Origin of the sequence: Streptomyces hyderabadensis, from assembly GCF_020404845.1 — a bacterium.
GTDB classification, from domain to species: domain Bacteria; phylum Actinomycetota; class Actinomycetes; order Streptomycetales; family Streptomycetaceae; genus Streptomyces; species Streptomyces hyderabadensis.
The window spans coordinates 112,571-153,535 of the sequence record NZ_JAIOJZ010000015.1 but is presented as its reverse complement, the minus strand read 5'-3'; the positions used below and the strand labels follow the sequence as shown (position 1 = coordinate 153,535).

The window sequence follows — 40,965 nt, the reverse complement described above, 5'->3', positions numbered from 1 at the left end:
CGGCACGTCCGGCGACGCCGCGCCGCCCCCCGGCTCCGACCCGTCCGCCTCGCCCTCCGCCCCCGCCGCGTCCGGCGCCGTCTCCCCCTCCGCCACCGCCGGCGGTCCGGGCGCGAGCGCCTCGCCGTCGCAGCCGGACGGCACCGCTCCGGCCGGGTTCCGCCGCTACGACGCGCCGGAGGGCTTCTCCGTCGCCCTGCCCGGCAGCTGGACGCGGCTGGACACCGCACGCGTGCCGGGCGGCGCGTACCGGGTGGTGTTCGGCGCGTCCGGCGACCCGCGCACCCTCGCCGTCACCTACAGCAGGAGCGCGGGCGCGGACCCGGTGGCGGTCTGGCGCGACGACGTCGAGCCGGGCCTGGCGCGCTCGGACGGCTACCGGCGGATCGGCGAGATCCGCGCGACCACCTACCGGGGGCGTGCGGCGGCCGACATGGAGTGGCTGGCCGGGGACGAGGGCGCCCGGGTCCGCACCTTCGGCCGCGGTTTCCTGCTCGGCGGCGGCCGCAGCTTCTCGCTGCGCTGGACGGCTCCGGCCGGCGACTGGGGCGACTCGGCGAACGAGCGGGCGCTCGCCGCCGTCCTCGGAACCTTCCGGGAGGATGCGAGCTGACCCTTCCGCCCCGTTTCCGCCTGTTTTCCCTCGGGCCGGGCGGGGACTCGGCCGCCATGGCACACATCGGATACACGATGATGACCGAGCAGGCCGGCCCGCGTGAACTCGTCGGCCATCTGGTGCGGGCCGAGGAGGTGGGGTTCGACTTCTCGGTGACCTCGGACCACTACTTCCCGTGGCTGCGCGCGCAGGGCCACGCGCCCTACGCCTGGAGCGTGCTGGGCGCCGCGGCGCAGGCGACCTCCCGCATCCCGCTGATGACGTACGTGACGTGTCCGACCTTCCGCTACCACCCGGCGGTGGTGGCGCAGAAGGCGGCGACGCTGCAGTTGCTGTCCGAGGGCCGGTTCCGGCTGGGGCTCGGCTCGGGCGAGAACCTGAACGAGCACGTGGTGGGCGGCGGCTGGCCGTCCGTCGACGTGCGGCACGAGATGCTCCAGGAGGCCGTGGAGATCATCCGGGGCCTCTTCGCGGGCGGTCACGTCAACCATCGCGGGACGCACTTCGACGTGGAGTCGGCCCGGCTGTGGGACCTGCCGGAGAGCGCGCCTCCGATCGGCATCGCCGTCTCCGGGGAGCGCTCCTGCAAGCTGGCGGGCGAGTTCGCCGATCTGGTCATCGCCACCGAGCCGAAGGCCGGGCTGCTGGAGTCCTTCGACCGGCACGGCGGCACGGGCAAGCCGCGCGTGGGCCAACTGCCCGTTTCCTACGACCCCGACCGGGACACGGCGGTCAAGCGGGCCCACGCGCAGTTCCGCTGGTTCGGCAGCGGCTGGAAGGTCAACTCCGAACTGCCGCACCCGGACTCCTTCGAGGCGGCCACCCAGTTCGTGACGCCCGACGACGTCGCCGAGTCCATCCCCTGCGGCGACGACCCGGACGCCTTCGTCGGGGCCGTACGCCCCTACGTCGAGGCGGGCTTCACCGAGATCGCCCTGGTGCAGATCGGCGGCGAGTCGCAGCCCGCCTTCCTGGACTGGTCGGAGAAGACCCTGCTGCCCGCGCTGCGCGAGGAGTTCGGCCGCGACTGAGCCCCGGGGACGGACGAATCACCGGCACGACTGAGCATCTTGCCGGTGTGCGGGGTACTAGAGGGCTCTACGTCCGTCCCGCTGGAGGCCCCCGTGAACACCGCCGTGCACAAGACCCTGGTCGTGCAGCTCCAGGCGGGCGACACCGCCGACCGGTTCCCGGTGCTCGCCCACCTCGCGTACGACGCGGCGGACCCGTTCGCCCTCACGGTGGTCTTCAGCCACGACGGCCGGGTGCTCGCCCGCTGGACGCTGGACCGCGAGATGGTCGCCGAGGGACTCACCCGCCCGGTGGGCGTCGGCGACGTGCGGCTGCGGCCCGAGTCGCACGGCATGTGGGACGAGCTGCGCGTCGAACTGCTGGGCGACGACCGGTCCGACGGGCACCGCCACCGTGCCGTGGTGTTCCTGTGGGCCTCGGCCGTCGAGGCCTTCCTGCGCGAGACGCACGCGGTGGTCCGGCCGGGCCGGGAACAGGTGCGCGTCGACGACTTCCTCGCCGAACTGACGGCGGAGGGCTGACCGCGGAGGGCTGATGACCGCGCAGGCCCGCCGGCCCGGGAACGGCAGGCCGCGGGCCGCGGGCCGCGAGGTATCAGCGGGCCGTGTGGCGGTGCCGGGTCCACAACGGGATCCCGAACCAGCACAGCAGGTACCAGAGCACCACGCCGGTGACGAGGTAGGGCACGAAGCCGTCGTGGGTCGCCACGCGCAGGATCAGCAGGAGCGAGCAGGCCGTCGTGGCGAGCAGCAGCACCAGGCCGAGCACGGTCAGCCGGGACGCCCACCGCACGGCCTGCGGCTTCACCCGCCGTCCGGAGACGAGGCGGTGCAGGGACACCGGGCCGATCAGGGCGCCGGTCGTCACGGCGCCGAGGACCACGGTGACCAGATAGATCGTCTGGTCGGTGTCCGAGAGAGTCTCGTACTTCGGCTGGAACACGACCGTGAGCAGGAAGCCGAACAGGATCTGCACGCCCATCTGCGCGACGCGGACCTCCTGGATCAGCTCCGTCCACATCCGGTCCGCCCGCTCCTCCTCGGTCTCGTTGCGGCCCCTGCGCCGGCCCGAGTCCGCTGCCGCGTCCGAGTCCCTCACGTCGTCCTCCCGATGACCGTCGCCTGCGTCCTCTTCCCTCTTCCCGGGATCCCCGCACTCAGGCGCCGGGCCGGGGCGGCGACCGCCGGTTTGGGTGATCGGGGGACGGTTACACGGGCCGGGACCGACCGATGCGCGGCAAGGAAGGCGAAGGATGTCCGACACTCAGCTCACCGTGACGCTCGACGGCGGCGGCCTCGACGACGCCCGGGCGATCGTCCGCACCCTGGAGGGCGTCTTCGGGACCCCCGACGGCCCGCCCGCCGACGCGGGGGCGACGGTGCGCACCGCGACCTTCGACTCCCCGGACACTCCGCGTGCCGCGGACGCCTCCCCGGGGGCGGCGGGCGGCACGCTGTCCGCGCCGGTGACGGTGACCGTCCAGGGCACGCCGCAGGCCGTGGAGGCGGCGAGCGAGACGCTGTCCCGCGCCTTCACCGCGCGCGACGGCGGAACGGCCTCCGGCGACCAGGAGCGCGAGCGCCAGTTGCTCCTGGTGCCGTGAGGCCGTGACACCTCGGCCGCGGGGCGCCTACCAGCGGCCTTCGACCTGGTCCTTGATGCGCCGGTCGTAGAGGTCGCGGATCGCGGCCAGCGTGCCGTCGGACAGCTCCGGCAGCCGGGCGGCGTCCGTGTTGGCGCGGGCCTGCTCGGGCGAACGGGCGCCCGGGATCACGCTGGTGACGCCGGGCTGCTGGACGATCCAGCGCAGCGCCAGCTGGGCCGGGGTGTACCCCTCGGGGGCGAGCGCGGCGAACTCGGCGGCGGCCGCGACCCCGGTGGCGAAGTCGACGCCGGAGAAGGTCTCGCCCTGGTCGAAGGCCTCGCCGTGCCGGTTGAAGTTCCGGTGGTCGTTGGCCGCGAAGACGGTGTCCTTCGTGTACTTGCCCGACAGCAGGCCGGAGGCCAGCGGCACCCGGGCGATGATGCCGACGCCCGCCTCGCGGGCCGCGGGCAGGACCTCGCGCAGGGGCTTCATCCGGAACGGGTTGAGGATGATCTGGACGCTCGCCACGTTCGGCCGGGCGATCGCGGTCAGCGCCTCCTCGCACGTCTCCACGCTGACGCCGTACGCGGCGACGCGCTCCTCCTCGACCAGGGTGTCCAGGGCGTCGAACACCTCGTCGCTGGAGTAGACGGGCGTCGGCGGGCAGTGCAGCTGCACCAGGTCTAGGCGGTCGACGCCGAGGTTGCGGCGGGAGCGGTCGTTCCACTCCCGGAAGTTGTCCAGGACGTAGTTCTGCGGGATCTGGTCGACCCGGCGGCCCATCTTGGTAGCGACCAGCACGTGCAGGTCGGGCCTGCTCGCCAGGAAGGTCGCGATGGTCTGCTCGCTGCGGCCGTCGCCGTAGACGTCCGCCGTGTCGAAGAAGGTCACCCCCGCCTCGGCGGCCGCCTCCAGGACCGCGAGGGCCTGCTTGTCGTCCACGTCTCCCCAGTCGGCGCCCAGTTGCCAGGTGCCGAGGCCGACCACCGAGGCGTGCTGATCCGACCTGCCGAAAGTGCGCTCGTCCATGGCGTCAGTCTGTCATCCGCGGTGCGCGGGCACCGCGTCGGGACGCCGGGAGCGGTCCGGTCCGTCGCCGGTGGCGAGTCTGCGTGCCTGGGTCGTGCGCGCGATCGCGGGCCCCAGCCGGCGCTTGAGCCGGCGCAGCGGCTCCAGTCGCCCGGCCGCCCGGTCGATCCGGTAGTACAGGCGGGGCGGGAGGTGCGGAAGCAGCGGCGAGTGGCGCTGGCCGAGCAGCGCGAACATCTCCTGCGGGGGCAGGTGGATGTAGCGGGGCAGGTTCTCGTACCACTGGGCGCTGAGCCGGGCCGCGCTCTGCACGGGCAGCAGGGCCACCTTGCGTTCGCGTTCGTAGTGGGCGAGGGCGTCCGGGAGGGCGTCCCGCTTGCGCAGGGCGGTGGCCAGGGTCATCGCGTCCTCCAGGGCGAGCGTGGTGCCCGCGCCGACGGAGTAGTGCGTGGTGTGGGCGGCGTCGCCGAGCAGGACCAGGTTGCCGCGGGACCAGGTGCGGTTGGTGAGGGTGCGGAAGGTGCGCCAGGGGGCGCCGGCCCGGCCGGCGGACCGCGCGGTGAGCGGGTGTCCGTCCAGCACGTCCGCGAAGAGCTTCTCCAGCAGGACCAGTCCCCCGGCCTCGTCGGCCCGGTCCAGGCCCAGGCCGGTCCAGGTCGCGGGCGCGCACTCGACCACGCAGGTGCTGCCCTCGGGGCCGAAGCCGTAGCCGTACGCCCAGATCCAGCCGTGGCCGGTCTCCACGAAGGCGAAGGTGAAGGCGTCGAAGACCTTGGTGGTGCCGAGCCACACGTAGTGGTTGCGGCCGGCGGTGATCTCGGTGCCGAAGTGTTCGGCGTGCCGGTTGCGCAGGGCGCTGCCCGCCCCGTCGGCCGCCACCACCAGGTCGGCGGCGGGCGGCTTTGCGCCGGTGACCGGGTGCTCGTACTCCAGGCGTACGCCCAGCTCGCGGGCGCGGGCGGCGAGGATCGCCAGGAGCCGGTGGCGGCCGATGCCGAAGCCCTCGTCGCCGTGGTGCCGGGTGGCCCGGTCGCCCACGTGGGCGACACCGTCCCGCCAGCGCACGGAGTGCCGCTCGACGGTGCGCGCGGAGGCGGGGTCGTGCTCCTGGAGCCGGTCGAGCAGTCCGCGCCAGTAGGTGACGCCCCAGCCGTAGGTGGAGCCCTCCGGGTCGCGTTCGTGGACGGTGATCTCGTGGGACGGGTCCTGCCGTTTCAGCAGGATCGACAGGTACAGTCCGGCGGGCCCACCGCCGACGCAGGCGACCTTCACACACACCCCTGGTATGCACTCATAACGGTCATTGGGGACCGCAGAGTAACAAGGGGACGGTGCCGGGCCGCCGCCACGCGGCCGTGGCCGGCGCGGATTGCCCGCGGCCGCCGTGCGGCACGCGGACTATCCGGCGGTCGCCGTGCGGCACTCCGGGTGGCCCCAGCCCTGGTCGTTCTTGGCGATGGGCTCACCGGCCGCGTACGAACGGCCGCACAGGCAGCGTCCGGCGAACTTCGCCTTGATGGTGCGCGACGAGGAGCCGCCGCCCTTGCGGCCGGCGCCCGAGGCCCGGCGCGGCGCCCTGCGGGTGGCCGGCACGTCCGGCGCGGGCGGCGGCTCCGGCGAGCCGAGCGCGCTGCCCGCGGCCTCCTGGACCACGGCAGCCTGGCTGGCGGCGCGGTCGGCGAAGTCGTTGAGCCGGTCGCCGTCGACCTGGTGGGCGGGGACGTAGCGGAACTCGACCGAGCGGCCGTCGAGCAGCTCGTCGATGCGCACGACCAGCTCCTGGTTGGCGACCGGCTTGCCGGCGGCGGTCTTCCAGCCGTTGCGCTTCCAGCCGGGCAGCCAGGTGGTGACGGCCTTCATGGCGTACTGCGAGTCCATGCGGACCTCGAGCGGTACGCCGGGGTCGGTCGACGCCAGCAGGCGCTCCAGCGCCGTGAGTTCGGCGACGTTGTTGGTGTTCCTGCCGAGCGGGCCGGCCTCCCAGCGGACCGGGTTCTCCGCCGCGTCGGCCACCACCCAGGCCCAGCCGGCCGGACCCGGGTTTCCCTTCGAAGCCCCGTCGCACGCGGCCACCACACGTTCACGCATGCGCCCGATCATGCCATGGCCGGGCGAGGGGTCCGGACCGGGTTCAGGAGACGTCCGTGACCTTGGGCATCTCCCCTTCCGTGGTCGTGATGTCGATCACCGAGAAGCTGGCGCCCTGCGGGTCGCTCAGCGCCGCGAACCGGCCGAACGGGGTCGTCATCGGGCCGAACCGCAGCACGCCGCCGAGCTTGGTGGCGCGGGCCACGGCGTCGTCGCAGTCGGCGACGGTGAAGTAGACGTTGATGTACGGCGGTACCTCGGGCGGGAAGTCCTCCGTCATCGTCATGCGGCCCAGCACGGGGTCGCCGCCGAGGTCGAAGAGGCGGAAGTCCACCTGGTCGTCCTGCATCTGCTTGGCCCGGTAGGAGAAGACCGCCGGGAAGAAGGCGTCCGACTTCGCGGGCTCGCGGGTGAAGACCTCCGCCCAGCAGTAGGCGCCGGGCACGGCCGTCGCCTCGAAGCCCTCGTGGGCGTCGCCCTGCCAGACGCCGAAGACGACGCCGCTCGGGTCCCGGGCCAGGCACATGGTGCCGAAGTCGCCGACCCGCATCGGTTCGAGGAGCAGTTCCCCGCCGGCCTCGCGGATCCGGCCTGCGGTCGCCGCCGCGTCCGGCGAGGCGAAGTAGAGGCACCACTGGGACTGGTCCTCGTGCCCGGGCGGGGGCGGGACCACGGCGGCCACCGCCTTGCCGTCCGCGTAGCACTGGGTGTAGTTGCCGAACTCCGACGACGACTCGCCGAAGGTCCAGCCGAGGACGTCGCCGTAGAAGCTCTTGGCGCCCTCGACGTCGGTGAACATCGCGTCGGCCCAGCAAGGGGCCCCTTCGGGTTGCACGGCCATGACTGTCGCCTCCTGTGCGACGAGTGATGCGAACTGGGACTGCGGGGGGGGTGAGACGACCGGATACGTCCGGTTCCTCACGCTAGTCATCCCGGCCACGCCCCGCGCGCCGACGACGGGTCACCGTCCGGCGTACGCCTGCTCCAGCGCGGCGATGTCGAGCTTGCCCATCGACATCATGGCCTTGTTGGCGCGCGCCACCCTGGCGGGGTCGGGGTCGCGGAACATCTCCTCCAGCCGGCGCGGGACGACCTGCCAGGACACGCCGAACCGGTCCTTGAGCCAGCCGCAGGGGCCTTCCTGGCCGCCGCCCTCGGTGAGCGTGGTCCAGTAGTGGTCGACCTCCTCCTGGTCCTCGCAGGTGATCTGGAAGGAGATCGCCTCGGTGAACCGGAACTCCGGGCCGCCGTTGAGGGCGACGAACTTCTGGCCGTTGGCCGTGAACTCGACGGTGAGCACCGTGCCCGCGGGCTGGTGCGCTCCCTCGGGGTACCGGGTGACGGCGCCGATGCCGGAGTCCTTGAAGACGGAGACGTAGAAGTTGGCGGCGTCCTCGGCGTCGCCGTCGAACCACAGGCAGGTGGTGAATCCGTCGCTGCTCATGAGTGCCTCCCGGGCGTGGAACGGGGTCACCACTGTCGACCGGCGCGGTGCGCGGAACTCATCGCTCTGCCGGTGGCGAATCTGCCGCGGGCAGAGAAGTGCCCGGTGGGGGCCGTGGCGGGCCGAGAGTGGAGGAACCGCGGCGCCATCGGCCGCGAACCGCACCCCTGTGCTGACCACGACTCGACAAGGAGCGCCGATGTCTCCACTCATCGCCGCAACGGCCCCGGCCCGATCGCCCAGGGCCGAGGACGGCGACACCCCCGCGACCCGGTTCGACGACCGGCTCGCCGAGCAGTTGCTCGACCAGCGGATCGTGCTGCTGGGCACCCAGGTCGACGAGGTCTCCGCGAACCGGGTCTGCGCCCAGTTGCTGATCCTGTCCGCCCAGGACCCGCGCACCGACATCAGCCTGTACGTCAACAGCCCCGGCGGCTCGGTGCACGCCGGGCTCGCCATCTACGACACGATGCGGCTGATCCCCAACGACGTCTCGACGCTCGCCATGGGGTTCGCCGCCAGCATGGGCCAGTTCCTGCTGAGCGTCGGCACGGCGGGCAAGCGCTACGCGCTGCCGAACGCGCGGATCATGATGCACCAGCCGTCGGCGGGCATCGGCGGCACCACCGCCGACATCGAGATCCAGGCCGACAACCTGGAGTTCACCAAGCGGACCATCGAGCGGATCACCGCCGAGCACACCGGGCAGAGCCCCGAGACCATCTCCCGGGACGGCGACCGCGACCGCTGGTTCACGGCCGAGGAGGCCAGGGAGTACGGAATGGTGGACCAGGTCGTGCAGTCCCTCGCGGACGTGCGCCCGGCCGCCACCCGGCGACGGATGGGACTGTGACATGGGCAGCTACACGATTCCGAACGTCGTCGAGCGGACCCCTCAGGGCGAGCGGTCCTACGACGTGTTCAGCCGGCTGCTGTCGGAGCGGATCATCTTCCTGGGCACCGAGATCGACGACGGCGTGGCCAACGTCGTGATCGCACAGCTCCTGCATCTGGAGTCGTCGGCCCCGGAGAGCGAGATCGCGATCTACATCAACTCCCCCGGGGGCTCGTTCACGTCGCTGATGGCGATCTACGACACGATGACCTTCGTGCAGGCGCCGATCTCCACGTTCTGCGTCGGGCAGGCGGCGTCCACGGCGGCCGTGCTGCTGGCGGGCGGGGACCCCAGGCGGCGGTTCGTGCTGGAGCACGCGCGGGTGCTGCTGGGGCAGCCGGCCAGCGGCGGCCGGCAGGGCACGGTCTCCGACCTGGCGCTGCAGGCCAAGGAGATGGTGCGGATCCGCTCCCAGGTGGAGGAGGTGCTGGCCCGTCACACCCACCACGACGTGGCGACGCTGCGCGCGGACATGGACCGCGACAAGGTGTTCACCGCGCGGGAGGCGGTGGCGTACGGGCTGGCCGACGAGGTGCTCGCCCGGCGCCTGGCGCCGGTGTGAGCGGCCGGGCCGGCGCCCCGCACGGTGCGGGGCGCCGGCCCGTGCGCGGCCTCAGGCGGCCAGGCACATCCCGTCGAACCGCCCGCCGGACGTGCCACGGGCCGGGCCCGCGCCGGTGTGCCGGGAGGTGAGGCGGACCAGCTCGCCCTGCGCGCGGGCGAGCAGGTCGCCCAGGCCCAGCCCGAGGGCGCCCGCCGCGGCGGCCAGCACTTCCGAGGACGCCTCCTTGCGGCCGCGCTCCACCTCCGAGAGGTAGGGCATGGAGATCCGGGCGGCCTCGGCGACCTCCTTGAGGGTGCGCTCCTGCTCCAGGCGTTCCCGCCGCAGGACGTCGCCGACCAGGTCGCGCCACAGGGGCTCTCGTACGGCGGGCGGCCTTCGCTCCGGGGGGACCGGCGCGGCGGGACGCGCTTCGGGTCGCTCGACCCGTGGGCGCAGCGGGATGACGCGGGCTTCGTTCGGCACGTGGCTGGTCACCTCCTCAGCCTAGGGTCCCGGCCGCGTCACGGAAGGGGGCGGCGTTCCGCCCTCAGGGAAATCACGGCCCGGGGAATCACGGCGAACTCCGGGGTGCCGGGCAGGGCCCGCCGGACTACCCTGGGAGAAACGGGGGCATGTGCCGTCGCGACCCGGGTACCCGCGTGCGGGAAAGCCTAGGGAGACGTCGAACCGTGACTTTCGTGGGAGAGGCAATGGAGACCGCCGTGGTCCGGCCGGAAGCTCAGGTGGCAGCACAGGCTGCCGGGACGAGGGGCGCCGTGGACCCCCGCACCGTGGCCCCGCGCGACGCGCGCCAGTTGTCCCGTCAGTTCTTCCGGCGTCTGGCGGAACTCGAAGAGGGCACGCAGGAGTACCAGTACGCGCGCAACACGCTGATCGAGATGAACATGTCGCTCGTGCGGTTCGCGGCGGGCCGCTTCCGCGGTCGCGGGGACGACATGGAGGACATCGTCCAGACCGGGATGATCGGCCTGATCAAGGCCATCGACCGGTTCGAGCTGTCCCGCGAGGTCGAGTTCACCTCGTTCGCGCTGCCGTACATCGTCGGCGAGATCAAGCGCTTCTTCCGGGACACCACCTGGGCGGTGCACGTACCGCGGCGGCTTCAGGAGCTGCGCGTGGAGCTGGCCCGGGCCCGCGAGGAGCTGTCCTCCCGCCTGGACCGCGAGCCCACCGTCGCCGAGCTCGCCACGCTGATGAACATCGGCGAGAGCGAGGTGATCGAGGGCCAGATCGCGTCCAACGGCTACAACTCCTCCTCGCTGGACGCCGCCCTGACCGGCGAAGGACCCGAGAACGGCGAGTCGGTCCTGGCGGACTTCATCGGAGTGGAGGAGGACGGGCTGCGGCTCGTCGAGGACTTCCACTCGCTGGCCCCCCTGATGGCCGAGCTGAGCGAGCGCGACCGGCAGATCATTCACCTGCGGTTCGTGGAGGAGGCGACCCAGGCGGAGATCGGTGAACGGCTGGGCTGCTCCCAGATGCACGTGTCCCGGCTGATCAAGCGGATCATCACCCGGCTGCGCGAGGGCATGCTGGGCGAACTCGGCTGCGCCTGAGCGCCGGCCCAGCGGCGGACGGCGGTGTCCTTCACTGCTCGGTGAGGGGCACCACGGCGCGTACGCGTTTGCCGACCGGGACGCGTTCGACGACGATCGACTCGACCAGGGCGTGCACGATCTCCAGACCGTGCCGGCCGACCCGCTCGGGGTCCCGGGGGAAGCGCTCCGGCACGGCGCCGCTGCTGTCGTACACGGTCACCGTCACCGAGCTGCCCGTGCCCTCCAGCTCCAGGATGTACGGCCCCCTGCTGTGCCGGTCGGCGTTGGTGACCAGCTCGCTCACCACCAGGAGCACCGCGCCGTCGGCCCGGGGGCCGATCGTGGCGCACCACTCGGTCCTCAGCTGGTCGAGGAAGAGCGAGGCGAAGGAACGCGCCTGCGCTATGCAACCCGGCTCACCGGAGTAGTGTGCCGCCCGCCTCAGCGGTTCAACGGGTACGTCGAAACCAGTCGGTATCACTGCCCCGTCCAGGTACTCGGTCATGCGTTTCTCTCTCGGAAGCCGGACTGGCCGGACGCTGCTGCACCTGTCCTCGTACCCCGGGCCGCGCATCGCAGTCCCCGTCTCTTCGCAGTGCGGGCATCGTCACAGTCGTGCGGGGAACCCGTGGGTGCGTCAGGGGTGTGTCAGGGGTCTGCGAGCGGTTGGGGAGAGGGTGTGCGATGAACGAACTGATGACCGCACGAAGCCTCACCACCCGGCCGGTGGTCACGCTCGGCGGCGATGCCGTCGCCCAGGTCAAGGACACCGTATGCGACGCCGCCGCGGCCCGGATCACCGGTTTCACCCTGACCGGACGTGGCCTGCTGTCCGGCCCCCTGCAGGAGGGCCTGCCGTGGTCGGCCGTGCACGCGCTCGGGCACGACGCGGTGATGATCCGGGACCGGCGGGGACTGGTGGCCGCGGCGGCGATGACGGCGCACCGGCAGAACCTGCGGTCGCGGCTGCTGGGGTCGAGGGTGGTGACCGAGGCGGGGGCGGAGATCGGCACGGTGCTGGACGTCGTGGTGGAGGGCGGCACCGGTGGGCGGGTCGTCGGCTTCCGGGTGGCGGCGAACCGGCGGTTCGTGCCGGGCCGCGCACGGCACCGGCGCCGGGTGTACGTGCCGCGCGGCGCGACGCTCACCGTCACCGGCCGGGCGCTGGTGCTTGCCGAGGAAGCGGTCGGGCACGTCGCGGACGACCTGCCCGGTTTCACCGCCCTGGTCGCCGGGGTGCCCGGCCGGTGGCGGGGGTCGCCGCCGTGATGCTGTTCACCGAGGTGCGCGGCCTGCCGGTGGTGCCGCCGGACGGGGCCGGGCCGCTCGGCGCCGTGACGTCCCTGACCGTCGACGTCGCCTCCGGGTCCGTCAGCCATCTCCGGTGGCGCGGCGGCCGGTTCGGCCGGGAGTCGGCGCTGGCCTGGGACGCGGTGCGCTCGGTGGGACCGGGCGCCGTCCGGGTCGGTTCCGCGGCCGCCGGCGATTCGGCGCCGCCCCACCACGACCTGCTGGGCCGCCGGATCCTCACAGACACGGGCACCGGGCTCGGCACGGTGCTGGACGTCGCGTTCGACACCCGCACCGCCCGTCTCCTCGCGCTGTTCACCACCCGCGGCGAACTGCCGCCCGACCGCCTGCTGGGCCTCGGCGACTACGCCCTGGTCGTGTGGGCGGGCTGAACGCCGACCGGTACGGGCACGGCCGGATGCCGCCGTCCGACGCGGACGGCCCTGTCGGCGGGCGGGCCCGGCGGAGGCTGCTTAGCGTGGCACCGTGAGTCCCCGACCCCCCGCAGTGCCTCCCGTACCTCCCACGCCCCCCATGCCCTCCGGACCGCCCGCGGCCGCCGGCCGGGCGGCCCGGCGCGGCTGGGCGCAGGCCCTGGGCACGGTGCTCGCCGGGCTGGTCGCCATGGGGGCCGTGGCCGCGCTCGGACTGTGGGCGGCCGGCGCCGCGGACCTGCCCGACAACGCCTTCCCGCGGGTCGTGGTCGCGACCGTCGTCACCGCCGTCGGGGGCGCGCTGGAGATGTCGGGCGACGCGGGCGACCTGGCGGCCACCGACGCGGGGCTGATCGTGATGCCGCTGTCCGTCACCCTCACCGGTGCGCTGGTGATCGGCCGGGGCTTCGTGCGGCCGCTGCGCCACCGGGCCGTGGGCGGCGCCGGGGAGCTGGCCGGCTGGGCCGGGCGGATCGCCGTGCTGTGGCTGCTGGCCCTCCTCGGGACGGCGTTCGCCGCGCGGCAGACCTTCGAGGTCTCGCTCGGGGAGGGGCTGCTGGAGGACCTCGGCGACCTGTTCGGCGTCAGCCCGACGGTCGGTTTCACCGCGGACGTGCCGCTGACCGTCCTGTTCGGACTGCTGTGGCTGGCGGGGGTGCTCGTCCTCGCGCTGCTGGTCTCGCACCGGACGCCGCTGCCCGGGCCGTTGCTGCGGCTGCGGACGTCGGCGGGACCGGCCGCGTACGCGATGGTCGCGCTGCTGCTCGCCTGCGTCGTCATCGGCGTGGTCGTCGCCCTGGTCGCCGCCGGGACGCGCGGCAGTCCCGCGGACACCTTCGCCGTGCTGCTGCTCGGGCTGCCGAACCTGGCCTGGCCCGCGCTCACCATCGGTCTCGGGGCGACCTGGAACGGCCGGGTGGAGGGGCCGTTCGGACTGCCGATGCCGCGGGTGCTCGACGAGGTGCTGCGCACGCCGGACGTCTCGACCGTGAACGTGGGCACGCTCGCCGAACGCGACGGGCGGATGTGGTGGCTCCTGGTCGCCGCGGCGGTCCTGGTCCTGGCGGCCGGATTCCTGATGGCCTCCCGTGCCCCGGCCCGGCGGCCGGCCTGGCTGCACGCCGTGCACCTGGCCGTCGCCCTGGCCCTCACGGTGCTCGTGATCGGCCTGGTCGCCCGGATCTCCGCCCACTACGGGCTGTCGGTGCTCGGCATCGGCGACCTGGGCGGCGGGCTGTCCGGGCAGGTGTTCCTGCGGCCGCGGCTGTGGGGCGCGGTGGGTCTCGCGCTGCTGTGGGGACTGGTCGCCGGGTTCCTGGGCGCGCTGCCGGCCCGGTGGGCGGGCGGTCGGCCCGGCCGGGTCCGGTCCTGAAGCGGCCGGTGCGGCGGACGGGAAGGTTCAGGCGACGGGGACGACCAGGAGCGGTGCGGCCCGCTGCATGCGCAGCGCGTCCACGGACTCGGCCATCAGCTCGTACTCGGTGGTCTCGTCACTGGTAGCGACCCGCACCAGGTGCCCCGCGGCCAACTCGTCGGCGACCAGCTCCTGTTGTACGTCGTCGGCGCACCAGGCGCGCAGCATGCGCGGCACGTCGGGCGCGTCGTCGGCGACGGGAGTCAGGGCGCCGCGCGGTAAGTGCGGGGTGTCGGGCTGCGGGTCCAGCCGCTCGGCGATCCACGATGCCCGGTCGCGCAGCCACCACAGCGCCAGGGCGAGGGTGGGGGCCCGGTAGGTGCCCAGCGGGACACCGATGCGCCGGCCGTCACAGACACCGTAGGCGGTGACATGGCACAGGAACTCGTCGTGCACTGCTGCCCTCCCCGTCACGCCCGCCTGCCGGTCGGGCGGCGCGTCCGTGCGGCTCGTGTGCTGTGCGTGAGGGCACTGTCGCATGGTGTGAAAGGCCCTAGTGGTGAGTATGTTCACTACTGAACCACTGTCACCATGAATTTCCGGCCAGTCTCCTGGCATATTCGCGGCGCCGGTTGGCCGAAATGCCGCGCCGATGCCGCACCACGGCTGGGTGCGAGCCGGGGCGGGGCCGCACACACGTCGGTTCCGGAGGCGCGGTCCGCCTCCGGAATCGCCGTGCACGCCCCGCCGGGGCCGGCCTCTAGCCCTGGACGATCTTGTCGATGCGGGCCAGCTCGTCGGAGTCGAAGTCGAGGTTCCCGACGGCCGCGACGCTGTCCTCCAGCTGCCGCGGGCTGCTCGCGCCGACCAGGGCGGAGGTCACCCTGCCCTGCCGCAGCACCCAGGCCAGGGCCAGCTGGGCGAGTGTCTGGCCGCGCGACCCGGCGATCTCGTCGAGGGCGCGCAGCCTGCCGACCAGTTCCTCGGTGACGGCGTCGGAGTTGAGGAAGGGGCTGTCGCTCGCGGCCCGCGAGTCCTCCGGGATGCCGTTGAGGTAGCGGCCGGTCAGCAGGCCCTGCTCCAGCGGGGAGTAGGCGATGGAGCCGACCTGCAGCTCGTCGAGGGCGTCCAGCAGTCCGCCGGCCTCGGGGCGCCGGTCGAGCATCGAGTAGCGCGGCTGGTGGATCAGCAGCGGGGTGCCCAGCTCGGCGAGGATGCGGGCGGCCTCACGGGTCTGCTCGGGCGAGTAGTTGGAGACGCCGACGTACAGCGCCTTGCCCTGCTGCACCGCCGTGTGCAGCGCGCCCATCGTCTCCTCCAGCGGAGTCTGGGGGTCCGGGCGGTGCGAGTAGAAGATGTCGACGTAGTCCAGGCCCATGCGCTCCAGGCTCTGGTCGAGCGAGGACAGCAGGTACTTGCGCGAGCCCCACTCGCCGTACGGTCCGGGCCACATCAGGTAGCCGGCCTTGGTGGAGATCACCAGCTCGTCGCGGTACGGCGCGAAGTCGGCCTTCAGGGCCGCTCCGAGCGCGGACTCGGCGGAGCCGGGCGGCGGGCCGTAGTTGTTGGCGAGGTCGAAGTGGGTGACGCCGAGGTCGAAGGCGCGGCGCAGGATGGCGCGCTGGGTCTCGACGGGGCGGTCGGGGCCGAAGTTGTGCCACAGGCCGAGCGAGAGCGCGGGGAGCTTCAGGCCGCTGCGTCCGGTGCGCCGGTAGGGCATCTGCGCATAGCGGTCGGGGTGTGCGGTGTACAACGCGACTCCAGAGGGGTTGGCCCCCGAGGTACGGGGCTTGGGCGGGACCGCCCTCCACTCTCCCGTGACCTGCGGGCAGTGGTCCAACAGAAGAATCCGATGGGATTGCGCGGTTACGCTTCTCAATCATGGAACTGCGTCATCTCCAGCACTTCGTGGCGGTCGCCGAGGACCAGCACTTCACCCGCGCGGCGGAACGGCTGCTGGTGTCCCAGTCCGGCCTGTCGGCGTCGATCCGGGCCCTGGAGCGGGAGCTGCGGGCGCCGCTGTTCGTGCGCACGACCCGCCGGGTGACGCTGACGGAGGCGGGACGGGCGCTGCTGGGCGAGGCGCAGCGCATCCTGGCCCAGGTGCGGTCGGCGCACGAGGCGGTCGCCGCGGTGCAGGGGGTGCTGCGCGGGACGCTGTCGCTGGGTGCCGAGCAGTGCATCGCCGGGGTGCCGGTGGCGGGGTTGCTGGCGGCGTTCCGGCGGCGCCACCCGGACGTGGAGATCCGGCTGCGGCAGGCGGGCTCCGGGGAGCTGGCGGAGGAGGTCGCGGCGGGCCGGCTCGACCTGGCCTTCGCCTACCGCACCCAGGCGGACACGGACCAGCTGCGTTCGGTGGCGCTGGCGGGCGAGCCGATGACCGTGCTGTGCCATCCGGGCCACCGGCTCGCGGCGGACGGCGCGGTGCTCACCCCGCACGACCTCGCCGACGAGGTCTTCGTCGACTTCCACCCGGACTGGGGTCCGCGCCGCGTGACCGACGCCGTCTTCGCCGCGGCGGGCGTGCGGCGGACGGTGCCGCTGGAGGTGAACGACGTGCACGGGCTGCTGGACCTGATCGACGAGGACCTCGGCATCGCGGTCGTGCCGCGGCACTTCCGGCACAAGCGCGCCGCTCTGACCTCGCTGCCCCTCAAGGACGCGGGCGGCACGGAGTACGAGACCATCGCGCTGCTCCCGCCCGCGCAGGCCACCAGTCCGGCGGCGCGGGCGCTGATGGAGCTGCTGGAGACGGGCAGCGCCGGAAGGGGAAGCGGGTGAACGGGGGGCGCGGGCGGTCGGACTGCGCGATGGTGGACGTATGCATGCGAAGGACATCCTCATCGAGGGCTACGGCCGCATCCAGCAAGAAGTCCACGCCGCCGTCGAGGGCCTGGACCCCGACGGCCTGAACGCCCGCCCCGCCCCCGGTGCCAACTCCGTCGCCTGGCTCCTCTGGCACCTCACCCGCGTCCAGGACGACCACGTCGCCGACGCCTTCGGCCTCGACCAGGTGTGGCTCACCGGGGAGTGGGACAAGCGCTTCGGCCTGGGCCTGCCCCGCCGGGACACCGGGTACGGCCACGGGTCCGCCGAGGTCGCGAAGGTGCGGGTCGACTCGGCCGAGCTGCTGACCGGCTACTACGACGCCGTGCACGAGCAGACGCTCACGGCCCTGCGCTCGCTGACCGCGAAGGACCTGGAGCGGGTCGTCGACGACGCCTGGGACCCGCCGGTCACGCTCGCCGTGCGGCTGGTCAGCGTCCTGTCCGACGACCTCCAGCACGTCGGACAGGCCGCTTATGTGCGCGGGCTGGTTCAGAGCGCGGAGGCGTAGCCCGGCAGGACCACGTCCTCGATGAGGGCGTTGCGCTCGTCGAAGGGGACGAAGGCGCTCTTGAGGGCGTTCACCGTGACCGTGCGCAGGTCCTCGATGCCCCAGCCCGCCTGTTCGACCAGCAGGGACATCTCGCGGGTCATCGTCGTGCCCGAGACCAGGCGGTTGTCGGTGTTGAGGGTGACGCGGAAGCCCAGGTCCTTCAGCGCGGTGATGGGGTGCTCGGCGATCGAGGTGGCGGCGCCGGTCTGGAGGTTGGAGGTCGGGCACATCTCCAGGGCGATGCGGCGGTCGCGCACCCAGGCGGCGAGCCGCCCGAGCTTGCCGGCCGCGAGGTCGGGGATGTCGTCGGTGATGCGCACGCCGTGGCCGATGCGCTGGGCGCCGCACACCTGGAGGGCCTGGTGGATGCTGGGCAGCCCGTGCGCCTCGCCCGCGTGGATGGTGAAGGGGACGTTCTCGCGGCGCAGGTGCTCGAAGGCGTCGAGGTGGTCGGCGGGCGGGAAGCCGTCCTCGGCGCCGGCGATGTCGAAGCCGACGACTCCGGCGTCCCGGAAGGCGACCGCGAGGTCGGCGGTCTCCCGGGTGCGGTCGAACATCCGCATCCCGCACAGCAGGGTGCCCACCCGGACCGGGGTGCCCGCGGCGGCCGCCTTGGCCATGCCGGCCGCCAGCCCCTCCTGGACGGTCTCGACGACCTCGGCGAGCCTCAGCCCGCCGGCGGTCATCAGCTCGGGGGCGTAGCGGACCTCGCCGTAGACGACGCCGTCGGCGGCGAGGTCCAGGACGTACTCCTCGGCGGTGCGCAGCAGGCCCTCGCGGTTCTGCATCACGGCGAGGGTGTGCTCGAAGGTGGCGATGTAGCGCACCAGGTCCCCGGAGTTGGCGGCCTCGTAGTACCAGGCGGCCAGTTCCCCGGGGTCGGTGGTGGGCAGGGTGTGGCCGACGCTCTCCGCCAGTTCCACGACGGTCTCCGGTCGCAGGCCGCCGTCGAGGTGGTCGTGCAGGACCGCCTTGGGGAGGCGGCGGAGGGTCTCGGTGTCCAGAGAGGTTTCTATGCGCGTAGATGACATGTGCGGTGGTTCCTCGGCGGGTCGGTGGGCGAAGGGCGGGGACGTCTCAGTCGGCGGGCGGGGACGGCTCAGCCAGCGGGCTGGAGCAGGTCCCAGCGGTTGCCGTAGAGGTCCTGGAAGACGGCGACCGAGCCGTAGGGCTCGTGCCGGGGCTCCTCCAGGAAGGTCACGCCGGCGGCCGCCATCCGGGCGTGGTCGCGGGCGAAGTCGTCGGTGTGCAGGAAGAACCCGACGCGTCCGCCCGTCTGGTCGCCGACGCGGGCCCGCTGCCGCTCGCCCTTGGCCCGGGCCAGCAGCAGCGCGGTGCCGCCGCCTGCCGCGCCGGGCTCGACGACCACCCAGCGGGAGCCGTCGGGCCGGGCGGAGTCCTCGGCGAGGCGGAAGCCGAGGGCCTCGGTGTAGAAGCGGATCGCCTCGTCGTAGTCGTCGACGACGAGGGCGACCAGGGCGATGTGCGGCATCGGGACCTTTCGGGACGGACGATTGACGGGAGAGGTTATACGTAAAACCCCTTGGACGCCAGTCGCCGGTCCTAAGCCTCGGGCCCGAGGGGCGGGACCGCCCCGGGCCCGAGGCGCGGGCGCGGCCCGCCCCCTACCGTCACGGCCATGACGAACACCGCACCGCCGCGCGATTCCGGCCGGCGTCGACAGGACGTACTCGACCGCCTGGAGGGCGAACTGGACATCTGGGTGGCCACGGCGGACGCCGCGGGCGTGCCGTGCCTGGTCCCGCTGTGGTTCGTGTGGCACGAGGAGTCGGTCTGGCTGTGCACGCGGCTCACCAACCCGACCGGCCGCAACCTGCGCGGCGGCGGCCGGGTCCGGCTGGCTTTCGGGCACACCCGCAACGTCGTGCTCATCGACGGTGAGGCGGAGACGTTCGGACTGCGGGAGGCACCCGCGGCGGCGGAGGCGTTCACCGCGAAGACCGGCTGGGACCCACGCGGGGACAGCGTCTCGTACGCCTGGTTCCGGGTGCGGCCGATCGCGGTCCAGGCGTGGCACGAGGAGCGCGAACTGACGGGGCGCCACATCATGCGGGACGGCGCCTGGACCGGGTAGCGCGCGCAGCAGGTCCGGGCGTCGTCGAGCCGCGCGGGCTCCTCGTCGGCCTCCGGCGATGCGCGCTGTCGACGAGTCCGTCGGCGCTGCGCAGGGCGGAGCGCCAGAAGGCGGCACTGCCCGCCGGCCGCGTCCGGCCGAGGCCGACGCGACCGACGGGCAGGTCGCCGAGGTGCCGGGGGCCGGCGCACTCCGCGGTGATCGTTTCCGAGGTCACCGGCGGAGTTCCGCACCCCCGGGAGGCGTCAGCAGTACAGGTTCCCGCCCGGCGAGACACCGAGGATCTGGCTGAACTGCTGGTACTTGGTGACCCGGCTCTGAACCTGGGCGGGGTTCTTGCCGTCGCACTCCAGCGAGCCGTTGATGGAGCGGATGGTCTGGCCGAAGCCGGCGCCGTTGACCATGGCGTTGTGCGGGGTCATGGTGCCCGGCCCGGACTGGGTGTTCCAGTACCACAGGCCGGTCTTCCAGGCCACGGCCGCGTCGTTCTGCACCAGCCAGGGGTTGCCCAGCAGATCGATGCCGAGCGCGTCGCCCGCGGCCTTGTAGTTGAAGTTCCAGCTGAGCTGGATCGGTCCGCGGCCGTAGTAGGCGGCCTGGCCGGCCGGGCAGCCGTAGGGCTGGCTCCAGTCGCAGTAGTGGGGGTAGTTGGCGGTGTTCTGCTCGACGATGTGCACGAGGCCGCCGGTCTCGTGGCTGACGTTGGCGAGGAAGGCCGCGGCCTCCTGCTTCTTGGTGGTGTCGCTGCCGGTGTTGGCGAAGCCGGGGTAGGCGCTGAGCGCGGCGGTGAGGCCGCTGTAGGTGTAGAAGGAATTCCGGCCCGGGAACATCTGGTTGAACTGGGCCTCGCTGACCACGAAGTTGCCGACCGGCGTCTGCGAACCGCCGTCACAGGCGTACGGCTCCCAGTACCAGGTGCTGATGAGCGGGTCGTAGCCCGGGTTGGCGTGCTCGGCGATGTAGGCCTTGCCGTCGGTGTAGCGGACGATGTCGCCGGTGTTGTAGTTCGCACCGGCCGACCAGGCGGGGTAGCTCGAACACGCGGCGGCGGAAGCCTCGCCCGCGGGCATGAGCAACGGCACTGCGCCCGCGAGGGCGAGAGCGGTCACCACGGCGGATATACGGCGCCTCGACACAGGTTGTCTCCTTCTGCGGAGCACGGCCGCTCCCGTACGAGGGCAGGGTGGAGCGGAACCTCGTGCGCACGTGCCGGTCGGACCGGCCACGGCGTGGGGGCGGCCGTGGAGGGGGGTGTGGGGCACACTCAACCGCCTTGGTCTGTACCAGTCAAGGGTGTAGACCAATCCAATTCGACACCTCGGCCCCGGCCTTGCCGCGGCGCGGGTTCAGCAGCGGTCGACCGCCGGATCCCGGGCCGCCCACCACTACACATAGGGGCGAAATAAGAGCAGAATGCTCTTATGCGGCGCTACCGCACACCGCACCAGAAGCGGTCGGCCCTGCAAGTCAAAGGAGACGACTCATGGCCAACGTCTCGCACTCCCGAGGTGACATCACCAGCCACCCGGACGCACCGGAAATGCAGGCACGCTACGCACGCGTGCTCGGTGGTCGCGACGTGGCACTCGTGGACGGGCCGGTGTTCCTGCTCGGCCTCTACTGTGCCGTGTCCCCGTGGATACTCCACTTCACCACCAGCCAGCCCTCACTCGTGGCCCACAACCTGATCGTGGGCATCGCCATCGGTCTGCTGGCCCTCGGATTCACCCGCGCCCCGGAACGCATGTACGGCCTCAGCTGGGCCATGTGCGCGATCGGAGTCTGGATGATCATCTCGCCCTGGATCGTCGGCACGAGCCCGGACGCCGGTGTCATCTGGAACAACATCGTCATCGGCGCCCTGGCCCTGGTTCTGGGCATGGTCTGCGCCGGTACGGCGGCGCGGAGCGCTCCACGCAGGCCCTAGCCGCACCGGAAGGAAACAGCACGGGCCGGTCCCGCACCCGCGGGCCGGCCCGTCGCCGTGCCGCCTGCCCCGTCGCCCGTGCCGCACGTCCCCCGTCGCGCGTGCCGCCGCGGGACCGGCGGACTGCACCCGCCCGCAGCGGGCAGACGCACTGCAACGGGGTCCTGACGAAACAAAGGGGTGGAGATGGAGATCGACGGCATCATCAGCGCCATCGTCATCGGCGTCGTCATCGGTGTGCTGGGCCGGCTGGTCGTCCCGGGCCGGCAGCGCATCGGCGTCCTGTGGACGATCCTCGTCGGCATCGTGGCCGCGCTCGTCGGATCGTGGATCGCGTCGGCGTTCGACGTGGCCGACACGGACGGCGTCGACTGGGTCGAGTGGCTCATCCAGATCGGCCTGGCCGCGGTCGGTGTGGCCGCACTGGACCGGTCCCGGTCACGTCCGCGCCGCTGAGGGCCTGACCGTCACCGGCTGCGGAGCCACGCCTCGTACCAGGTGACGGTCGCGTCCACGGTGTCCGCGAGCGGTGCCGGAGCCACCCCGAAGAACCGCTCGAAGGCACCGGAGTCCATGATCTGCGGCTCCGTGTGCTGGTAGAACATCTCCTCGTACTCGGCCATCATCCGCTCGTCGAAGGGGCCGAAGGCGCGGGGCCGTTCCAGTACGACGACGTTCAGCGGCTTGCCCACCCGCTTCTCGATCATCGCGTGGATCTCGCGCGTACTCAGGGCCGGCGCGGTCGGCAGGTGCCAGACGCGGCCGTCGCCGTCGGGACGTTCGCCGAGGGTGGCGAGACCGGCCGCCACGTCCTCGATGCCGGTGTAGCTGTGCGGCAGGTCGATGTCGCCCATCGCCACCACGTCCCCGCCGGTGAGCGCGCCGGGGAAGACGGCGGCACCCAGGGACGAGTTGAGGACACCGGGACCGACGAAGTCGGCGCTGCGGCCGAGGACCGCACGGACCCGGCCGGACCGGTGGGCGGCCAGGTAGCGCTCGTCCAGTTCGGCGCGCATCCGACCCTTGCGGCTGGTCGCGTTCCAGGGGCTGTCCTCGGTCATCACCGCTCCCCCGGTCTCGCCGTACGGGTAAAGCGTGTCGAGCACGACCAGCCGGGCACCGCTCGCCTCGACGGCGGCCAGGACGGCCTCCTGGACCCGGGGCATCACCTCGACCTGGAGGTGGTAGGCGACGTTGACGCAATGGTGGACGACGGCGGCGTCCCGTATGGCGGCGCGGGCGCCCTCGGCGGTGCTCACGTCGGCGGCGACGCGCTCGACACCCTCGATCACGGGACCGGCTCCCTTGCGGTCCACCAGGCGGACGGGGTGACCCCTGCGCACCAGCTCACGGGCGAGCGCGGTGCCGGCGGGGCCGGATCCCAGGACGACGTGCGGGGCGGGCTGCTGCGGACTCGCGGTGGACATGGCGCTCCTCGTATCTCGCAATGACGATGACTTTTCGCTCTCATTAGAAACTATAACGCGTGCGATAGCCAGCACTGCGGTGAGCCGGGGAGTCTTAGGGTGGGCGGGAAGGGTCACGTCACGAGGAGGTCGGTACGCCATGGTCGTGAAGGACACGGAACTGCCGCACCTGCGCCGTTGTGTGGAGCTGGCGGCCGAGGCGCTGGAGGCGGGCGACGAGCCGTTCGGCTCGGTGCTGGTGGGCGGGGACGGCACGGTGCTGGCCGAGGATCGCAACCGGGTGGCCTCCGGCGACCGGACCCGTCACCCGGAGTTCGAGCTGGCGCGCTGGTCCGCCGCCCGGCTGACCCCCGAGGCACGGACGGCGGCCACGGTGTACACATCGGGCGAGCACTGCCCGATGTGCGCCGCCGCGCATGCGTGGGTGGGCCTGGGGCGCATCGTGTACGTCGCCTCGTCGGAGCAACTGGGGGCGTGGCTGACGGAGTTGGGCGTCCCGGAGCCGCCGGTCCGGCCGCTCCCGGTGCGGGAGGTGGCGCCCGGCGTGGCGGTCGAGGGCCCGGTGCCGCAGCTCACGGAGGAGATCCGGGCGCTGCACCGGCGCTTCCACGCGGGGCGCGACTGACCCGGGGCACCCGTCGGGGGGAGGTGGCGGACGGATGCCCCGGCCGCGGTCAGCCCTCGGCGCCCGGACGGAAGCGCCGGTAGAGGGCCGCTCCGCCCAGCACGAATGCGGCGCCGCCCGCGAGGGTGGGCACCATGTGGTCCGCCCCTGTGTGGGCGAGAGACACCTCTTCCCGGGGCGAGGTGGTGTGCGGGGACGGTTCGGGCCGGGCGCGCTCCTCCTCGGGGGCGGACGGCTCCGGCCGCGCCGGGGGCCGTGCGGGCTCCGGGTGGTGGTCGCCGGAGTCGTTGGCCGACTCGTTGCCGACGGCCGGGTTGCCGACGCCGACCACGTTGACGCTGTTGCCGCTGACGTTCACCGGGAGGTGCACCGGCAGCTGCACCCCGTTGCCGGAGAGCACGCCGGGCGAATCCTTTCCGCTCCCCTCGGCGACCGCGCCGCCGGACGACACCCCGGGCGCGCTGCCGGACGTACCGCCCGCGGCGCCCGTCTCCTGGTGGGACGCCCCCGCGCCGGACGCCTCCGCCGCTTCGGTGTTCGCGCAGCTGTTGCCCGCGGCCGGGTTGAGGAGCCCCGCCACGTTCACGGTGTTGCCGCACACGTTGACCGGCACGTCCACCGGGAGCTGGACGGTGTTGCCGGAGATCAGCCCGGGCGAACCGGCCGCGGACCCGTCGGCACCGGCACCGTCGGACGCGAACGCCGCGCACGCGGGCATCGTCACGGCCAGCGCGCCCGAGGCGGCGACGGCGAACACACCGTTTCGGGTAACCCTTCTCATGCGGTTCCCTGCCTTCCAGACATGGTCGCGGGCACTCGCCCGCACCGGTTAAAACGCGGGCGCACCATCCGAGTTATGGCTTATCGGCCTTTCACCCCATCGAGTGGGCCGTTCATCGAACAAATGCTGCGCCGTCCGGTGCGCCGTCGCCCGGAGGCGGCGCCGGGGAAGCCCGCTTATGGTGAGCGAGGGCGCCGAACACCGGTCCGCGACGGGGCGTCCCGGGAGGCATCGATGCAGGCCAAGCTGGATTCTCGGCCCTCGGTCCGGCGCTGCGCGGTCACCGGAGCGCTCGGGCTGGCCCTGCTGGGTGCGGGTCTGCCCGCGGCGAACGGCGCGACCACCACTGCCGCCACCACCGCGACCGCTACCGCTGACGCGCGGGACGCCGGTGCCGGCATGTCCCGGTTCTACGACCAGAAGGTCGCGTGGTCGGCGTGCGAGGGCACGGACATGCCGAAGGACCTGCAGTGCGGCAAGGTCACCGTCCCCCTCGACTACGCGCGGCCCGAGGGGCGGACCCTGGACGTGGCCCTGGCCCGGTACCGCGCGACCGGCGACTCGCGCGGGTCGGTCCTGCTGAACTTCGGCGGGCCAGGCGGTTCCGGAGTCAGTGAACTCGCCGCGGGAGGCAAGGAGTTCATGCACCTCACCAACGGCTACGACGTGGTGACCTTCGACCCCCGCGGCGTCGGCCGCTCCTCCCCGGTGTCCTGCGGACCGGCCACCCTGGAGATCATGGACGCGACGGACGGGGACGGGGGGCTGACCGACCCCGAGGAGGTGCTGAAGCGGCTGCGGGACGCGGCGGCCGAGTGCGCCGAGCACTCCGGTCCCGTGCTGCCCCACATAGGCACCGTCGACGCCGCCCGCGACATGGAGGTGATGCGCCGGGCGCTCGGCGACGACCGGCTCAACTACCTGGGTTTCTCCTACGGGACCCGGCTCGGGGCGGTGTACGCGGCCCGGTTCCCGGACAAGGTCGGCCGGATGGTCCTGGACGGGGTGGACACGCTGACGGAACCGCTGGCCGAGCAGGGGCTGGCCGGGGCGCGGGGGCAGCAGACCGCACTGGAGAACTTCCTCGACTGGTGCGTCGAGGACATCGCCTGCCCGTTCGGCCAGGACGCCCGCGCCGCCCGTGACCAGGTCGAGCGCCTGGTGGCCTCCCTCGACTCCGACCCGGTGCCGTCGGCCTTCGGCGAGCCCTTCACCGGGCAGGACATGGTCGGCGCGATCGGTCAGGCCCTGTACAGCCGGGAGCTGTGGCCGTCGCTGGAGCGGGCGATCGGGCAGTTGGTCGAGCAGGGCGACAGCGGCGGCCTGGAGGGCTTCTCGTCGGGCGGCGTCACCTTCCCGGTCCGTGAGCAGACCGGCGAGCAGGCCGGTGAGCAGGGCGCGGGACCGGTTCGTCAGCCGGTGCGCGGGGACAAGGGGGCCGGCCTCACCGACGAGGAGGACGTCCCCATGGACAACCTCCCGGCCGCCCTGATGGCGATCAACTGCGCGGACGACCCCGACCGCCCCACCGCCGCCCAGGTCACCGCATCCCTCGGCCGGCTGCGCGCCCGCTACGAGGAGGCCTCGCCGGTCTTCGGCCGGTACCGCCTCACACAGGTGCTCATGTGCTACGGCCGTCCCAAGGGCACGGACTACATCCGGGAGGACGTCAAGGACCTCGACACCGCGAGGATGCTCCTGGTCGGCACCCGCGGCGACCCCGCCACGCCGTACCGCTGGACGACCGAGACGGCCGACCGGCTCGGCCCCTCCGCCGTGGTGCTGGACAACCGGGGCGAGGGACACACCGGCTACGCGTCCTCCGAGTGCGTGCACCGCAAGGTCGACGACTTCCTGTTGTACGGCTCCCTGCCGCCCGACGGCAGCTCCTGCGGCTCCGAGGCCGCCGGCACCGGGCCCCACTGAGCGGGCGTTCTGCTCCGAATGCCCGATACGCCCGTGAGGCCTATCGTGCTGACATGGAGCACGATCTGAGTCCCGCCACCCTCGCCGAACTGCGGCGCCCCCGCCCGTATCCGGCCGTGTCCGTGCTGACCCCCACGCACCGCCGCGAGCCGGACAACGCCCAGGACCGCGTCCGGCTGCGCAACGCGGTCGCCGCGGCCAAGAAGCAGCTGGAGGAGGACCCGGCGGTCAGCCGCGACCGGCGCACCGAGGTGTCCCGCGAACTCGACCGGGCGCTGGCCGAGATCGACCTGACGTACGCCGAGGACGGTCTGGCGATCTTCGCCGCGCCCGGGGAGCACCAGGTCTGGACACTGAGCCGTTCCGTGCCCGAGCGTGTGGTCCTCTCGGACACCTTCCTGACCCGCAACCTCGTCGCCGCGCAGGCGGCCGAGCGGCCGTTCTGGGTGCTGTCGGTCGCCGCCGACCGCGTCAAGCTGTGGAGCGGCGGCGCGGACCGGGTCGTGGAGGAACACCTCGGCGGCTTCCCGCTGGACCGGCCCGCGGAGGACTTCGACCCCGAGCGCCAGGAACGGATCGGTGACGCGCCGAGCACCTTCCGCGACGAGGGCACCCGCAGGTTCCTGCGGGACGCCGACGCCGCGATGGGCAGGGTGCTGCGCGCGCATCCCCGGCCGCTGTACGTCACCGGTCCCGAGCCGGCGCTGTCCCTCTTCGACGAGGCGGGCGCGCTGGCCGCGGACGCGGTGCTCGTCCCGCACGGCGGGCTCGCGCACGGCACCGCCGAGGCGGTGTGGCAGGCGGTGCGTCCGGTGCTGGAGGACGAGGCCCGCGGGCAGGTCGAGGCGGTGGCCAGGGAGCTGGACGCGGCCCGCGGCCGCAAGGACTTCGCGGCCGGGGTGGACGAGCTGTGGGAGAGCGCCCACACGGGCCGCGTCCGGCTGCTGGCCGTCGAGGAGCACTTCAAGGTGACGATGCGCGACGACGGCGAGCACCTGCTCCCGGCAGCCGACGGCGACCTCGACGCCCGCGAGGACATCGTGGACGAGATCGTCGAGCAGTGCCTGGAGACCGGCGCCGACGTCCGCTTCGTGCCGGACGGCGCGCTCGGGGACGCGGACGGCATCGCGGGGGTGCTGCGGTACTGACGCCCGCCGCCGCACCCGGGGCGGCGCTCCCCTCCCGTGGCCTTGACGCACGTGAAAGCCTGTTCGCCGTACACGTACCCGCTGCCCGCGGGTGCGCGGCCGACGGCGAAGGAGCGGGCACGGCGTGAGCGGACTTCTGGGTGTGGCGGTCCTGGGTGCGGGACACATGGGTGCCGACCACATACGACGCCTCGACCAGGTGGTGAGCGGCGCCCGGGTCGCCGCGGTCGCGGACCCCGACAGCGAGCGGGCGAAGGAGGCCGTGGGCGGAATCGGCGGGGTCGTGGTGCACACGGAGGCCGAGGCCGCCCTGGACGCGCCGGGCGTCGAGGCCGTCCTGATCGCCTCGCCCGGCGAGGCGCACGAGAGGGCCCTGCTGGCCGCCTTCGCGCGGGGGCTGACGGTGCTGTGCGAGAAGCCCATGGTGCCGGACTCCGCGGGCGCCCTGCGGGTGGTGGAGGCGGAGGCGCGCCTCGGCAGGAGGCTGGCGCAGGTCGGGTTCATGCGGCGGTACGACACCGAGTACCAGCGGCTGAAGTCCCTGCTGGACGACGGACGCCTCGGCCGGCCGCTGATGCTGCACTGTGTGCACCGCAACGTCTCCTCCCCGCCGCACTTCACCTCGGCGATGCTGGTCAACAGCTCCGTCTCGCACGAGATCGACGCGGCCCGCTGGCTGCTCGGCCAGGAGCTGAGCGCGGTCACCGTGCTGCGGCCGCGGCCGTCGGCCGGTGCGCCCGAGGGCCTGCTCGATCCGCAGTTCGTGCTCCTGGAGACCAAGGGCGGCGTCGTGGTGGACGTGGAGATCTTCGTCAACTGCGGCTTCGGCTACGAGGTGCGCTGCGAGGCCGTCTGCGAGGCGGGCAGCGCCCGGATCGGCGCGGCGCACACCATGGTGGTGACGGCCGCGGGCGGCGCGCGGGAGGACGTGCCGCAGGACTACCTCGTACGCTTCGCGGACGCCTACGACCGCGAGGTGCAGAGCTGGGTGGACGCCACCCGTCGGGGCCGGGTCACCGGGCCGGGCACCTGGGACGGGTACGCGGCCGCCGCGGCCGCCGAGGCCGGGGTGCGGGCCCTGGAGACGGGCGCGCGCACGCCCGTCGAACTGGCGCCCCGCCCGGCCCTCCACGACCCGGCGTAGAACAGGAATCCGACGAACACCAGAGCGACGACACCCTTGGCTCTCGAACCCCGCCAAGTCCCGTAGGCAGCCTACGACTTGCCCCGATCCCCCGGTACGCCGAACGCGTATCCGAGTCGCTCCGGGGAGACTGTGGCATATGCCGGAAGCACCACCGTATCGTGTGTTGCCGAATCCCTTACGAGGCATGGCGGGCTGTGCAACAGTCGTAACGGTCCTTCCGTCAGCCTCGGTTCCCCCTTGGTCGTACCGTCAGCACATCGGAGTGCGTCATGTCGTCCCATCTCTCCGCGGACCACCCGGCCGCCCAGCCCCCGGGACCCGGTTCGGTCGAGGCGCTCATATCGCAGGCCCGGCGGCTGCGGGGCGACGTGGACGCGGTGCGGCGCGACAGCCAGGACGACGCGACGGACCCCCGGGGACGCTGGCAGCGCGCCCTGTACGATCTGGCGCTGCACCAACTCACCGACCTCGACGCCCACTTGGCGCAGCTGCGGGACGGCCCCGCACCCGCGCCCCGCGCCGGTTCCCTGCTCAGCCGGGTCGGCAGCGCGGAGTGGAACCTGCTGACGGACGAGGCCGAGTGGTCCGGGGAACTCTTCCGCATCCTGGGCCGCGACCCCGCCTCGGTCCCCCTCAGCCTCGACGAATTCCCGTCCCTGGTGCTCACCGAGGACCGGCCCAAGCTGACCGCGATGGTCACGGACTGCCTCGTCGACGGCCGGCCCATCGACGGCGAGTTCCGCGTGGTGCGTCCCGACGGGACCGTGCGCACCGTGCACATGATGGGCGAGCCCGTCCTCGACACCGACGGCAGCACGGCCTCGATGTGGACGGTGCTGCGGGACGTCAGCGAACTGCGGCGCAGCCAGCGGGCGGTGAGCGAGACCCGTGACTCGCTCCGGCGTCCTCCGCCACCGCCCTGGCACGGTCTGCTGCGGTTCCCGGAGGAGGGGCGGCCCGGCCTGGACCTGGCCGCCGCACACCTGCCGCCCGCCTCCGCGACGGGCCCGCGGTCCCGGTACGGCGGGTGGTACGACGCCTGTCCGCTCGGCACCGGCGACGAAACCCTGCTCAGCGTCGGCGAGTTCGGCCACCCGGAGACCGAGGCCCACGGCCCGGGGGTGCTGATCGGCGCCCTGCGCGGCCTGGCGCTGGCCGGCACCCGGCCCGAGCGGCTCGGGGACCGGCTCGCCGAACTGCTCCGGGCCACCGCCCTGCCGCCGGTGCGCGGCGCCGTGTACTGCGGCTACCGACCGGACAGCCGCATGCTGACCTGGGCCCACGCCGCAGGCCCCGCCCCGCTGCTCTTCCGCGGCGGAACGGGGCGTGGGCCGGCCGGACCGGACGGACCGTCCGGGCAGGCCGAGGCGATCCTCGAAGCGGGCGACCTGCTGCTCCTGCACACCGGGACACTCGAACCGGCGGCCGTGGAGCACCTCCTGGCGCTGGCCCCCCGGCTGGCCGGGGCGCACTGCGCACAGGACGCCGTACGGATCGTGACACGCGAACTCGACGGGTCTCCGGGCTTCGAGCACGCCTGCGTGCTGGTGGCCCGGGTGACGCGGTGAGACCCGCGGGAGTCCCGCGCGAGACGCGCCGGCTCCTACGCGGGCGCGACTGTGCCGCCCGGTTCCTTCCCCTTGGGTGACCTGCCCTTGGGCAGCGCCTGCTTGATCTCCTCCCGCAGCTCCTGGATCTTCGGGTACCCGGCGTACTCGGCGGTGAGCCGGTACATCTGGCGCAGCCGGTCCCAGGTCCGCTGGGAGGAGTTGGACCCCATCGACACCAGGGCCAGGCGCGCGTACCGGTCCGCCTGTTCGGGGTCGTCGGCGATGAAGCAGGCGGAGGCCATCGACAGATAGTCGAAGATCTTCGACCGCTGCCGGCCGTCGATCCTGAGGGCCAGGGCCTTGTCCGCGTAGTGCTGGGCGTGCGCGGCGGCGCCCGGTTCGAACTCGGCGAGCGTCCGGTAGGCCAGGGCCTGCATGCCGTACAGGTCCTCCTCCTTGAACGTCTGCATCCAGTCCGGGGGCGGCACGTCCGCCTTGTCGGAGACGAAGAGGTCCTCGGCCCGTCCCAGGGTGCGGCGCATCGCCTGGCCCTTGCCCATGGACGCCTGTGCCCAGGCCTCGATGGTGTAGAGCATGGCCTTGGTGCGCGGCAGTACCCGCTCGCCGGAGCCGGACTGGGCGAGCTTCATGAGGTCCAGCGCCTCGTCGGGCTTGCCCAGGTGCACCATCTGGCGGGCCGCCCGGGACAGGGCCTCGCCCGCCCGGGGCCGGTCGCCGCCCTCGCGCGCGGCGTGCGCGGCGATGACGAAGTACTTCTGTGCCGTGGGTTCCAGGCCGACGTCGTGGGACATCCAGCCCGCGAGGACGGCGAGGTTGGCGGCGACGCCCCACAGGCGCCGCTGGAGGTGGGGTGGGTGGTGGTAGGCGAGCATGCCGCCCACCTCGTTGAGCTGGCCCACCACGGCCTTGCGCTGGAGACCGCCGCCGCGGGCGGCGTCCCAGGCGCGGAACACCTCGACCGAGCGCTCCAGCTCCTCCACTTCCTGCGACCCGATGGGGGCGGCCTCGTAGCGGTCGAACCCGGCGGGGTCGGCGTGCAGGGGTGAGTGGGGGTCGGGGGCGTCGGCCGCCAGGGCCGGGTCGGTGTGCAGCCAGTCGTGCATGGCGCTGCTGAGTGCGGAGCCCGCGGCGAGCGCGGCGCCCGCGCCCACCAAGCCGCGTCGGTTGAGCATGAGGTCCATTCCCGTGAATTCGGTGAGGACCGCCGCGGTCCGCTCGGGCGCCCACGGCACTCCGTCGGGATGCTCTTCACTCCCGCCGGACGGCCGTTTCCCCGCGCGCCCGTGCCGGACCAGACCGAGGTCCTCGATGGTCACGACACGGCCGAGACGCTCGGTGAACAGGGCCGCCAGCACTCTCGGCACCGGATCGCGCGGGATCTCTCCCATGTCGATCCACCGCCGCACCCGCGAGGTGTCGGTCGCCAGCTGGGGGTGGCCCATGGCCGCCGCCTGCCGGTTGACCAGCCTCGCGAGTTCGCCCTTGGACCAGCCGGCCAGGCCGAACAGGTCCGAAAGACGGGTGTTGGGTTCTCCGCTCACGTCAAGCCCCCAGGTTCTCGGCTGAGTTGACAGTAGCCCCGTGCGGGTTGCCGGGCGACTATTCGCCACCGTTCGCCAGGGTGCGCCAGATGGTGTGCCACGGGCGGCCGGGTGTCAGGTAGGAATGCGCCACCCCGACCCGGTCGCCGTGGGGGTACTCCCCAGGGTGGCCCCGGGCGGCCGGTCGGGCGGCGCGACGACTTTCGGAAGACCTGCCCTCCGGCAGCGAACGGACTGGACCGGATCGGCACTTCTTCAGGCAGGCACAGCAGGCACACGAAGGGATCTGTCTCGCCCATGTACGCAGCATCGTCCTCCGTGTCCGCCCCGCAGCGCTCGCTGCACCCCCGCCCGACGGCGGGCGGCGGCCCCTACCTCGCCCCCGCGCGTCCGGCGGCCCCGGTGCTCGGGGCCAGGGCGCGGCTCGGCGCGGGGCCCGGCACCCAGCCGCTCAGCGGGAGAATCGACCTGTCCGGCCCCCAGGGGGCCCAACTGCGCACGGCGATCGCCGCCGTGCACCGGATCTGCCCCGAGTTCTCCCCCGTGCAGGTGCTGCGGCGCAGCGGGCGGTCCGTGCTCCTGGTCGGCACCACCGGGCGCAGCACGGCGGTGGCCAAGTGCTTAGTGGACCACTCCCCCGCGTGGGCGGAACGCAGCCGGCACGAGATAGGGGCATACCGCTCGTTCGTCCGGCAGCGCCCCCCGGTGCGGGTGCCGAGACTGATCGCGGCGGACCCGGACAACGGCACGCTGGTCATCGAGCGGATGCCCGGACGGGTGGCGGCGCTGCAACGGCACCCGCTGGAGGCCCCGCCGCGGGCGGACATCAGGGCGGCACTCGGCGCGGTCTGCCGGCTCAACGCCTGGCGGCCGCCGGCCGGCACCTTCGACGCCCCGCTGGACTACGCGGCCCGCATCTCCCGCTACCACGAGCTGGGGCTGCTCACCGACCGGGACCTGGGCGACCTGCAGAAGCTGCTGCACGGCATCGCCCACGCGGGCGGCCGCCAGGGCATGGGCCAGTTCTGTCACGGTGACGCGCTGCTGTCCAACGTCCTCATGTCCCCGGCCGGTCCGGTGCTGGTGGACTGGGAGCACGCGGGCTGGTACCTGCCGGGCTACGACCTGGCGACGCTGTGGGCGGTCCTCGGGGACGCCCCGGTGGCCCGCCGCCAGATCAGCCAGATCGCCCAGTCGACGGGCACGGCGGCGCGCGACGCCTTCCTGGTGAACCTGATGCTCGTGCTGACCAGGGAGATCCGTACGTACGAGACGGCCGTGCAGCGTTCGATGCACGACACGGTCGCGGCACCGTCGGCACCGTCGGCTCCGGCCCATCCGGGTGCCGCGCCGACCGGCGAGGAGCAGCGGCTGCTGCTGCGCCGGCTGCACGACGACTGCCAGCTGGCCCGGCGGGCCGTTCGGGCGGCGGTCGGCACGCGCTGACGGCAGGGCCGCCTGGCAGACGACGGACCGCGGTGCGCCACCCCCAACGGGGGGCGCACCGCGGTTTTCGCGTCTGCGCCACTCGGGTGTGCGCGAGGGCCATTGGTGTACGCCACTGACGCCGCGCAGGCCCGTGGGCCGCCGCCACGAAACTCGCCGAACCCCTTGCTGACGTGGGAAATCGCCGCTGTGACGGCATGATTGACGGATCGTCCGACCGCCGGGTACCACTGACCCACGCCCGGCCCCGCACCCCCCCACGCCCCGTCATGCCCCACCGTCACAGGAGGCCGCTTTGCGAGGATCCCCCGTCGTGCCCGCCCTGGCCACCGCGGCACTGCTGCTGCCGCTGCTCGGCGCGGCACCGTCCGCCGCCGTGCCCCCGGACGCGCCTCCCGCCCCGGACCGCCTCCAGCGGGCGTTCGCCGCCGCGGCGGCCGAGTACCACGTGCCGCAGAGCGTCCTGCTCGGCGTCTCCTACCTCCAGTCCCGCTGGGACGCGCACGGCGGCGCGCCGAGCGTGACCGGCGGTTACGGCCCGCTGCACCTCACCGACGCCCGTACGGCCCTGGCCGGGGCGTCGCACCACGGCGAGGGCGCCGAGGACCCTCGCGGCGACGACGCGCGGCCCGCGCTGCACCCGGCGGGCGGTGCGGCCGCGCAGCCCGCCGAGCTGCCGGCCCGGCTCACCACCCTGCCCAGGGCCGCCGAGCTGACCGGGCTGAGCCCCGAGGCGCTGCGCACGGACCCGGCGGCGAACGTGTCGGGCGGTGCCGCGCTGCTCGCCGCCGCGCAGCGGGAGCTGGGCGAGCCGCTCAGTGCCGACCCGGCGGACTGGTACGCGGCGGTGGCCCGGTTCTCGGGCGCCGAGGACTCCGCGACGGCGGCGGCGTACGCGGACGACGTGTACGAGGTCATCCGTACGGGTGAGCGGCGCACCACGGACGCCGGTCAGCGGGTCTCCCTGGCCGCCCGCCCCGACGTGGCGCCGGACGTCTCGCAGCTGGACGACGCGGGCCTGCGTGCCGCGTCCGCGGCCGGCACCGAGTGCCCGACGTCGGTGTCCTGCGAGTGGGTCCCCGCGCCGTACGAGGAGTTCGGCGACGGCGACTACGGCAACCACGACCTGGGCAGCCGGCCCGCCTCCCAGCGCATCCGCTACATCGTCGTGCACGACACGGAGGGCACCTGGAACGGGGTGCTCAACATGGTGCAGGACCCCACCTATGTGTCCTGGAACTACACCTTGCGCTCCACGGATGGCCACATCGCCCAGCACGTGAAGGCCGAGGACGTGGCCTGGCACGCGGGGAACTGGTACGTCAACGCCGGGTCGATCGGCCTGGAGCACGAGGGCTTCCTGGCTGAGCCGGACGCCTGGTACACGGAGGCGATGTACCGGTCGTCGGCGCGGCTGGTGAAGTACCTGGCGAAGAAGTACGACATCCCGCTGGACCGGCAGCACGTCCTCGGCCACGACAACGTCCCCGGCACCACCACGGCGACGATCCCGGGCATGCACACCGACCCGGGCCCGTACTGGGACTGGCGGCACTACTTCCAGCTGCTCGGCCGCCCCTTCGAGCCGACCGCGGGCAAGAAGTCCGCGCTGGTGACGATCCGCCCCGACTACGACGCCAACCGACCCGTGTACACCGGCTGCGAGACGGCGGGTGAGCCCTGTGCGGCGCACGGCTCCAGCGAGGTGCGGCTCTACTCCGACCACGACGTGAACGCGCCGCTGATCAAGGACATCGGCCTCGGCAGCACTCCGACGACCGGGGTGAACGACCTGTCCTCCCGGGTCTCCACGGGCCAGCAGTACGCGGTGGCCGACCGGTGGGGCGACTGGACGGCCATCTGGTACCTGGGGCAGAAGGCGTGGTTCCACAACCCGCCGAAGAGCCCGGCGGCGGTGCCCGCGTCGGGACGGGTGATCACCCCGCGGAAGGGCCTCGCGAGCGTCCCGGTGTACGGGCGCGCGTACCCGGAGAAGGCCGCCTACCCGGCGGACGTGCCCGCCCAGGCGGTGTCGCCGCTGCCGTACACCCTGCCCGCGGGCCAGAAGTACGTGGTCGGTGAGAAGGTGCCCGGCGAGTACTACTACGCGGTCACCTTCGACGAGGCCTCGCACCGGGTGGTGACCGGCAAGGACCAGTACTACGAGATCCAGTACGGCCACCGGGTCGCGTTCGTGCGCGCCGCCGACGTGACGCTCTCGGCCGCGCGGTAGGGCCGGGGCGGGGCGCCGGGTCTCAGCCCTGCTGGAAAAGCTCCGCCGGGAGCGGCTTCAGCAGGGCGTACAGGTCGTCGGTGATGGGGCGGTCCCAGGCGGCGATGGTCACCAGGACGCCGTCGCTGCGGTCGAACTGCACGCAGGAGATCCGGCCCTCGGAGAGCTTGAGCCGACGCACGATGAGCAGGTTGTCGCCCTGCATCACGGGGACGTCCTCGGCGCCGACGACGGTGATCTCCTCGTCGTTCTCCAGCGCGAGCAGCAGCTGGGCCACCTCGAAGGGGATCTCGCCCTCGGGGACCTCGCGGGCCGGGGAACCCTCCGGAAGGTTGCCGATGATCATCGCGGGGCCGCGGCCGCCGAACAGGTCGTAGCGCAGGAAGACGCCCTGACAGCTGCCGTCGGGCGCGGGCAGCAGGCCGGCGCCGAGATTGCCGGGCCAGTCGCCCGGGTCCATGGCCAGTACGTCGAAGTCGGGCCCGGCGGGTGTGGCGCTGCGGCGGCGGAGGAACGACATGCCGCAATGGTACGTGGCCGAGGGCCGCGGGCGACGTGCGGGCGGCTGCCCGGCCCGGCTATCCGGCCCGCCGGTGCCGGTCCTGGTGGCGGGCCACCCGGGCCCGGTTGCCGCAGGAGGGTGTGCACCACTCCTGACGCGGGTGCTCCTTGACGAAGTAGCGCACGCAGCGCGGTGCGTGGCAGGCCCGCAGCCGCTGCCGGTCGGGCCCCGCGAGGAAGCCGATCACGGCCCGCGCGAGGGCGGCGGCGAGGTCGGCCCGGGCGCCCTGCGCGGGTGCGGCGCGGACCACGGGCTCGGCGGCGTCGGCCCAGTCCAGGACGGGCACCGTGGGGGTACGGGCGGCGGCCTCGTTCAGCCGCCGCAGGGCCTGGGGCACCGGCAGCAGCCGGGCGGCGTCGGCGGGGCTCGGCTCGCCGGGGCGCACGGCGCGGGCGAAGAGGGCGCGGGCGGCGGCCCGTACGTCCCGTACGGCGGCCAGGGTGGAGGCGTCGGCCGCGAAGACCTCGGCGCCGGGCAGGGCGCCGGGGTGCGCCGCGACCCAGGCGGTGAGCCCGGCGGGGTCGGTCAGGTCGTCGGCGATCCCGCCGTGCCCGTCGTGCCGGACGGTCAGCGCGAGGGCGAGCGCGATCCGGGTGTCCGTGCGGGGCGAGTCCTGCATGGGGCCGATGATAGGCAGCCGCGAGCGGGGCGCCGCACCGGCTCCCGCCACACCGCGCGCATCCTGCGGAACCGCGCCCCTCTGCGAGGCCGCGCCCCTCCTGCCAGACGGGCCCTTGCCCCTCCTGGCGTCCGTGCCCTCCTGGCGGACCGTGCCCCTCCTGGCGGGACGTACCCCATCCGGACGGATCCCTGCCCCTCCTGCTAACCGACCGTGTCCTCCTGGCGGGACGTGCACCTGCGGCCAAGCCGTGCCCCCCCCTACTGGCGGGCCGACTGCGTGCTCCTGCCGGGCCGTGGCCTTCCGCCTGGCGGGCCGTGCGCTTCCTGGCGGGACCACAGCCCCCTGCCAGACGGGCCGTGCCCTTCTTGCCAGGCCATGCCGATCCTGCCAAGCCGTGCCCCTCCTGCCGAGCCAGGTCCCGGCTGTCGGGCCGTGTCCCTGCTGGCGGCGCCCTGTGCCTCCCGCGGTCACTCCTCCGGCGGGGCCGGGGGGATCACCGCGACCGGGGCCGCCGCGTGCAGCAGCACCGCGTGCGTGACCGAGCCCATCATGCGGGCGGGAGCCAGCAGGCGCCGGCGGTGACGGCCGACGACCACGAGGTCGGCGTCCTTGGAGGACGCGACCAGGTTTCCGGCGGCGTCACCGGGAACCACCCACGTGTCGGCCCGGACCTCGGGGTGACGCGTGCGGTAGGGGGCGAGCAGGCCGTCGGCCAGGACGCGGGTCTCGCTCTCGACGGAGACCTCGTCGATCACCAGGGGCATCATCTGCCCCGCGGCGGCCCAGGTCTGCACCGGCCACGGGTAGGCGGCGACCACCTGGAGGCGGGCGCCACGCAGCCCGGCCTCGGTGAAGGCGAAGGACAGCGTGGCGTCGTCCGGGCTGTCCACGTGCAGGCCCACCACCACGCGCGGACCGGGTTCGTCCGGCGCCTCGCCGTGGACCTCGCGCCCGGGGCGGGGCACCACCACGACGGGGCACTCCGCGTCGCGGGCGGCGGCCATGCCGTTGGAGCCGAGCAGCAGGCCGGTGAAGCCGCCCCGGCCCCGGGAGCCGAGGACCAGCAGCTGGGCGTCGGCGCCCAGTTCCGGCAGCAGGGCGCCCGGCACGCCCTCCATGCCCACGTACTCCGTGGGGACCGCGAAGGCCCGTCCCTGAAGGTGTGCGCGGGCCTGGTCGAGCGCCGGGTCCTCGGCGGTGTCGGGCGGGCCCGCCACCAGGACGTCGGTCTGGGCCCAGGCGGCGTACTGGCGCACGTGCACCACCCGCAGGGGTGCCTCGCGCCGGTGGGCGGCGTCGAGGGCCCAGTCCAGGGCGCGCAGTCCGTCCTCGGAACCGTCGACCGCCGCGATGACCGGCAGGGTGCTGGTGCTCATGGGTCCTCACCTCCGGAGTACGGACTTCCCCCCGGCGGCCGAGCGAACACCCTGGTTCGGCCGGTCGGCGCACCCCGCGGTGGCTAGGTGAGGTCGAACTCCCCTTCTCGCGCTCCCGACACGAACGCGCCCCATTCCGCCGGGGTGAAGATCAGGGAGGGGCTCTGCGGGCTGCCGCTGTTCCGCATGGCGATGAACCCCTCGACAAAGGCGATCTGGACATCCCCCAGGCCCCGGCTGCTGGACTGCCACTGCGCGTTGCTGAGATCCAGCTCCGGCTTGTCCCAGCCCATGAGCGGGCGCTGGTGGGTGGTGCTCTCGGCCACGTCCGTGCTCCTCCCGGTGTCGTCGTGCGCGGCCAGCCTAGCGATCCGGTCCGACCGCCGACAGGCCGTCGCGGCGTCAGGAACCGGCGAAGCGGTCCCGCAGCTCCCGCTTGAGGATCTTCCCGCTGGCGTTGCGCGGCAGGGCGTCCACGAACCGGACCCGCTTGGGCGCCTTGAACGCGGTGAGCTTCTCCCGGGCGTGCGCGATCAGCTCCTCCTCGCTGACCTCGCCGCGCGGGACGACGACGGCGGTGACGGCCTCGATCCACCGCTCGTCGGGCAGGCCGATCACGGCCGCCTCGGCGACGGCGTCGTGCGTGTAGAGGGCGTCCTCGACCTGGCGGGAGGCCACCAGGACGCCACCGGAGTTGATGACGTCCTTCACCCGGTCGACGATGGTGTAGTAGCCGTCCGCGTCCCGTACCGCCAGGTCGCCGGAGTGGAACCAGCCGTCGCGGAAGGCGGCCCCGGTCTCCTCGGGCTTGTCCCAGTAGCCCTCGCACAACTGCGGGGAGCGGTAGACGACTTCGCCGGGGGTGCCGTCGGGCACGTCCTTGCCGTCCTCATCGACCACGCGCGCGTCGACGAACAGGACGGGGCGGCCGCAGGAGTCCATGCGGCCCTCGTGCTCGTCCGGGCCGAGGACGGTGGCGAGGGGACCGATCTCGCTCTGCCCGAAGCAGTTGTAGAAAGCCAGGTGCGGCAGGCGGGCACGCAGCCGCTCCAGGACGGGCACCGGCATGATCGACGCGCCGTAGTAGGCCTTGCGCAGGCCGGTCAGGTCGCGGGTGGCGAAGTCGGCGCGGTTCGCGAGGCCGATCCACACGGTGGGCGGGGCGAAGAGGCTGTCCACGCGGCCGGCCTCGATCAGGTCGAAGAGGCGGTCGCCGTCCGGCGCGTCCAGGACGATGTTGGTCGCGCCGACCGCCAGGTAGGGCAGCAGGAAGACATGGGTCTGCGCCGAGTGGTACAGCGGGAGCGCGTGCACGGGACGGTCGCCGGCCCGGAGGTCCAGGGCGGTGATGGCGCTCAGGTACTCGTGCACCAGCGCCCGGTGGGTCATCATCGCGCCCTTGGGCAGTGCGGTGGTGCCCGAGGTGTAGAGCAGCTGCACCAGGTCCTCGGCGCCCGGTTCGGGCCCGTCGTACGCCGGTGCCGTGGCGAGGCGGGCCAGCAGCGAGCCGTCGGCGTCGCGCAGCGGCAGCGTGCGGGTCGCCCCGGGGAGCCGGGCGGCGAGGTCGGGATCGGTGAGGACCAGGGTGCTGCCGGACTGGCCGACGAGGTAGGCGAGGTCGTCGCCGGTGAGGTTCTGGTTGACCGGGACGTGCACCAGGCCCGCGCGGGCGCAGGCCAGGAAGGCGATCAGGTAGGCGTCGGAGTTGTGGCCGTACGCGGCGACCCGGTCGCCGGGGGACAGCCCCTGGCCCAGCAGGACGCCCGCCGCCCGGGAGACCGCGGTGTCCAGCTCGTCGTACGTCCAGGTGCGGTCGCGGTACTCCACCGCGACGCGTGCCGGAGTGCGTCGGGCGCTGCGCCGCAGCACCCCGTCGACCGTGCTGCCGTGTCCGGGCGTCATGACCTGATCCTCGGCCGGTCGCGGGGACGGGTCAAGCGGTGCGCCCGGCCCGTCCGGTTCCGCGTACCGACCTCCGTACGCCCCATTGACACGGCCCGTCGCTGACAGGAAAGTTTCACCCCGCACGGCGATCCGGGAAAGATACTTTCAGCTTCGGCGGCGGGAGACTCTTCGATGGCCGGTCAGGCGACGAACGGATGCACACGGCGTCAACTGGGCGCCGGCGCCCTGGCCCTGGGGGGTGCCCTGGCCATCGCTCCGTTCGCGGCGGGGCCCGCCGCGGCCGTCTCCGACAAGGGCCGCCGCCCCACTCTGCGGCGCGGTTCCGCCGAACGCGCCGGACTGCTCCCGGGCCATCTGCGCCAGCTCGTCACCGACGCCGAGGCGTTCCTCGGCCCGTCTCCCGTGCACCCGTGGTACGCGGGCGCGGTGCTGCTCGCCGGGCGGGGCGGCACGGTGGCGCTGCACGAGCCGATCGGCATGGCGGTGCGCTACCGGGCCTACGACGAGGCGACCGACACCGGCGTCGAGTTCCCGGCGGGTGAGCAGATCCCGATGGCCGAGGACACGGTGTTCGACCTCGCGTCGATCTCCAAGCTGTTCACCTCGATCCTCGCCGTGCAGCAGCTGGAGCGGGGCGCGCTGGAGCTGGAGGCGCCGGTCGCCTCGTACCTGCCGGACTTCGGCCGGGCGGGCAAGCAGGGCGTGACCGTCCGTCACCTGCTCACGCACACCTCGGGGTTCAGGGCCTGGATCCCGCTGTACGCCGCGCCGACGTACGAGGAGAAGGTGCAACTCGTCTACGACGAGGCCCCGGTGAACGCCCCGGGTACGGCGTACCTGTACTCGGACCTGAACATGATCTCGCTCCAGCTGGTGCTGGAACGGATCACGGGCCGCACCCTGGACGCGCTGCTGCGCGACGAGATCACGAAGCCGCTCGGTCTCACCCGCACCCGCTACAACCCGCCCGCCTCCTGGCGCCCGGGGATCGCGGCCACCGAGGACGCCCGCAAGCCCTGGTCCGGTCTGGACCGCGGGCTGGTGTGGGGCGAGGTGCACGACGAGAACGCCTTCAGCCTCGGCGGCGTCGCCGGTCACGCGGGGGTGTTCTCCTCGGCGTGGGACCTCGCGGTCCTCGGCCGGACGCTGCTCAACGGCGGCTCCTACGGCCGGGCCCGCATCCTGCGCCCGGAGTCGGTGGAGCTGATGTTCACCGACTTCAACACCGACTTCCCCGGCGACGAACACGGCCTGGGCTTCGAGCTGTACCAGCACTGGTACATGGGCGCGATGGCGACACCGCGCACGGCCGGACACACCGGGTTCACCGGCACCTCTCTGGTGCTCGACCCGACGACCGACTCGTTCCTCGTCGTCCTCGGCA

44 protein-coding genes (1 of these 44 running past the window's edge) are annotated in these 40,965 nt (G+C 73.3%); 23 read left to right on the top strand and 21 right to left on the bottom strand.

Annotated elements, in window-relative coordinates; translation table 11 throughout:
• The 3 genes from K7854_RS14535 to K7854_RS14525 form a co-directional block, all read left to right on the top strand.
• Positions 1–613: serine/threonine kinase C-terminal domain-containing protein (locus tag K7854_RS14535; RefSeq protein WP_505016449.1), on the top strand; the 613-nt coding region annotated here is incomplete at its 5' end.
• Positions 614–669: 56 nt separating this feature from the next.
• Positions 670–1,647: an LLM class F420-dependent oxidoreductase gene (locus tag K7854_RS14530; RefSeq protein WP_226026888.1), complete on the top strand. Its 978-nt coding sequence runs from the start codon at positions 670–672 to the stop codon at positions 1,645–1,647.
• A gap of 93 nt (positions 1,648–1,740) precedes the next feature.
• The gene (locus K7854_RS14525) at positions 1,741–2,169 is read left to right on the top strand and encodes an SsgA family sporulation/cell division regulator (protein WP_226026887.1); all 429 of its coding nucleotides are present in this window, start codon (positions 1,741–1,743) and stop codon (positions 2,167–2,169) included.
• Positions 2,170–2,242: 73 nt separating this feature from the next.
• On the opposite strand, the gene K7854_RS14520 is transcribed toward K7854_RS14525, so the two are convergent.
• A complete protein-coding gene (locus K7854_RS14520) occupies positions 2,243–2,668 on the bottom strand; it encodes a DUF6328 family protein (protein WP_264087305.1) in 426 nt (141 codons plus the stop codon).
• 232 nt (positions 2,669–2,900) lie between these two features.
• Here K7854_RS14520 and K7854_RS14515 point away from each other — a divergent pair, with 232 nt between their 5' ends.
• Positions 2,901–3,251, top strand: coding sequence for a hypothetical protein (locus K7854_RS14515; RefSeq protein ID WP_226026885.1), 351 nt, complete (start codon positions 2,901–2,903; stop codon positions 3,249–3,251).
• A gap of 27 nt (positions 3,252–3,278) precedes the next feature.
• Here K7854_RS14515 and K7854_RS14510 read toward each other — a convergent pair whose 3' ends face one another.
• From K7854_RS14510 to K7854_RS14490, 5 genes are all read right to left on the bottom strand, one after another.
• Entirely contained in the window at positions 3,279–4,262 is a 984-nt protein-coding gene (locus K7854_RS14510) for an aldo/keto reductase (protein WP_226026884.1), read from the bottom strand.
• A 12-nt stretch (positions 4,263–4,274) separates the two neighbouring features.
• Positions 4,275–5,534 (bottom strand): FAD-dependent monooxygenase, encoded by a 1,260-nt coding sequence (locus K7854_RS14505; protein ID WP_226026883.1) that lies wholly within the window; start codon positions 5,532–5,534, stop codon positions 4,275–4,277.
• Between the two features lie 126 nt (positions 5,535–5,660).
• Entirely contained in the window at positions 5,661–6,362 is a 702-nt protein-coding gene (locus K7854_RS14500; RefSeq protein WP_226026882.1) for a ribonuclease H family protein, read from the bottom strand.
• A 31-nt stretch (positions 6,363–6,393) separates the two neighbouring features.
• Complete coding sequence (locus K7854_RS14495) at positions 6,394–7,191, bottom strand: VOC family protein (protein ID WP_226026881.1); 798 nt, start codon at positions 7,189–7,191, stop codon at positions 6,394–6,396.
• 120 nt (positions 7,192–7,311) lie between these two features.
• A complete protein-coding gene (locus tag K7854_RS14490; protein WP_226026880.1) occupies positions 7,312–7,794 on the bottom strand; it encodes a VOC family protein in 483 nt (160 codons plus the stop codon).
• 199 nt (positions 7,795–7,993) lie between these two features.
• Here K7854_RS14490 and K7854_RS14485 point away from each other — a divergent pair, with 199 nt between their 5' ends.
• Together K7854_RS14485 and K7854_RS14480 are read left to right on the top strand one after the other, a co-directional pair.
• Positions 7,994–8,647, top strand: coding sequence for an ATP-dependent Clp protease proteolytic subunit (locus tag K7854_RS14485; RefSeq protein ID WP_226026879.1), 654 nt, complete (start codon positions 7,994–7,996; stop codon positions 8,645–8,647).
• Between the two features lies 1 nt (position 8,648).
• Positions 8,649–9,251, top strand: a complete 603-nt coding sequence (locus K7854_RS14480) for a ClpP family protease (RefSeq protein WP_226026878.1) — start codon at positions 8,649–8,651, stop codon at positions 9,249–9,251.
• A 51-nt stretch (positions 9,252–9,302) separates the two neighbouring features.
• On the opposite strand, the gene K7854_RS14475 is transcribed toward K7854_RS14480, so the two are convergent.
• Positions 9,303–9,728, bottom strand: a complete 426-nt coding sequence (locus tag K7854_RS14475) for a helix-turn-helix domain-containing protein (RefSeq protein WP_226026877.1) — start codon at positions 9,726–9,728, stop codon at positions 9,303–9,305.
• 215 nt (positions 9,729–9,943) lie between these two features.
• Here K7854_RS14475 and K7854_RS14470 point away from each other — a divergent pair, with 215 nt between their 5' ends.
• Complete coding sequence (locus K7854_RS14470; RefSeq protein WP_226026896.1) at positions 9,944–10,810, top strand: RNA polymerase sigma factor SigF; 867 nt, start codon at positions 9,944–9,946, stop codon at positions 10,808–10,810.
• 31 nt (positions 10,811–10,841) lie between these two features.
• On the opposite strand, the gene K7854_RS14465 is transcribed toward K7854_RS14470, so the two are convergent.
• Entirely contained in the window at positions 10,842–11,297 is a 456-nt protein-coding gene (locus K7854_RS14465) for an ATP-binding protein (protein ID WP_226026876.1), read from the bottom strand.
• Between the two features lie 179 nt (positions 11,298–11,476).
• Between K7854_RS14465 and K7854_RS14460 the strand changes: the two genes are divergently transcribed.
• From K7854_RS14460 to K7854_RS14450, 3 genes are all read left to right on the top strand, one after another.
• A complete protein-coding gene (locus K7854_RS14460; RefSeq protein WP_226026875.1) occupies positions 11,477–12,061 on the top strand; it encodes a PRC-barrel domain-containing protein in 585 nt (194 codons plus the stop codon).
• On the top strand, positions 12,058–12,474 hold the full coding sequence (locus tag K7854_RS14455) for a PRC-barrel domain-containing protein (protein WP_226026895.1): 417 nt from the start codon (positions 12,058–12,060) through the stop codon (positions 12,472–12,474). The genes K7854_RS14460 and K7854_RS14455 overlap by 4 nt, the downstream gene beginning before the upstream one ends.
• A gap of 142 nt (positions 12,475–12,616) precedes the next feature.
• Positions 12,617–13,888: a streptophobe family protein gene (locus K7854_RS14450; RefSeq protein ID WP_226026874.1), complete on the top strand. Its 1,272-nt coding sequence runs from the start codon at positions 12,617–12,619 to the stop codon at positions 13,886–13,888.
• A gap of 27 nt (positions 13,889–13,915) precedes the next feature.
• Here the strand turns inward: K7854_RS14450 and K7854_RS14445 are convergent, their stop codons facing one another.
• Both K7854_RS14445 and mgrA read right to left on the bottom strand, forming a co-directional pair.
• Complete coding sequence (locus K7854_RS14445; RefSeq protein ID WP_076973003.1) at positions 13,916–14,326, bottom strand: hypothetical protein; 411 nt, start codon at positions 14,324–14,326, stop codon at positions 13,916–13,918.
• A gap of 304 nt (positions 14,327–14,630) precedes the next feature.
• On the bottom strand, positions 14,631–15,623 hold the full coding sequence (gene mgrA / locus K7854_RS14440; protein ID WP_226026873.1) for an L-glyceraldehyde 3-phosphate reductase: 993 nt from the start codon (positions 15,621–15,623) through the stop codon (positions 14,631–14,633).
• Between the two features lie 128 nt (positions 15,624–15,751).
• Here mgrA and K7854_RS14435 point away from each other — a divergent pair, with 128 nt between their 5' ends.
• Positions 15,752–16,651, top strand: coding sequence for a LysR family transcriptional regulator (locus tag K7854_RS14435; protein ID WP_226026872.1), 900 nt, complete (start codon positions 15,752–15,754; stop codon positions 16,649–16,651).
• A gap of 40 nt (positions 16,652–16,691) precedes the next feature.
• Positions 16,692–17,207 carry a mycothiol transferase gene (locus tag K7854_RS14430; RefSeq protein WP_226026871.1) on the top strand — a complete coding sequence of 172 codons (516 nt, stop codon included), beginning with the start codon at positions 16,692–16,694 and terminating at the stop codon, positions 17,205–17,207.
• Here K7854_RS14430 and K7854_RS14425 read toward each other — a convergent pair.
• Positions 17,189–18,280: an adenosine deaminase gene (locus K7854_RS14425; RefSeq protein ID WP_226026870.1), complete on the bottom strand. Its 1,092-nt coding sequence runs from the start codon at positions 18,278–18,280 to the stop codon at positions 17,189–17,191. The genes K7854_RS14430 and K7854_RS14425 overlap by 19 nt on opposite strands.
• Positions 18,281–18,348: 68 nt before the next feature.
• The gene (locus K7854_RS14420) at positions 18,349–18,741 is read right to left on the bottom strand and encodes a VOC family protein (protein WP_226026869.1); all 393 of its coding nucleotides are present in this window, start codon (positions 18,739–18,741) and stop codon (positions 18,349–18,351) included.
• A 147-nt stretch (positions 18,742–18,888) separates the two neighbouring features.
• On the opposite strand from K7854_RS14420, the gene K7854_RS14415 reads away from it, so the two are divergent.
• Positions 18,889–19,344, top strand: coding sequence for a pyridoxamine 5'-phosphate oxidase family protein (locus tag K7854_RS14415; RefSeq protein ID WP_226026868.1), 456 nt, complete (start codon positions 18,889–18,891; stop codon positions 19,342–19,344).
• Positions 19,345–19,589: 245 nt separating this feature from the next.
• Here K7854_RS14415 and K7854_RS14410 read toward each other — a convergent pair whose 3' ends face one another.
• Positions 19,590–20,480: a glycoside hydrolase family 19 protein gene (locus tag K7854_RS14410; RefSeq protein ID WP_226026867.1), complete on the bottom strand. Its 891-nt coding sequence runs from the start codon at positions 20,478–20,480 to the stop codon at positions 19,590–19,592.
• Between the two features lie 347 nt (positions 20,481–20,827).
• Between K7854_RS14410 and K7854_RS14405 the strand changes: the two genes are divergently transcribed.
• Complete coding sequence (locus K7854_RS14405) at positions 20,828–21,271, top strand: SPW repeat protein (RefSeq protein ID WP_052837273.1); 444 nt, start codon at positions 20,828–20,830, stop codon at positions 21,269–21,271.
• Between the two features lie 186 nt (positions 21,272–21,457).
• Complete coding sequence (locus K7854_RS14400) at positions 21,458–21,727, top strand: GlsB/YeaQ/YmgE family stress response membrane protein (RefSeq protein ID WP_226026866.1); 270 nt, start codon at positions 21,458–21,460, stop codon at positions 21,725–21,727.
• 11 nt (positions 21,728–21,738) lie between these two features.
• On the opposite strand, the gene K7854_RS14395 is transcribed toward K7854_RS14400, so the two are convergent.
• Positions 21,739–22,698 (bottom strand): SDR family oxidoreductase, encoded by a 960-nt coding sequence (locus K7854_RS14395; protein ID WP_226026865.1) that lies wholly within the window; start codon positions 22,696–22,698, stop codon positions 21,739–21,741.
• Positions 22,699–22,837: 139 nt separating this feature from the next.
• On the opposite strand from K7854_RS14395, the gene K7854_RS14390 reads away from it, so the two are divergent.
• Positions 22,838–23,323, top strand: coding sequence for a nucleoside deaminase (locus tag K7854_RS14390; protein WP_226026864.1), 486 nt, complete (start codon positions 22,838–22,840; stop codon positions 23,321–23,323).
• Positions 23,324–23,372: 49 nt separating this feature from the next.
• On the opposite strand, the gene K7854_RS14385 is transcribed toward K7854_RS14390, so the two are convergent.
• Entirely contained in the window at positions 23,373–24,104 is a 732-nt protein-coding gene (locus tag K7854_RS14385; protein WP_226026863.1) for a chaplin, read from the bottom strand.
• A 234-nt stretch (positions 24,105–24,338) separates the two neighbouring features.
• Between K7854_RS14385 and K7854_RS14380 the strand changes: the two genes are divergently transcribed.
• The 4 genes from K7854_RS14380 to K7854_RS14365 all read left to right on the top strand — a co-directional run bounded on the left by K7854_RS14380 (position 24,339) and on the right by K7854_RS14365 (position 29,893).
• Entirely contained in the window at positions 24,339–26,030 is a 1,692-nt protein-coding gene (locus K7854_RS14380; RefSeq protein WP_226026862.1) for an alpha/beta hydrolase, read from the top strand.
• 53 nt (positions 26,031–26,083) lie between these two features.
• Positions 26,084–27,178: a baeRF3 domain-containing protein gene (locus K7854_RS14375; RefSeq protein WP_226026861.1), complete on the top strand. Its 1,095-nt coding sequence runs from the start codon at positions 26,084–26,086 to the stop codon at positions 27,176–27,178.
• A gap of 124 nt (positions 27,179–27,302) precedes the next feature.
• Complete coding sequence (locus K7854_RS14370) at positions 27,303–28,322, top strand: Gfo/Idh/MocA family protein (protein ID WP_226026860.1); 1,020 nt, start codon at positions 27,303–27,305, stop codon at positions 28,320–28,322.
• Positions 28,323–28,594: 272 nt separating this feature from the next.
• On the top strand, positions 28,595–29,893 hold the full coding sequence (locus K7854_RS14365) for a PAS domain-containing protein (protein WP_226026859.1): 1,299 nt from the start codon (positions 28,595–28,597) through the stop codon (positions 29,891–29,893).
• A 35-nt stretch (positions 29,894–29,928) separates the two neighbouring features.
• On the opposite strand, the gene K7854_RS14360 is transcribed toward K7854_RS14365, so the two are convergent.
• Positions 29,929–31,437, bottom strand: coding sequence for a DNA-binding protein NsdB (locus tag K7854_RS14360; protein WP_226026858.1), 1,509 nt, complete (start codon positions 31,435–31,437; stop codon positions 29,929–29,931).
• Positions 31,438–31,734: 297 nt separating this feature from the next.
• On the opposite strand from K7854_RS14360, the gene K7854_RS14355 reads away from it, so the two are divergent.
• Together K7854_RS14355 and K7854_RS14350 are read left to right on the top strand one after the other, a co-directional pair.
• Positions 31,735–32,883 carry an aminoglycoside phosphotransferase family protein gene (locus K7854_RS14355; protein ID WP_226026857.1) on the top strand — a complete coding sequence of 383 codons (1,149 nt, stop codon included), beginning with the start codon at positions 31,735–31,737 and terminating at the stop codon, positions 32,881–32,883.
• 295 nt (positions 32,884–33,178) lie between these two features.
• Positions 33,179–35,116: an N-acetylmuramoyl-L-alanine amidase gene (locus tag K7854_RS14350; protein WP_226026856.1), complete on the top strand. Its 1,938-nt coding sequence runs from the start codon at positions 33,179–33,181 to the stop codon at positions 35,114–35,116.
• Between the two features lie 22 nt (positions 35,117–35,138).
• Here K7854_RS14350 and K7854_RS14345 read toward each other — a convergent pair whose 3' ends face one another.
• The 5 genes from K7854_RS14345 to K7854_RS14325 form a co-directional block, all read right to left on the bottom strand.
• Positions 35,139–35,636, bottom strand: a complete 498-nt coding sequence (locus K7854_RS14345) for a hypothetical protein (protein WP_059297308.1) — start codon at positions 35,634–35,636, stop codon at positions 35,139–35,141.
• Between the two features lie 58 nt (positions 35,637–35,694).
• Complete coding sequence (locus K7854_RS14340; RefSeq protein WP_226026855.1) at positions 35,695–36,297, bottom strand: ABATE domain-containing protein; 603 nt, start codon at positions 36,295–36,297, stop codon at positions 35,695–35,697.
• A 470-nt stretch (positions 36,298–36,767) separates the two neighbouring features.
• Entirely contained in the window at positions 36,768–37,676 is a 909-nt protein-coding gene (locus K7854_RS14335) for a universal stress protein (protein WP_226026854.1), read from the bottom strand.
• Positions 37,677–37,759: 83 nt separating this feature from the next.
• Positions 37,760–38,002, bottom strand: coding sequence for a DUF397 domain-containing protein (locus K7854_RS14330; RefSeq protein ID WP_030182473.1), 243 nt, complete (start codon positions 38,000–38,002; stop codon positions 37,760–37,762).
• 76 nt (positions 38,003–38,078) lie between these two features.
• On the bottom strand, positions 38,079–39,578 hold the full coding sequence (locus K7854_RS14325) for an acyl-CoA synthetase (protein WP_226026853.1): 1,500 nt from the start codon (positions 39,576–39,578) through the stop codon (positions 38,079–38,081).
• Between the two features lie 174 nt (positions 39,579–39,752).
• Between K7854_RS14325 and K7854_RS14320 the strand changes: the two genes are divergently transcribed.
• On the top strand, positions 39,753–40,965 hold the 5' portion of the coding sequence (locus K7854_RS14320) for a serine hydrolase domain-containing protein (protein WP_226026852.1). Its footprint extends 563 nt past the window's final position; only the first 1,213 of its 1,776 coding nucleotides appear in the window; the start codon lies at positions 39,753–39,755; the stop codon falls past the right edge of the window.

Coding starts and splice junctions, on each gene's coding strand:
- K7854_RS14530 (WP_226026888.1), top strand. CDS start 670: ATGGCACACATCGGATACACGATGATGACCGAGCAGGCCGGCCCGCGT.
- K7854_RS14520 (WP_264087305.1), bottom strand. CDS start 2,668: ATGTGGACGGAGCTGATCCAGGAGGTCCGCGTCGCGCAGATGGGCGTG.
- K7854_RS14515 (WP_226026885.1), top strand. CDS start 2,901: ATGTCCGACACTCAGCTCACCGTGACGCTCGACGGCGGCGGCCTCGAC.
- K7854_RS14510 (WP_226026884.1), bottom strand. CDS start 4,262: ATGGACGAGCGCACTTTCGGCAGGTCGGATCAGCACGCCTCGGTGGTC.
- K7854_RS14500 (WP_226026882.1), bottom strand. CDS start 6,362: ATGATCGGGCGCATGCGTGAACGTGTGGTGGCCGCGTGCGACGGGGCT.
- K7854_RS14495 (WP_226026881.1), bottom strand. CDS start 7,191: ATGGCCGTGCAACCCGAAGGGGCCCCTTGCTGGGCCGACGCGATGTTC.
- K7854_RS14490 (WP_226026880.1), bottom strand. CDS start 7,794: ATGAGCAGCGACGGATTCACCACCTGCCTGTGGTTCGACGGCGACGCC.
- K7854_RS14485 (WP_226026879.1), top strand. CDS start 7,994: ATGTCTCCACTCATCGCCGCAACGGCCCCGGCCCGATCGCCCAGGGCC.
- K7854_RS14480 (WP_226026878.1), top strand. CDS start 8,649: ATGGGCAGCTACACGATTCCGAACGTCGTCGAGCGGACCCCTCAGGGC.
- K7854_RS14470 (WP_226026896.1), top strand. CDS start 9,944: ATGGAGACCGCCGTGGTCCGGCCGGAAGCTCAGGTGGCAGCACAGGCT.
- K7854_RS14465 (WP_226026876.1), bottom strand. CDS start 11,297: ATGACCGAGTACCTGGACGGGGCAGTGATACCGACTGGTTTCGACGTA.
- K7854_RS14460 (WP_226026875.1), top strand. CDS start 11,477: ATGAACGAACTGATGACCGCACGAAGCCTCACCACCCGGCCGGTGGTC.
- K7854_RS14450 (WP_226026874.1), top strand. CDS start 12,617: ATGCCCTCCGGACCGCCCGCGGCCGCCGGCCGGGCGGCCCGGCGCGGC.
- K7854_RS14435 (WP_226026872.1), top strand. CDS start 15,752: ATGGAACTGCGTCATCTCCAGCACTTCGTGGCGGTCGCCGAGGACCAG.
- K7854_RS14430 (WP_226026871.1), top strand. CDS start 16,692: ATGCATGCGAAGGACATCCTCATCGAGGGCTACGGCCGCATCCAGCAA.
- K7854_RS14425 (WP_226026870.1), bottom strand. CDS start 18,280: ATGTCATCTACGCGCATAGAAACCTCTCTGGACACCGAGACCCTCCGC.
- K7854_RS14420 (WP_226026869.1), bottom strand. CDS start 18,741: ATGCCGCACATCGCCCTGGTCGCCCTCGTCGTCGACGACTACGACGAG.
- K7854_RS14415 (WP_226026868.1), top strand. CDS start 18,889: ATGACGAACACCGCACCGCCGCGCGATTCCGGCCGGCGTCGACAGGAC.
- K7854_RS14405 (WP_052837273.1), top strand. CDS start 20,828: ATGGCCAACGTCTCGCACTCCCGAGGTGACATCACCAGCCACCCGGAC.
- K7854_RS14400 (WP_226026866.1), top strand. CDS start 21,458: ATGGAGATCGACGGCATCATCAGCGCCATCGTCATCGGCGTCGTCATC.
- K7854_RS14395 (WP_226026865.1), bottom strand. CDS start 22,698: ATGTCCACCGCGAGTCCGCAGCAGCCCGCCCCGCACGTCGTCCTGGGA.
- K7854_RS14390 (WP_226026864.1), top strand. CDS start 22,838: ATGGTCGTGAAGGACACGGAACTGCCGCACCTGCGCCGTTGTGTGGAG.
- K7854_RS14385 (WP_226026863.1), bottom strand. CDS start 24,104: ATGAGAAGGGTTACCCGAAACGGTGTGTTCGCCGTCGCCGCCTCGGGC.
- K7854_RS14380 (WP_226026862.1), top strand. CDS start 24,339: ATGCAGGCCAAGCTGGATTCTCGGCCCTCGGTCCGGCGCTGCGCGGTC.
- K7854_RS14375 (WP_226026861.1), top strand. CDS start 26,084: ATGGAGCACGATCTGAGTCCCGCCACCCTCGCCGAACTGCGGCGCCCC.
- K7854_RS14365 (WP_226026859.1), top strand. CDS start 28,595: ATGTCGTCCCATCTCTCCGCGGACCACCCGGCCGCCCAGCCCCCGGGA.
- K7854_RS14355 (WP_226026857.1), top strand. CDS start 31,735: ATGTACGCAGCATCGTCCTCCGTGTCCGCCCCGCAGCGCTCGCTGCAC.
- K7854_RS14345 (WP_059297308.1), bottom strand. CDS start 35,636: ATGTCGTTCCTCCGCCGCCGCAGCGCCACACCCGCCGGGCCCGACTTC.
- K7854_RS14340 (WP_226026855.1), bottom strand. CDS start 36,297: ATGCAGGACTCGCCCCGCACGGACACCCGGATCGCGCTCGCCCTCGCG.
- K7854_RS14335 (WP_226026854.1), bottom strand. CDS start 37,676: ATGAGCACCAGCACCCTGCCGGTCATCGCGGCGGTCGACGGTTCCGAG.
- K7854_RS14325 (WP_226026853.1), bottom strand. CDS start 39,578: ATGACGCCCGGACACGGCAGCACGGTCGACGGGGTGCTGCGGCGCAGC.